Origin of the sequence: Kosakonia arachidis, from assembly GCF_900116535.1 — a bacterium.
In the GTDB taxonomy this organism is placed as follows: domain Bacteria; phylum Pseudomonadota; class Gammaproteobacteria; order Enterobacterales; family Enterobacteriaceae; genus Kosakonia; species Kosakonia arachidis.
This window is the reverse complement of sequence record NZ_FPAU01000009.1, coordinates 57,672-113,255: the sequence shown is the minus strand read 5'-3', so window position 1 is coordinate 113,255 and position 55,584 is coordinate 57,672. Positions and strand designations below refer to the sequence as shown.

Here is a 55,584-nt window from a genome sequence, read left to right as displayed (position 1 = left end):
CGTTCAGTGCCATGGCCATACCGGCCGCTTTTGGCGGCAATAGATTTTTGAAGGGGGAACGTGTCTGGCGACGTTTTTCCTCGGTAAAGCGTGAGCCTTCCACGAAATTCACAATCGTTGTGGGATGATGGCGAAACTTCTCACATGAACGCCGTGTGGTTTCCACATCCTTGCCACGGCGTTCCGGGTGACGGAGCAGATAACTTCTGGAGTAGCGGCGCATAAATGGCATATCCAGCGCCCAGCAGGCGAGTCCGATAAAAGGCACCCAGGCAAGTTGTTGCTTAAGGAAATATTTATTCATCGGGATATGTTTGCGAAATAGCACACATAACACCACGATATCTGCCCAGCTATGGTGATTGCAGATTAGCAGATACCAGTTCTTTTTATTCAGTCCTTCCAGCCCTTCAATATCCCATTTTAAATCCGTATTGAGGTGCAGCAGCCATGAGAGGCCTATACACCAGCAATACATCATGAAATTACAGAAGGCTGAGATCGCTCTCCATAATACCGGCACTGGAAGCAGCAGCTTGAGTAAGCCGGCGACAATGATCGGCACGGAACAAAAAATAGTAACCAGTATGGTAAGCAGGACACTCATAAACAGAGTGAATACTGCAAGCAATCTCGGCATAGTTAAAGTATTCAAAAAGTTAGCTGCTAAAGGCATACAATAAATAAGAGTAAGGCGCTGATTTTACCAGAAAACCCAGTGCGCGAATGCTTAAAGCTTGTTGGTAATATCTGGTGCCTCTGAAATAGAAATGCTGATTGGCTTTTCTTATATCCACATAGAGTAAGTTGCCACCAAAAAGCAATAATGATCTTTTATCTTTACTTAACTGACTAAATCTAAAGTGATTGTTTTTTTTTACGATCGCCAGAAGGGCACAAAAATCCAGCCAGCCAGAAACTATTCACAAACTTATCCACAGGTTTATTGTGCGAGCGATCCCGATGATCGCGAAATCTTTTCCCGCAAATACCGTGAAAAACTCATGTTTTCTCCCTGTCTGTGGCATCCTTTAACTATAAATTGATAAACAGGCACGGACATTATGGTTCAGATCCCAGAAAACCCACTTATCCTTGTTGACGGCTCGTCTTACCTCTATCGCGCATATCATGCATTCCCGCCGCTGACCAACAGCGCCGGAGAACCCACCGGCGCCATGTACGGCGTGCTGAATATGCTGCGTAGCCTAATCCTGCAATATCAGCCAACCCATGCTGCCGTGGTATTTGATGCGAAAGGAAAAACTTTCCGTGATGAGCTGTTTGAGCATTACAAATCCCATCGTCCTCCGATGCCGGATGATCTGCGTACGCAAATAGAACCGCTGCATGCCATGGTTAAAGCCATGGGCCTGCCGCTGTTGGCGGTTTCTGGCGTGGAGGCGGATGATGTGATCGGCACGCTGGCACGAGAAGCCGAGAAAATGGGACGTCCGGTGCTGATCAGTACCGGTGATAAAGATATGGCGCAACTGGTAACGCCGGGTATCACGTTGATCAATACTATGACCAACACGATTCTCGGCCCGGATGAGGTTGTCACCAAATATGGTGTGCCGCCTGAACTGATCATCGATTTTCTGGCGCTGATGGGCGATTCTTCCGATAACATTCCGGGTGTTCCTGGCGTGGGTGAGAAAACCGCGCAGGCGCTGCTACAAGGGCTGGGTAGTCTGGATACGCTGTATGCTGAATCAGATAAAATTGCCGGATTGACCTTCCGTGGTGCGAAAACCATGGCCGCTAAGCTGGAGCAGAATAAAGAGGTGGCGTACCTCTCTTATCAACTGGCGACCATCAAAACCGATGTCGAACTGGAACTGACGTGTGAGGAACTGGAAGTACAGCAACCTGCGGCTCAGGAACTGCTTGGGTTGTTTAAGCAATATGAATTCAAACGCTGGATAACAGACGTCGAAGCCGGTAAATGGTTGCAGGCGAAAGGTGCGAAACCCACGGCGAAACCGCAGGAAACCATTGTAGTGGAAGCGGAAGCTGATATACCTGTCGCCACACTCTCTGCGGAACAGTACGTTACCATTCTTGATGAAGAGACGTTGCAGCAGTGGATTGCGAAACTGAAGAGCGCGCCGCTGTTTGCCTTTGATACCGAAACGGACAGCCTTGATAATATCAGTGCTAATCTGGTTGGCCTCTCCTTTGCGATTGAACCAGGCGTCGCCGCCTACGTGCCTGTCGCACATGATTATCTTGATGCCCCTGACCAAATCGCCCGCGATCGCGTGTTAGAACTGCTCAAACCGCTGCTGGAAGATGAGAATGCCCGCAAAGTAGGGCAAAACCTGAAATACGATCGCGGTGTTCTGGAAAACTACGGTATTGAACTACGTGGGATTATGTTCGACACCATGCTCGAATCCTACACCCTGGATAGCGTTATCGGTCGCCACGATATGGACAGTCTGTCTGAACGCTGGTTGCAGCATAAGACCATCACATTTGAAGAGATTGCCGGCAAGGGTAAAAACCAGCTCACTTTTAACCAAATCGATCTGGAGCAGGCGGGGCGCTACGCGGCGGAAGATGCGGATGTCACGCTGCAACTCCATCTAAAGATGTGGCCGGAGCTGCAAAAAAATGCCGGGCCGCTGAATGTGTTCCAGAATATCGAAATGCCGCTGGTACCTGTGCTCTCGCGCATTGAACGTAATGGCGTCAATATTGATCCTGCGGTACTACATAAGCACTCCGAAGAACTGACATTGCGCCTGGCAGAGCTGGAGAAAAAAGCGCACGACATTGCAGGTGAGCCATTTAACCTCTCATCAACCAAACAGTTGCAAACCATTCTCTTTGAAAAACAGGGGATTAAACCGCTGAAGAAAACGCCGGGCGGCGCGCCTTCAACCTCAGAAGAGGTACTGGAAGAGCTGGCGCTGGATTACCCGTTGCCGAAAGTCATTCTGGAATATCGTGGGTTGGCCAAACTCAAATCAACCTACACCGACAAACTGCCGCTGATGATTAATCCAAAAACCGGGCGCGTACATACCTCGTACCACCAGGCGGTAACGGCAACCGGGCGTTTATCGTCTACCGATCCAAACCTGCAAAACATTCCAGTGCGTAATGATGAAGGGCGACGCATTCGTCAGGCATTTATTGCGCCGAAAGATTATGTGATTGTCTCGGCAGACTACTCGCAAATCGAACTTCGCATTATGGCGCATTTGTCGCGTGATAAAGGCCTGCTGTCAGCATTTGCTGAAGGTAAAGATATTCACCGGGCGACCGCTGCTGAAGTCTTCGGCTTACCGCTGGAAAGTGTAAGCAACGAACAGCGTCGCAGCGCAAAAGCGATCAACTTTGGCTTGATCTACGGGATGAGTGCCTTTGGTTTGTCCCGACAGCTTAATATTCCGCGTAAAGAGTCGCAGAAGTATATGGATCTTTACTTTGAGCGTTATCCTGGCGTACTGGAGTATATGGAGCGCACACGAGCGCAGGCGAAAGATCGCGGTTATGTGGAAACGCTGGATGGTCGTCGCCTTTATCTACCGGACATCAAATCCAGCAATGCCGCCCGACGCGCAGGAGCGGAGCGTGCAGCAATTAACGCACCTATGCAGGGTACAGCGGCCGATATCATCAAACGGGCAATGATCGCCGTGGATGTCTGGTTGCAAAGCGAAAAACCTCGTGTGCGTATGATCATGCAGGTACACGATGAACTGGTGTTCGAGGTGCATAAAGATGATGTTGATGCTGTGTCGAAAAAGATCCATGAGCTGATGGAAAATAGCACCACGCTTGATGTGCCTTTGCTGGTGGAAGTAGGGAGCGGGCAAAACTGGGATCAAGCGCACTAAGCATTCGGTGAAGAAAGGGCTTTTTCTGTAAGTAAGCAACATATCACCGGCATTTTTGTGACAATCATTAGAATTCCATATGTAAAAATTGAAAAGAAATTACAAAAAGTACTTTGTCCGGATCCAAAAAAGGAGTAGAGTTATTCGCGTAGGGTACAGAGGTAAGATGTTCTATCTTTCAGACCTTTTACTTCACGTAATCGGATTTGGCTGAATATTTAGCCGCCCCAGTCAGTAATGACTGGGGCGTTTTTTATTGCGCGAAAGAAAAAGCGCGGCGGGCGCCGCACCTGAGGATTATGCGTCGGTTTCTTCAACCGGTGGCAGGGAACTGAACCAGTTGTCCAGTTTTTCACGCAGTTTATCTACACCCTGTTTTTTCAGTGAAGAGAATGCTTCTACCTGTACTTCACCGTTAAAAGACAGCACCGCTTCCCGTACCATATTAAGCTGCGTTTTACGTGCGCCGCTGGCCAGTTTGTCTGCTTTGGTCAGCAGCACGAGAACCTGCAATTTGCTCTCTACTGCCCATAAGATCATCTGCTGATCGAGATCTTTTAACGGATGGCGAATGTCCATCAGTACCACCAGCCCCTGCAAGCACTGGCGTTTTTCCAGATATTCACCCAATGAGCGTTGCCATTTGAGTTTTATCTCTTCCGGTACTTCGGCGTAGCCGTAACCCGGCAAATCGACGAGGCGCTTGCCCTCGGCAACTTCAAAAAGATTAATCAGTTGCGTACGTCCGGGAGTTTTTGAGGTGCGCGCCAGGTTTTTCTGTTGAGTTAATGTATTAAGCGCGCTCGATTTACCTGCATTGGAACGGCCGGCAAAAGCCACTTCAACGCCAGTATCGGCAGGCAAGTGGCGAATATCAGGCGCACTGGTGACAAAATGCGTCTTTTGGTAATTCAGGTTGGTCAAAACGGTCGTCTCCATCATCAAAGCATGCGGCGATTATACCTGAACCGGAACAAAAGACTGTTTTTCTCGCCAGAAACCTGTCGGTAACTGTAAGCCATTACCGTGCCATTTGTAAGATATTGGCCCTTACTGCTATGCGAACTTTCAGAGAAACTTCACGTTGATAAATGGATAAGAATATCTTAATCAATCACTTATTTTTGAAGAATAGTCTGAAACTGGCGTTTTTAGCTCTGTTACTACTTGTCAGTTTAACTCTGAAGGGTAAAGTAACCTTCATAAGGCAGGAGGCCTGGAAGGGAAGGAAGACTCAAGGATCGAGGGGTCGGGAGCGTCAGGAGAGACAAAGACCACAGGATAACGTCAGGAGATGTTTGCAAGGTAAGGGACCTCTACAGGGAACGTTTTTGCTAAGGGATAAACAGGGCTCGTTGATAGCAAACAGGGAACGTAAAGCCCGTTACGGGGCAAGGTCAAGAAAAAAGGCGACGGTTTACACTGTCGCCTTTTTTCTTTGCTTGCTTTCTGCTAGATTCCGCCGCAATTCTATACTGAAGAAAACGACTTAAGACGACCATTATGAAAAAAACGTCCTCCAATCCGCGCAGTAAAGTGCACCGCAAAACCCGTGAAGAATTGAATCAGGAAGGCCGCGAACGTAAGCGCGAGAAAAAGCATCGCGGTAATGCCTCTGGCAGCCGTGCGAGCGGTGGCGACGAGTCTTCTGGCAGCGGTAAAGGCAAGTTGCAGAAAGACCCGCGCGTTGGCAGCAAAAAACCGATCCCGCTGGGTGTCACTGACACACCGGTCAATAAGCAGCACAAACCTAAGAGCGAGAAACCTATGCTTTCACCGCAGGATGAGTTGGAGATGCTGGAAACGGATGAGCGCCTGGACGCGCTACTGGAACGTCTTGAAGAGGGGGAAACCCTGAGCGCCGACGATCAGGCGTGGGTTGACGCTAAACTGGACCGCATCGATGAGTTGATGCAGAAACTGGGCCTTTCTTACGATGATGATGAAGACGATGAAGAAGAGAAAGGCCGCGAAGATATGATGCGCCTGCTGAAAGGCGGTAACTGATCCTTTTCTATGGGCTTTCTCGTCCTGCTTATAACCCTTCCGGTTATATGTTATCTGGTGTGGTTATTCGTTAAACTACAGTGGTTGTCGCAGCGCAAAGTGTGGCTGCGCAACCGGCTTATGACCCGCAACGAGGTCAGGCCGGTCCGCCGGAACCGCCAGCGGCGTCATCGGAAGGAGTAAGCAATGTCAGAGCAAATTATCGACTGGGATCTGGCCCTGATCCAGAAATATAACTATTCCGGGCCGCGCTACACGTCCTATCCCACCGCGCTGGAGTTTTCAGACGCTTACGGTGAAGAGGATTTTCGCCACGCGGTTGCGCGTTATCCTGGGCGCTCGCTGTCGCTGTATGTGCATATTCCGTTTTGTCACAAACTTTGCTACTTCTGCGGCTGCAATAAAATTGTTACCCGCCAGCAGCACAAGGCTGATCAATATCTCGATGCGCTGGAACAGGAAATTGCCCATCGTGCGCCGCTGTTTCGCGGTCGCCACGTCAGCCAATTGCACTGGGGCGGTGGTACGCCAACGTACCTCAACAAAACGCAAATCAGCCGCCTGATGGGGTTGCTGCGCAGCCATTTTGATTTCAATACTGACGCAGAGATCTCTATTGAGGTCGACCCCCGTGAAATTGAACTCGACGTGCTTGACCATTTGCGTGCGGAAGGTTTTAACCGCCTGAGTATGGGCGTGCAGGATTTCAACAAAGAGGTTCAAAGGCTGGTCAACCGCGAGCAAGACGAAGAGTTTATCTTTGCGCTGCTCAACCATGCTCGCGAGATTGGTTTTAGCTCAACAAATATCGATCTGATTTATGGGTTGCCGAAACAGACGCCGGAAAGCTTCGCCTTTACGTTGCAACGTGTTGCGGAGCTTAGCCCGGATCGCCTGAGCGTCTTCAACTATGCGCATTTGCCGACGCTGTTTGCCGCACAACGCAAAATCAAAGACGCCGATCTGCCTTCGGCACAGCAGAAGCTCGATATTTTGCAACAAACTATCGCCTCACTAACCGGCTCCGGTTATCAGTTTATTGGTATGGATCACTTCGCCCGCCCGGATGATGAGCTGGCGATTGCCCAGCGCGATGGTGTTTTGCACCGTAACTTCCAGGGCTATACCACGCAGGGTGACAGCGATTTGCTGGGGATGGGCGTTTCCGCCATCAGCATGATTGGCGACAGCTATGCGCAAAACCAGAAAGAACTGAAGCTTTACTACCGGCAGGTTGACGAACGCGGTGATGCGTTGTGGCGCGGTATTGCGCTTACCCGTGATGACTGTATTCGCCGTGATGTGATTAAGGGCCTGATTTGTAATTTCCGGCTGGATTTCAGTGCGACGGAACGCGTATGGGATCTTAATTTCCGCGACTATTTTGCTGAAGACTTACGCCTGTTAGCGCCGCTGGTGAACGATGGGCTGGTGGAGATGAACGAGCAGGGGCTACAAGTCACGCCGAAAGGGCGTTTGCTGATCCGTAATATCTGTATGTGCTTTGATGCGTATTTGCGTCAGAAAGCGCGTATGCAGCAGTTCTCAAGGGTAATTTAAGTGAAAGCGTTATCAGGCCAGGGCAAAAACCACTGGCCTGAAACGCATACCGTCTTGCGGCGGCAGCAAGCGAAACTAGCTAAACAGCCCAACCAGCGCGGCGCAAAGAACCGCCGCGATAGCCGTTTGCGGTGTGTGGCTTGCTGATGCGCCAGCTTCGACGCCCGCATTGACCACACTGATAATTGATTCCAGCATCATGAACTCCCCCGTGAACGGGCAAGATCATACTGCACTGCAATAAACAGTAAAGCGCAAAATAGCGTCAATTTACGGCTGAGGTTAATAATTTACATTTCACCCGCACGTTACTCCATTCCGAGCTCTTTCAACTTGCGTGTCAGGGTATTACGTCCCCAGCCAAGCAAACGCGCCGCTTCCTGTTTATGCCCCTGAGTATGGCGCAGCGCGGTGGTCAGCAATGTCCGTTCCATCTCAGGTTGCGCTTCAGAAAGCAGGTTTTGATGTCCGGAACGCAGTGCCCGATCGGCCCACTGCGCCAGCAGAGTGGCCCAACTGTCAGGCAAAGTCTGCGACGGGCTGTCCGGCACCGTGGTTTCAAACAGTTCACTGGGCAGATCCTGGATCAGCACTTCCTGGCCTGCAGCCATCACTGTTAACCAGCGACAGGTGTTTTCAAGCTGACGCACGTTACCCGGCCAGGCCAGACGCGTGAGCGCCGCTTCTGTTTCCGGATGCAGCTGCTTGGCTTCTACACCCAGTTCGCGGGCTGCAACTTGCAAGAAGTGACGTGCGAGGCGAGGAATGTCTTCCCGGCGTTCGCGCAGCGGCGGTAAATGGACGCGAATAACGTTCAACCGATGGAACAAGTCCTCACGGAATTTGCCTTCCTGAACGCGCTGCTCCAGATTCTGGTGCGTCGCCGCAATAATGCGCACATCAACCTTTACTGGCGCGTAGCCGCCGACACGATAGAACTGACCATCGGCCAACACGCGCAACAACCGGGTTTGCACATCCAGCGGCATATCGCCGATCTCGTCGAGAAACAGCGTCCCGCCATCGGCTTGTTCAAAACGCCCCTGGCGGATCGTGTTCGCACCAGTAAAAGCGCCTTTCTCGTGGCCAAACAGTTCTGATTCAATCAGATCTTTGGGAATTGCCGCCATATTCAGGGCGATAAAGGGCGCTTTCACTCGAGGACTATGGCGATGCAACGCATGCGCCACCAGTTCTTTACCGGTCCCGGATTCACCGTTAATCAGGACGCTAATCGATGAGCGAGACAGGCGGCCGATAATGCGAAACACATCCTGCATCGCCGGCGCTTCGCCGATAATATCGGTGGTTGGGCCGCTAGCCTGTATATTGCGTGGCTGCTGCTGTTCCTGATAATGACTGATCGCGCGTTCAACCAGCGCGACGGCTTCATCGATATCAAAAGGTTTGGGCAGATAATCAAATGCCCCTTGCTGATAAGCGCTTACCGCCGCATCCAGATCGGAATGCGCGGTCATAATGATGACCGGAAGCATTGGATGGCGCTGTTTGATCTGTTTTAACAGTGCAAGTCCATCCATCCCTGGCATACGAATATCGGAAAGCAGTACATCCGGGGTTTTGGTGGTGAGCGCATCAAGCACTTCATTGGCACTTTCAAACGTTGTACAACTCAAGCCTGCCCCGCTGAGCGCGCGTTCCAGCACCCAACGGATGGAGCTATCGTCATCAACGATCCAGACTATCCCTCGTTGCATAAACACCTCTACTTCCGAATAGGCAGAAATACCGAGAATTCGGTATGACCTGGCCAACTGGTGAATTCAATTTTGCCAGAATGTTGATCAATCAAACTGCGTGCGATAGATAATCCCAGCCCGGTGCCGCCCTCACGCCCGCTCACCATGGGATAGAACAGCGTATCCTGGAGATGCGACGGAATACCTGGGCCGTTATCTTCCACATCTATTCTCGCCGCGAGGCGATAGCGAATTCCGTGCAGCGTTAACTGGAAGGCGGTACGTGTACGTAAAATAATTTCGCCCCCTTCCGGCCCCAGCGCTTGCAGAGCGTTGCGGACGATATTCAGTAAAACCTGTTCAATTTGGTCTGGATCGTGGGCCAACTCCGGCAAACTCGGATCGTAATCGCGAACCAATGTCACGTTGTCTGGCAGTTCCATCGATACCAGTTTCACCACACGCTCGGCAACTTTGTGAATGCTTTCCGTAACATGCATTCCCGGTTGCTGCGGGCCTAACAGACGATCCACCAGATTTCGCAGACGGTCGGCCTGCTCAATAATGACTTTGGTGTATTCCATTAGCGCCGGATCGGGCAGCGCTTTGCTCAGCAGTTGTGCCGCACCGCGTAACCCGCCAAGCGGGTTTTTGATTTCATGCGCTAGTCCACGTACCAGATCACGTGCAGCCACCTGTTGGGCGTGCTGCAATTGCTCCTGGCTCAGGCGTCGCTGATTATCCATTGGCGCCATTTCCAGCAGGACTAAACCGTCCGGTAAACGTTGCGCCGTCAGCGACAAAATATGTGAGCGACCGTCGATCACAAGAGTCACTTCGTTATCGGTAAAACCCTGACCTGCATGCAAACTTTCACGCATCAAATCGATATTCAGTGAAAAGTAGCTCAGCAGTTCAGGCAGTGGTGTGCCAAATAATTTACGCGAGCTCTGCGCCAGCAATTGCTGTGCCGCAGGGTTGGCGTAATGTACCGCCAGTTCGTCATCAACCAGTAAGATACTGTTGATCAAAGAATTGAGGATCTGCCCAGCATCGGGCAGCGCGCCGCTTGCCATTTAGCAGTCTCCCGGAGATATGCACTAATTTAGTGCAGTATAGCTTTTTATAGGTAAAAAATGTGTCAGAACAGAGTGTTGGTGGAGAAAAAAGCCCATCCAGAGATGGGCTAAAAGTTCCACGGCAACAAATCCTCTGGCATCTTTCTCGCCGTTGCTGCGTTGGCTGCCTTCGTCACCCTGGTCACATAGCTATCTATGCTCCCGGGGATTCGTTCAGTGGTCACCTTGCTACGACAAGAAATCCGCCGAGTATTTAATTTATTAAACGCTGTAGTACAGTTCGAACTCTACCGGGTGCGGTGTCATGCGAACGCGGTCGTTCTCAGCGATGCGCAGCTCGATGTAAGCATCGATAGCGTCGTCAGTGAACACACCACCAGCTGTCAGGAACTCGCGGTCAGCATTCAGCGCGTTGAGCGCTTCTTCCAGAGAGCCTGCAACCTGCGGGATCTCTTTCGCTTCTTCCGGCGGCAGGTCATACAGGTTTTTATCCATTGCTTCGCCCGGGTGGATTTTGTTTTTAATACCATCCAGACCTGCCATCATCAGTGCTGCGAAGCACAGGTACGGGTTAGCCGCCGGATCCGGGAAGCGCACTTCGATACGACGTGCTTTCGGAGAAGCGACAACCGGAATACGGATAGAAGCCGAACGGTTACGGGCAGAGTAAGCCAGCATTACCGGCGCTTCGTAACCCGGGACCAGACGTTTGTAGGAGTTGGTGGTCGGGTTAGACAGGGCGTTGATAGCTTTAGCGTGTTTGATTATGCCGCCAATGTAATACAGCGCCATTTCAGACAGGCCAGCGTATTTGTCACCAGAGAACAAGTTGGTACCGTTCTTGGACAGGGACATGTGGCAGTGCATACCGGAACCGTTATCACCGAACATCGGTTTCGGCATAAAGGTCGCGGTTTTACCGAAGCGGTGAGCAACGTTGTGTACCACATATTTGTAGATCTGAATTTCGTCCGCTTTTTTGGTCATGGTGTTGAAGCGGGTAGCCACTTCGTTCTGACCAGCAGTTGCCACTTCGTGGTGGTGAGCTTCAACAACCAGGCCCATCTCTTCCATTACCAGACACATAGTGGAACGCAGATCCTGTGATGAATCAACTGGCGGAACCGGGAAGTAACCACCTTTAACAGCCGGACGGTGACCTTTGTTACCACCTTCGTATTTGGTGGAGGTGTTCCATGCGCCTTCGATATCGTCGATAGCAACGCTGGAACCGGAAATAGAGCTGCCGAAACGAACGTCGTCGAACAGGAAGAATTCCGGCTCTGGCCCAAACAGAACGGTGTCTGCCAGACCGGTAGAACGCAGATACTCTTCAGCGCGTTTCGCGATGGAACGCGGGTCGCGGTCGTAACCCTGCATGGTGCCTGGTTCGAGGATATCGCAACGGATGATCAGCGTTGTTTCTTCGTAGAAGGGGTCAATGACAGCGGTAGTCGCGTCCGGCATCAGCACCATGTCTGATTCGTTGATGCCTTTCCAGCCACCAATCGAAGAACCATCAAACATTTTGCCTTCTTCAAAGAAGTCAGCATTAACCTGATGGGCTGGGATAGTGACGTGCTGTTCTTTACCTTTGGTATCGGTGAAGCGCAGATCAACAAACTTCACTTCGTGCTCATTCAGCATCGTCAAAACGTGTTCAGCGGACATACTTAAACTCTCCCGGATTTGTCATTGTCGTCGTGGTAACGAGGTCTTCAAATACTTCGTGAAACCTGGCGTAGTTGCCGTAAAATAGATAAAGCGAAATCTATGCCAACTTTTAAATGCCCCTCAAAAGGCGTTATTATGCCCGGTATAGTGCAAAAGGGCTGCACCATGATGGTTAAGTTGCACCAATATGGTGCTTTATTGTGAACATTAAGCACTGTGTTGGTGCAATTTTTTGTTGGCGGCCCTTTTAACGCTCCGTGAAAGCGATCACAAAGCAACTCTGCAATACTTGTTTGCGGAGGATGTTTGTGATCCTGTTTTGTCCTTCGATTAATACGTGTACAATAACGCGCTATTTCTAATGCCTGAGGCAAAGTTGTGATCGAAAATCTGCGTAACATCGCCATCATTGCTCACGTTGACCACGGTAAAACAACCCTGGTTGACAAGCTGCTGCAGCAATCCGGTACGTTCGACGAACGTGCTGAAACTCAAGAGCGTGTGATGGACTCCAACGATTTGGAGAAAGAGCGTGGGATTACTATCCTCGCGAAAAACACCGCTATCAAATGGAATGATTACCGTATCAACATCGTTGATACCCCTGGGCACGCCGACTTCGGTGGTGAAGTTGAGCGTGTGATGTCCATGGTCGATTCCGTGCTGCTGGTGGTTGATGCGTTTGACGGCCCAATGCCGCAAACGCGCTTCGTGACCAAAAAAGCATTTGCCCATGGCCTCAAGCCGATTGTGGTAATCAACAAAGTTGACCGTCCTGGCGCGCGTCCGGACTGGGTTGTTGATCAGGTCTTCGACCTGTTCGTTAACCTTGACGCGACCGACGAACAGCTGGACTTCCCGATCGTTTACGCTTCTGCGTTGAACGGTATCGCGGGCATGGACCACGAAGACATGGCTGAAGACATGACCCCGCTGTATCAGGCGATTATTGACCATGTACCGGCGCCGAACGTCGATCTCGACGGGACCCTGCAAATGCAGATCTCTCAGCTCGACTATAACAACTACGTTGGTGTTATCGGCATTGGTCGTATCAAACGCGGTAAAGTGAAGCCGAACCAGCAGGTTACTATCATTGATAGTGAAGGCAAAACCCGCAACGGCAAAGTCGGTAAAGTACTGACCCACCTGGGTCTGGAACGTATCGATAGCGAAATCGCCGAAGCTGGCGATATCATCGCGATCACCGGTCTGGGCGAACTGAACATCTCCGACACTATCTGCGACCCGCAGAATGTAGAAGCGTTGCCGGCGCTCTCTGTTGATGAGCCGACCGTAACCATGTTCTTCAACGTCAACACCTCTCCGTTCTGTGGTAAAGAAGGTAAATACGTGACTTCACGTCAGATCCTTGACCGCCTGAACAAAGAACTGGTGCACAACGTCGCGCTGCGCGTTGAAGAAACCGAAGACGCTGATGCATTCCGCGTTTCTGGTCGTGGTGAGCTGCACCTGTCTGTTCTGATCGAGAACATGCGTCGTGAAGGTTTCGAGATGGCGGTTTCCCGTCCGAAAGTTATCTTCCGCGAAATCGACGGCCGTCGTCAGGAACCGTTCGAAAACGTGACGTTGGATGTTGAAGAGCAGCACCAGGGTTCTGTCATGCAGGCGCTGGGTGAGCGTAAAGGCGATCTGAAAAACATGAATCCGGATGGCAAAGGCCGCGTGCGTCTCGACTACGTGATCCCAAGCCGTGGCCTGATCGGCTTCCGTTCTGAGTTCATGACCATGACTTCCGGTACCGGTCTGCTGTACTCCACCTTCAGCCATTACGACGATGTTCGTCCGGGCGAAGTTGGTCAGCGTAACAACGGTGTACTGATCTCCAACGGTCAGGGTAAAGCGGTCGCGTTTGCGCTGTTCGGTTTGCAGGATCGCGGTAAGCTGTTCCTGGGACACGGTGCTGAAGTGTATGAAGGCCAGATCATCGGTATTCACAGTCGTTCTAACGACCTGACTGTAAACTGCCTGACGGGTAAAAAACTGACCAACATGCGTGCGTCCGGTACGGACGAAGCAACTGTTCTGGTTCCGCCGATTAAGATGACTCTGGAGCAAGCTCTGGAGTTTATCGATGATGACGAACTGGTAGAAGTGACTCCACTGTCTATCCGTATCCGTAAACGTCATCTGACCGAGAACGATCGTAAACGTGCAATGCGCGGTGCAAAAGAAGAGTAATTCCTCCTTTTTGTCCGTGAAAAAGCCGCTGATATTCAGCGGCTTTTTTTATGCCCGCATGTGAGACGGCAAACTATTCAATTTCATACTTTACCGCTACAGTTAACTCTCCACGGCAGGCAAGGAGAGAGAAATGCTCTATATCTTTGATTTAGGTAATGTGATTGTCGATATCGACTTTAACCGGGTGCTGGGCGCCTGGAGTAATTTCAGCCGTATGCCGCTGGCGACTTTGAAACAGAACTTTACCATGGGCGAGGCTTTTCATCAGCATGAGCGTGGAGAGATCAGCGACGAAGATTTTGCCAAAGCGCTGTGTGAAGAGATGGAAATGCCACTGAGCTACGAGCAATTTTCTACCGGCTGGCAGGCAGTGTTTGTCGCTCTGCGCAGCGACGTTATCGAAATCATGCACAAGTTGCGCGCGCAAGGACATCGCGTAGTGGTTCTGTCGAATACCAACCGTCTGCATACTACCTACTGGCCGGAGCAATATCCCGAAATTCAGGGGGCTGCCGACCATATCTATCTTTCCCAGGAAATGGGGATGCGTAAGCCCGAAGCGAGAATTTATCAGCAAGTGTTATCACTCGAAGGTTTTTCTGCCGACGATGCTATCTTTTTTGATGACAATGCTGACAATATCGCTGGCGCTGAGCAACTGGGTATTACCAGTATTCTGGTGACAGACAAAACGACGATCCCCGATTATTTCGCAAAGCAGTTATGCTAAAAAACGTTCGGCAGCATGCCAGACATAGGGTGTGCGCATTATGGTCATGGTTAAAACTGCTCTGGCAGCGCATCGATGAAGATCATATGACGACGCTGGCGGGGAATCTCGCTTACGTCTCGTTGCTTTCGTTGGTGCCGCTGATAGCTGTGATATTTGCGCTGTTTGCTGCATTTCCGATGTTTTCTGGAATCAGCATTCAGCTACGTCATTTTGTGTTTGCCAATTTTATCCCGGCAACCGGCGATGTAATTCAGAACTATATTGAGCAGTTTGTGGCGAACTCCACCAGAATGACCGCTGTCGGTGCCTGTGGGCTGGTCGTGACATCGCTGCTGTTGATGTACTCCATTGATACGGCGTTGAACACTATCTGGCGCAGCACACGGGTTCGTCCGCATATTTACTCATTTGCGGTGTACTGGATGATCCTCACGCTTGGGCCACTACTGGCGGGTGCCAGCCTTGCCATTAGTTCCTATTTGCTGTCGCTGCGCTGGGCCAGTGAACTGAACAGCATGATTGATGATGTGCTGCGGATTTTCCCGCTGCTTTTATCCTGGCTCTCTTTCTGGCTGCTTTACAGCATTGTACCCACGACTCGGGTGCCTAACCGTGATGCCATTATTGGCGCCTTTGTCGCGGCACTGTTGTTCGAGTTAGGCAAGAAAGTGTTTGGCCTCTATATCACCATGTTCCCTTCCTATCAGCTTATTTATGGTGTACTGGCTGTCATCCCGATTTTGTTCCTCTGGGTCTACTGGACCTGGTGTATCGTCTTGCTAGGTGCAGAAATAACTGTCACTCTCGGTGAATACCGAAAACTCAAAATAGCCGCACAGCAAGAAGAAGCAGACCAACCATGATCGCATTAATTCAACGAGTTTCCCGCGCAAGCGTTAGCGTGGCGGGCGAGGTAACGGGCGAAATTGGTCCGGGACTTTTAGTGTTGTTAGGGGTCGAAAGGGAAGACGATGAACAAAAAGCGAACCGCCTGTGCGAGCGAGTGCTGGGGTATCGCATTTTTAGCGACGCTGAAGGAAAAATGAATCTTAACATCCAGCAGGCGGGTGGGAGCGTGCTGGTGGTGTCGCAATTTACACTGGCGGCGGACACAGAACGTGGAATGCGTCCTGGGTTTTCCAGAGGCGCCGCGCCGGATAAAGCAGAAGCGTTGTATAACTACTTTGTCGAATGTTGCCGCAGCCAGCAGATGGAAACGCAAACCGGGCGATTCGCTACCGACATGCAGGTTTCGCTGGTTAACGATGGTCCTGTCACATTTTGGTTGCAGATATGAGCCAGCTTGCGGCGTGGCCCAGAGTCACAAGAGAGAAAACCGTTATGTATCACCTCCGCGTACCGCAGACTGAAGAAGAGTTAGAGCGTTATTACCAGTTCCGCTGGGAAATGCTGCGCAAACCCCTGCATCAGCCAAAAGGTTCTGAACGTGATGCATGGGATGCCATGGCTCACCACCAGATGGTGGTTGATGAAGAGGGCAATATGGTGGCGGTCGGCAGACTGTATATCAACGCCGACAATGAAGCCTCGATCCGTTTTATGGCCGTGCATCCTTCTGTGCAGGATAAAGGGCTGGGCACACTGATGGCGATGACGCTGGAATCCGTTGCCCGCCAGGAAGGGGTGAAGCGGGTGACCTGTAGCGCCCGCGAAGATGCCGTAGACTTTTTTGCCAAGCTCGGGTTTATCAATGAAGGGGAGATCACTGCGCCGCAAACTACGCCAGTGCGCCATTTTTTGATGATCAAACCCGTGGCCACGCTGGAAGATATTTTGCATCGTGGCGACTGGTGCGGGCAGCTGCAACAAGCCTGGTATGAGCATATTCCGCTGAGCGAAAAGATGGGCGTGCGTATTCAGCAGTACACCGGGCAGAAATTTATCACTACCATGCCGGAGACCGGTAACCAGAATCCGCACCATACGCTGTTTGCCGGCAGTCTGTTTTCGCAGGCGACGCTGACTGGCTGGGGGTTGATCTGGCTGATGCTGCGCGAACGCCATCTCGGCGGCACCATTATTCTGGCTGATGCGCACATTCGATACAGTACGCCAATTAAAGGTAAACCCAGCGCGATTGCCGATCTCGGCTCGTTAAGCGGCGATCTCGATCGCCTGGCGCGCGGGCGTAAAGCGCGCGTGCAGCTTCAGGTTGAGCTGTTTGGTGAGGGTAAGCTGGGTGCGATTTTCGAAGGGGTTTACATCGTTCTGCCCGCGAAACCTTTTGGCTCTTACGAAGAAGGCGGCAACGAAGAAGAGTAACCGACTGCGCGCATGTTGACGCAGGCGCGCAGCCTGATGGCTGCTACTCACTGCGCGAAGAAAAACCATGCAGTGATGATGCGCCCATCGTGCACTTCATAAACCGCCATATTTTCGATGACCGATTCGCCAATGCCGTATATCTTTTCGTGATCGAACACCTTATTGCCCATCACCGTACGTGAGAGCAGCTCCGCGCGAAGTGCCGGGTTATTAAAACGGTGCCCGGCATAGAACGCGCGTAAGGCTTCCCGACCTTGCAACGATGGCACTGTGGAGGGCAAACGATAAGCGGTGAAATCTTCACTAAAGCAGGCGACGAATGCTTCAATATCATGGGCATTGTACGCGGCGAACTGTTGTTCTACGGGGCTTACGACAGACATTGGCTCTCCTTTGGGTTTTATGCTCTGGCCACGCGTGCAGCCACGTCTTGTATGGCATCCCGTGCGCTCTGGCTGATACCAGCAAGCTGGAAGAAGCCATGAATAACGCCAAGGTAGCGAGAACAGGTGCAGCTTACGCCCTGGTCCGTCATATGCTGGTACAACGCTTCCCCTTCATCGCACAGCGGATCGAACTCCGCTGTAATAATGTGTACCGGCGGCAGACCTGCGAAATCATCGCGCCACAGCGGGCTGACATCCGGCAGCAGGTGGTCAGTGTCACCAAGGTACATTTCATATCCTGACAGCAGTGCATCACGGGTTATTACATAATCAGAACCGTTAAAGGTATAACTGTCGAAGTAGGCCGTGGCATCCAGCATTGGATAGATCAACACCAGTTGCGCGGGTTGCCAGGCTACCGCCGCCTTCAATCGTAGCGCGGTGACCAACGCCAGATGCCCGCCTGCGCTGTCGCCCGCTAGCGTAATTCGTTGCGGATCAATGTTGAGGCGTTCGGCATTTTTCCATATCACCTCTGCCCCCTGTCGTGCATCATCGTGCGCGGCAGGCCAGCGATGTTCCGGCGCGAGCCGGTACTGCACGGCAATCACCCGACAGCCGCTGTACCACGCTAACTGGCGCAACTGCTTATCATGCGTGGCGAACCCGCCGCTGATAAAGCAGCCGCCGTGGTAATAAATCAGCGCAGGCAGTTTACCGTTGGCCTCCAACGGCGAAAACACGCGCAGCGTCACACCTTCAAGCGTAACGTCTTCAACCTGAACGCGGGTTTCCGTTTCCCCGGCAAGCGACGTACTGGCGATATAACCCGCGCGCCTTTCATCAATATTGCTGGCGCGCGCCGAGGGGCGCCCGGCGGCGATAAAGTCGCTCACCAACCCGGCAATGCCTTTTTCCAGTGCCATTACGTTCACCTTTATCTGTATAAATATCCAGTTTTATAGCCTGGTTTTTATCAAATGGGAACGGCTGATTTTAGGGAAAGCACAAATGTTGAAGGATGCTCGTAAAGCTGGTTTATCGCGTTTGAACCTGCTTTTTTGCCGAAAGTGGCGGTATGTTGTGCGACGAAATATGCTGGAATTATTAAAGTTTACGACAGATTACGGCGAGAAACGCTAAATTGTAGGAGGAGCAGAATAACAAGACTGACATGGAAACAATGGCAGGCCGGGTAAGCACAGCTTACCACGACCTGTCAGGATTATTCCCCTTCGCCCGGGAAGAGGAACGGGTTGATAGAACTACGGGCAAAACCTTCCTGCTCCATGCGGGCATCAAGCACCAGCGAAGCTAAATCATCGGCCACCGGTTCGACGTTCGGGTCTTTTTCCTGATACAGGATCTTCAGGTAAGTACCGCAGTCGCCGCAGCTTTCGGCTTTAATGGCTGCTTGCTCATTATCCAGAGACCAGTAGTGGAGATCGCGGGCCTGCTCGCAGTTGCTACATTTGACGCGCACCACGTGCCATTCGGTTTCGCACAGATTGCAGTGCAGGTAACGTAGCCCCTGCGTTGTGCCGATATGCACCACACTGGAAACCGGCATGGCACCGCACACCGGGCAGAACTGGCGCTGTTCACCGTATTCAGCACGGGCTTTTCCTGGAATCAGGCTGGCCATCTGTGCCCAGTAGAGCGACAGCGCGGCCCAGATAAACGGTGATTTATCGCTGCTCACAGCGGAGAAGTCAGCAGCAAACAGCGCGCTGGCCATCGTTTCTAGTTCTTGCGCGGAGGCCTTTTCAAGGTTCTCAATGACCGCCAGCGCCGGGCCGCTCATCTCCGGCTTCAGTTCGGCGATGAGCGAATGCAGCAGCTTGTGCCAGTGCGTATCACGCGGCAGCACGTGAATATCGAGTGGCGGTTTACCCTCTTCAGCGGCTTCTTTAATGCGCGCTGTCAGGTCGATTTGCAAGGGGTGGTCGTACAGCACCACTTCCTGGGCATGGGCGATAAGCGCAGCAAAACGCAGGTAATCACCCAGTGGGTTACTCTCTGCAAGTTCGCGCAAACGCTCTGCACGGCGGTTGTAGAGATTTTTCAGTCTGGGGAATAATAACGGCGGAATAACTCCCGCCGTGCGTTTATCGCTCTTCTCCAGCTCATCTTGCGGGATTATGCGAATACTCATTCAGTCGATTTTTCCGTTGTCTTGCGAACTTCCCGGTACCAGCGTGGGTGATGTTTCTTCGCCCACGCGCTGGTGACCCAGCCTTCCACCATTGCGGTTATGGTGCCTTTAACCCACAGGGCGGCGTAAATATGCACCATAATAACCACAATTAACGCGACTGCGGCAAATGAATGCACCATCAGCGCTAATCGGATTAGCGGAATGGGGAACGCTGGCGCGAAGTAAGGGCGCCAGATAACCACGCCGCTTACCAGTAACAACACCAGGAAAATAATCGCCGCCCAGAACACGCATTTCTGACCGAAGTTATATCGCCCGGTGTCGCCTACTTCCTCATTGACGACAATCTTACGAATATTCTTCGCCCAAAAGATATCATCCTTGTTGATGAGGTTATGGTGCCAGTAGCGGAAAAACATGATGATAAACGACGCAAACATGACCACGCCGATGAACGGATGGAGAATGCGCGCCAGTTGCGGCGTACCGAGAATCCCCATTAACCAATTGAAGGATGGGAAGAAAAACCCCAGCCCGCTCACCGCCGCCAGCACGAAGCAGAAGGCGGTGACCCAGTGGTTAATGCGCTCCGGTGCCGTGTAGCGCACGATGGTGTCACGTTTTTTCATTTGCGCACCTCGTCTTTCTTTTCATGCAGGTTATCGTCTTCCTCTTCTGCACGGTTCGGACCGACACCGACATAGTGGAAGATGCTGGCCGCGAAGGTCGCTGCAAAGCCGACCGCCGCAAGCGGTTTCCAGATGCCTTTCCAGAACTTCACGGTTGCACTGATCTGCGGGTTTTCCGGCAGGCCGTGATACAGATTCGGCTTGTCGGCGTGATGCAGCACGTACATCACATGTGTTCCGCCAACGCCAGCCGGATCGTACAGTCCGGCGTTATCGTAACCGCGGGTTTTCAACTCCGCGACACGTTCGCCTGCGAGGGTTTTCATATCCTCTTTGGAGCCAAAGTGGATAGCGCCGGTCGGACAAGTTTTCACGCATGCCGGTTCCTGGCCCACGGTGACACGGTCGACGCACAGCGTACATTTGTAGACACGGTTGTCTTCCGGGTTCAGTCGTGGCACATCGAACGGGCAGCCAGCAATGCAGTAACCGCAGCCGATGCACTGCTCAGACTGGAAATCGACAATGCCGTTGGCGTACTGAATGATAGCTCCTTCTGACGGGCATGCTTTCAGACAGCCAGGATCGGCGCAGTGCATGCAGCCATCTTTACGGATCAGCCACTCCAGTTTGTCGTTCTGCTCCACTTCCGAGAAGCGCATAACCGTCCAGGATTTCGCGGTCAGATCCGCCGGGTTGTCATACACCCCGACGTTATGTCCTACTTCATCACGGATGTCGTTCCACTCGGAACAGGCCACCTGACAGGCTTTACAGCCAATGCAGGTGGTGACGTCGATAAGTTTCGCCACTTCCTGCTGGTGATCCCGCGCCTCTGGCGCGGGTGTGAAGCCGTTAGTTGCGGAACGACGGATGATGTCTTGCGATTGATAAGCCATAAGTCGTCTCCGTTACACTTTTTCCACATTCACCAGGAACGCCTTGAACTCCGGCGTTTGGGTGTTCGCATCGCCGACGAACGGCGTTAACGTATTGGCGATAAAGCCTTTCTTCGCCACACCTTCGTAACCCCAGTGAATAGGAATACCGATGGTATCGACATCTTTGCCGTTTACTTTCAGTGTGCGGATACGCTTGGTCACCACCGCCTTGGCTTTAATATAGCCACGGTTGGAGGAGACACGAACCGTATCACCCTGAACGATGCCCAGCTTGCCCGCCAGCTTCTCACCGATCTCCACAAACTGTTCCGGCTGCGCAATAGCGTTAAGCAGTGCGTGCTTGGTCCAGAAGTGGAAGTGTTCGGTCAGACGGTAAGTGGTGCCGACATACGGGAATTTATCCGCTTTACCCATGGCTTCCATATCGTCTTTAAAGACACGGGCTGCCGGGTTGGACACGACGCCTGGGTGCAGCGGGTTCGTACCCAGCGGTGTTTCAAACGGCTCGTAGTGTTCCGGGAACGGCCCTTCCGCCATTTTATCAATAGCAAACAGGCGACCCATCCCTTCCGGCTGCATGATAAATGGCCCGACATCGCTACCTGGCGCGGCAGCGCTGTAGTCCGGAATATCCACGCCGCCCCATTTCGCACCGTCCCACTTCAGCAACTGACGCTTCGGATCCCACGGTTTACCCTGCGGATCGGCAGAAGCACGGTTGTAAAGAATGCGGCGATTAAGCGGCCATGCCCACGCCCAGCCCAGCGTATTGCCAAGACCTGAAGGATCGGCATTATCGCGACGTGCCATCTGGTTGCCGTCCGGTGTCCAGCTACCGGCGAAGATCCAGCAACCGCTGGAGGTAGTGCCGTCATCGCGCAGTTGGGCAAACGAGCTAAGCTGCTGGCCTTTTTTGACGAGCACCGCGCCCGTTGCCGGGTCGATAATGTCAGCCAGTGCTTTACCGTTGCTCTCCATCGCCACTTCTTCCGATGCCGGTTCATGCGGGGTGGAGTAGTTCCAGGTCATATTCAGCACTGGTTCCGGGCACGCACCGCCCTCTTCGGCATACATCTTACGCAGGCGCATAAAGATACCGGCGAGGATCTCGCCATCAGTCACAGCTTCGCCCGGGCCGTCAGCGCCTTTCCAGTGCCATTGCAGCCAGCGGCCGGAGTTCACAATCGAACCGTTCTCTTCGGCGAAGCAGGTTGAAGGCAGACGGAATACTTCGGTCTGGATTTTCGCCGGATCGACATCATTCGACTCGCCGTGGTTTTGCCAGAAGGTTGAGGTTTCGGTGTTCAGCGGATCGATGGTCACCAGGAATTTCAGCTTCGACAGCGAGGCCACAACCTTGTTCTTGTTCGGGAACGAGGCCACCGGGTTAAAGCCCTGGCATACATAGCCGTTCACCTGGCCTTTATACATCATGTCGAAGTACTGTAGAACGTCGTAACCTTTGTCCCACTTCGGCAACCAGTCAAAGCCCCAGCTATTTTCCGCTGTAGCTTTGTCGCCAAAGAAGGCTTTCATCATCGAAACGAAGAATTTCGGGTAATTACCCCAGTAGTTTACCTGGCCTTCCAGCAGCGGTTTCGGTGTGTTGGCGGCAAGATAGGTATGGAGATCGGCCTGTTTCTCACTCGGTAGTGTCATATAGCCCGGCAGGCTTTGTGACAGCAAACCAAGGTCCGTCAGCCCCTGAATATTGGAGTGACCGCGCAGGGCGTTTACACCGCCGCCAGCCATCCCCATGTTCCCCAGTAGTAACTGGATCATCGCCATGGTGCGAATGTTTTGCGCACCGACAGAGTGCTGTGTCCAGCCCAGCGCGTAGAGGAACGAGGCCGTTTTATCATGTACGCTGGTCTCGGCGATGTATTCGCACACCTTCAGGAAATCCGCTTTTGGCGTCCCGCAGATGTTTTCAACCACGTCCGGCGTATAGCGAGAAACGTGCTGTTTCAGCAAGTTCCATACACAGCGCGGATGGGTGAGCGTGGTATCGCGTTTGGCGAAGCCTTTCTCATCCAGTTCGTAGTTCCAGCTGGTTTTGTCGTATTTACGTTTATCCGCGTCATAGCCGGTGAACAGGCCATCTTCGAAGCCAAAGTCTTCCCGTACGATCAGGCTGGCGTTGGTATAGGCCTCGGTATATTCGCGGTTATATTTTTCGTTGGTCATCAGGTACAGCAACACGCCTGACAGAAAGGCAATGTCAGTACCGGAACGAATCGGTGTATAGAAATCCGCAACAGAGGCGGTACGCGTAAAGCGCGGATCGATAACAATCAGCTTCGCGCCATTATGGATCTTGGCTTCCATCGCCCAGCGGAATCCCACCGGATGTGCTTCAGCCGCGTTCCCACCCATCACAATGACAAGGTTGGCGTTCTTTATGTCGACCCAGTGGTTGGTCATCGCACCGCGACCAAATGTTGGAGCAAGACTTGCTACCGTTGGTCCGTGTCAGACACGCGCCTGGTTGTCGACGGCTAACATGCCGAGTGCGCGGGTGAATTTTTGCGTTAAATAGCCAGTTTCGTTGCTGGACGCGGATGCGCACAGCATCCCGGTGCTCAACCACCGGTTGACTGTGGTACCTGCGGCATTTTGCGCGATAAAGTTGGCATCGCGGTCGGCTTTAATCAGCTTCGCGATGCGGTCAAACGCATCGTCCCATGTGATGCGCTGCCATTTATCGGAACCTGGCGCACGGTATTCCGGGTATTTCAGGCGGCTTTCCGAGTGGATGAAATCCACCAGACCTGCGCCTTTCGGGCACAGCGCGCCACGGTTTACCGGATGATCCGGGTCACCCTCGATATGAAAGATTGACGCTTTGGCGTTCTTGGCACCGTCGCCGAGACTGTACATCAACAGCCCACAGCCGACGGAACAATATGTGCAGGTATTACGGGTTTCACGGGTGCGCAGCAGCTTATACTGCCGTGTTTCCGCAAGCGCGATATTGGGGGCAAAACCCAATGCCGCAGCCGTTGTTCCTGCCATACCGCCAGCGCAGATCTTAAAGAACTGCCTTCTGCTGACCTGCATGGTTTGCTCCTGGTTCGACATTACTCTTATCGTTTTTTCTTTGCGGTGGTTTTCGCAAAGGTTCAGAATTGCTGCTAATCCCTCATCCTGGGGGATTAGCAACGAAGATTACTACAATATAGGTAGATCAATTCTGCCGTAAGTTCTCAGAATCGCTGCTATTCCCTCTTTTCCCCAAGGGATATGCGCAAAGAATACCATATTGTTGGTAAGCTTGTTTGATAACGGTTAAGGCAAAGTGAACGATTTGCACCCTAAAAAGCACGAAAATGCAACATCAGTCACAGGGGCCCGCGAGGTTTCCCTGTGGAAACGCGCCGATTTACAGCAGACGCAGCCGGATATGCTGGCGGAAGAAGTTCCTGTCGCGCTGGTCTATAACGGTATCTCCCATGTGGTGATGATGGCCTCGCCAAAAGATCTCGAATGGTTCGCGATTGGCTTCTCCTTATCCGAAGGGATTATTGAACATCCGGCGGAAATTTACGGCATGGATGTGGTGCCTTCTTGTAACGGCCTCGAAGTGCAAATCGAACTCTCCAGCCGCCGTTTTATGGGATTAAAAGAGCGGCGCCGCGCGCTGGCTGGGCGAACCGGCTGCGGCGTGTGTGGCGTGGAGCAGCTCAACGATATCGGCAAGCCGATAGCGCCGCTGCCGTTCACGCAGCGCTTTGATTTGACGTTACTGGATAACGGACTGGCGCATTTAACCGATTTTCAGCCTGTCGGGCAGTTAACCGGTTGTACGCATGCGGCGGCGTGGATGTTGCCATCCGGCGAAGTGACAGGCGGTCATGAAGATGTAGGGCGGCATGTGGCACTGGATAAGCTGCTTGGTCATCGTGCGCGTGAAGGTGAAGCGTGGGAGCAAGGAGCGGTGCTGGTGTCCAGCCGTGCCAGCTATGAAATGGTGCAAAAATCGGCAATGTGTGGCGTTGAAATTCTGTTTGCAGTATCGGCGGCAACAACTCTGGCCGTGGAAGTGGCGGAACGCTGCAACCTGACACTGGTGGGTTTTTGTAAACCGGGCAGGGCGACGATCTATACCCATCCGCAGCGCTTAATTGTTAATCAGTAATTTTGAATAATGAGAACAAATCCTTCCGCTTTTTGTTGTGAGTGAACAGGTCTAGTATTTATTTCATCGAGGCGCATCGCCTCACTCCAACAAATTAACGTAAGGGTTTATATCATGAAAAGCATCAAAACTTTTGTCGCTGTTATCGCTCTGTCCGCTTCTTTCGGTTCTTTCGCTGCCCAGACTGTAAGCGTAACTGACTCCACGCTCAGCGGTGCAGAAGCACAAATTGCCGCTCAGGCTCATCAGGCAGGTGCTTCTTCTTATCACATTACTGAAGCTTACAACGGCAACCAGGTTCATATGACTGCTGAACTGACCAAATAAGTTGCAACACTGTCGAAAGAGCGCCTGCGGGCGCTTTTTTTTTATCTATACCCGCCATGCGCGCGGCGTGATATCCATCTGCTGTTGACGCAACAGGGTGCGTACCGCATTTCGCATCCGCAGGATTCTGTCGAGCATCTTATCGTCACGCAGGAGTGCGCGCTGGTAGGGCTAACCGAAGCGCCAGATGTGTTAGGTGAAGGAGATTACATCTGCTACCCAGCGGATCGGATCAGGAGCAAATTTTTAAATCGCTGGAACCGGATACGCAGGCGATTTTAGTGGCGGAACAGAATTAATCTTGCCATCCCCACCGTCTATGAAGGGGATGGATCAAGTTAGGCCAGGTGAAACACTTCTTTCAGTTCCGTGCTGACCGGGCTGTTATCCGGGTTGGCGGGTATCACGTCGCGTATATATTTCCACCAGCGCTGGCAAATTTCGGTGCTGGCGATCGCATTCCCGCGCTCTTCAGACTCAATTTCCACGGTAGCAAATAGCAGATGGCGCGCTTTATCGAGATAAATCGCGTAATGGTGCGCGCCACCCTCTTTCAGCGCGGCTTCCAGCTCCGGCCAGATAGGATTATGGCGGCGGGCATACTCTTCATGGGCCTCAGGATTAACCTGCATCACAAAGGCTTTACGGATCATAACGCCTCCAGATACAGCTCGCGGATTTCATCGCGGCTGGCGTTGCGCGGGTTGCACGGAGCGCATGGATCGGCCATGGCTTTATCCAGCCAGCCTTCGATATCCGCTTTGGTTATGCCAAGTTTGCTAAAACCGGAAGGAATGCCCACGCGCACGCTGAGGCGGCGAATCGCGTTGATGGCCTCCCTGCTGGCGGCTTCATCGCTCATCCCTTTGGTATCAACACTCATCGCCTGCGCAACACGGGCAAAACGGGAAACGGCATTTGGGCGGTTAAAGTTTTCGATGATCGGCAGCAGAATGGCGTTGCACACGCCGTGCGGCAGGTTGTGGGTCGCTCCCGGTTGATGCGCCAGCGCATGCACCAGGCCAAGACCGGCACTGTTAAATGCCATCCCGGCAAGATACTGGCCGTAAGCCATCTGCTCACGCGCTTCGAGGTTATGCCCGTCATCCACCGCTTTTGGCAGCCACAGGTTGATCAGGCGAATCGCTTCCAGCGCGTTGGCGTCGGTTAATGGATGCGCGCCAGCAGAAACATAGGCTTCTACCGCGTGCGTCAGCGCATCCATCCCGGTGGCGGCGGTTACCGACGCCGGAATTTCCAGCATCACACTGGCGTCATCCACGGCAATGTCGGGGATAATATTGGGGTCGATAATCACCTCTTTGACTTGTCGCGCCGAGTCGATGATCACGGCGTTACTGGTCATTTCCGCTGCAGTACCGGCCGTGGTATTGATCGCCACCAGCGGTACGCCGGGGTTTTTCACTTTGCCCACACCCGAGTAATCGGTGGATGACCCTGGGTTGGCGGTAAGGATTTTCACCGCTTTGGCGGTATCGATCGGGCTGCCGCCGCCGAAAGCGATGATGTAATCACAGGTGGCGTTCTGGTATGCGGTATACCCTTTTTGCACCAGTTCTTCTGTTGGGTTCGGGAACACTTTATCAAACAGGTGGTATGCCATGTTATGCGCGTTCAGTGCAGTAAACAGACTGTCCAGCAGGCCCAGTTTCACCAGTTGTCCATCGGTGACAATCAGCGCTTTACCCCACTGTTTGTTTGCCACCAGATTGACCATATCGCCGATCGCGCCTGCGCCATGCAGGCTGATTTTGGGTAGGACTAACATAAAGCTCATCGTGATTCTCCTTAATTTGCTGTGATTTTTCCGGCGGCAATACCCCATGTCGCCGCGGGAATTCTTATTGCTCAATGGCGTTGTGCTTACCGGGCCTGTATAGATCACTTTGATATCGCCTAACTCTTTGGCCGCCTCCTGCACGCCGGTGTTTGCTGCTTCAAAAAAGCTATTGCCTAAAGAGTTCGTTCCGTTTTTGTGCGGGACGCGATGTTGTTATTTGTACAAATCCAGTGCCGATTGCAGCGGAGTGACGCCAAAGCGTTTGCCCAGCGCAATCAGTTCTTGCTGATTAATGGTTTGCTTCATTCCGCCCATGGAATAGATTTTCACCAGCACTTCTGCAGACTTCTCGGCGGTGTCAATCAGGCCAAAGGTTTCGTCGAGCGTCGGGCCGCTGCCGAAAACGCCGTGGAATGGCCACAGCACCAGCGAATGTTTCTTCATTTCTTCGGCGGTCGCCTGGCCGATTTCATCGGTACCGGGCACCATCCATGGCAGAATGCCGACGCCATCCGGGAACACCACCAGGCATTCGGTGCTGCCTTCCCACAGTTTGCGAGTAATCAGATCGGACGTGTTTTCCAGCACATAAGTGAGCGCAATCAGGTTGGTGGCGTGGCAGTGCATGATCACGCGATCTTTTCCGCTGGTAACCTGGATACGCTGGCAGTGCGACTGGAAGTGAGCGGGCAGTTCCGAGGTCGGTACCGCCTCAGACGTCAATCCCCACAGAATGTGGTAGCCCGCGCCATCGCTGTCCACTTTCACCACACCTAAGTTCGCCGCCGGATCGAGCTGTACATTACGGAAGAATTTGCCGGAGCCAGTGACAATAAACGGTGTGTTCGCCAACTGAGGCATCGGCTGAGTCAGCGCGATATAGCGCGGTTTCTGGTGGTAGTCGGCTTCATACTGCGCAATATCTGCATCATCCAGGCGCAACGTCAGGTTGCCGCCGTTACGTTCGTCCCAGCCCTTCAGCCAGGCATCGGAGGTGGCTTTGATCATCCCCTGGACGAACCAGGAGTTAATAATGGTCTGCATAGTCTTTCTGTCCTGTTTAATGCCCGACATCTCTCGGGTCTCACGTAGGTCGGATAAAAGGCGCTGGCACCGTCATCCGGCATTTTTGCTAAACAACATTGATTACCGGGTGGCGCTGCGCTTATCCGGCCCACCCCCGGCTCCCGGTTTAACGACGTGTACGCAAAATCGTTTTTTCATACGCCCGCACGCTGTCCAGCCACTGGCTGCTGGCTGGCGTATCATGGCGCTGGCAATACATCTCCCATACGGCCTGCCACGGCAGGGATTTCTGCTCTTCCAGCAGCGCCAGGCGGGCGGTGTAGTCGCCGTCGGCTTCCAGTTTGCGCAGCGTTTCAACCGGCTCCAGTAGCGCGCGCAGTAGGGCTTTTTTCATGTTGCGGGTGCCGATGACCCATGCGGCGATGCGGTTGATCGAGGCGTCGAAGAAGTCGAGACCGATGTGCACGCGGTCGAACAGTTGGTGACGCACGATTTCACTGGCGATGGCCTGGGTTTCGTCATCCAGCAGTACCACGTGGTCGCTGTCCCAGCGCACCGGGCGGCTGACGTGCAGCAGCAGGCGCGGCACATAAAGCATGGCGGCAGAAATTTTGTCGGAGATCACCTCTGTCGGGTGAAAGTGACCTGCATCAAGGCAAAGCGCAGTCTGGCGGCTGGTGGCATAGCCCATATAAAATTCGTTGGAACCAACGGTGTAGCTCTCTGCGCCAATACCAAACAGCTTACTTTCGACGGCGTCGATATGGTGCGCCGGGTTGAGTTTTTCGCTGAGCGCTTCGTCCAGCGCATTGAGCAGACGCTGGCGTGGCGCCAGTCGGTCAACGGTGACATCTTTCATGCCGTCCGGGATCCAGATATTCATTACTGACGGTGTGCCGAGTTGTGCGCCGAAATATGCCGACACGCGACGGCTGGCTTTGACGTGGTCAATCCAGAACTGGCGGATTTCATTGTTAGCGTGGGAGAGCGTAAAACCGTCGGCGCTCAGCGGGTGGGAGAAGCAGGAAGGGTTAAAATCCAGCCCCAGTTTATTCGCTTTCGCCCACTGCACCCAATTCGTGAAGTGTTCCGGTTTGATTTCATCGCGGCCAACCGGACCGTCGGCTTCGAGGTAAATGGCGTGCAGGTTAAGGCGTTTCGGGCCGGGGATCAGGCTCAGCGCCTGCTCCAGATCGGCGCGCAACTCGCAGGCATTGCGCGCTTTGCCCGGGTAGTTGCCGGTGGCCTGGATGCCGCCTGTCAGGCTACCTTGCGGGTTCTCAAAACCAGCGACGTCATCGCCCTGCCAGCAGTGCATGGAAATCGGCAGGCAATCGAGCTGGCGCAGCGCCTCCTCGACATCAATCCCCATAGCGGCGAAGCGCTGTTTGGCAATTTCCCAGGTGTGTTCAAGTTGAGTGATCATGCGCAAAGCTCCTTTGTCTGTCGTTTTTGCTGAAAGCGCGCGACGTAACGGGCGATTTCATTGTCAGGATTAGGGATAAAAGTGATCAGGTTGTGGTTGCTCGCCACCACCTGACGGAAATCATCGACGTTGCTCAGTTCATCCAGCGTCATAAGCTGAATGCCGATATTGCCGAGCGTGGAGGCTTCTACCGGACCGGTCACTACCGGTAGTCCGCAGGCGTCGGCGCAGAGTTGATTCAGTAACTGGTTCTGGCAACCGCCACCGACGATATGCAGGTGGCTGAACGGCTTGCCGCGCAGAAAGGCCAGTTCGGCAAGGATGTCGGCATAGAGTAGGGCGAGGCTGTCGAAGATGCAGCGCGATAGTTCGGCAGCGTTCTGTGGTACGGGCTGACCCGCCTCCCGGCAGGCGGCCTGAAGTTCGGCGCTCATGTTCTGCGGGTTGATAAAACGATCGTCGTTCGGGTTGATAACAAAGCGGCAAGCCGCAAGCTGTTCGGTGGCGGCAATCAGCGTGGGCAGATCGCTTACCTGTTGCTCTTTCACTACCCGTTGCAGCAACCACAGCCCCATAATGTTTTTCAGCACGCGGTAGCGCCCTTCCGCACCGCCTTCGTTGGTGATATTGGCTGTCAGCGCATCATCGCTGGTGTAAGGTGTTTTGCTCTCAAAGCCCATTAATGACCAGGTGCCGGAGGACAAATAAGCTGCGTCTTTATCCGCCAGTGGCGAGGCGATCACCGCGCTGGCGGTATCGTGGCTGGCGACGGCGACCACCGGAATTGCATTGCTCCGCGGGCAAATCCAGTGACCAATCACATTGCCGGGATGTGTTGCGGTACCAAACCAGCCAGCCGGAACGCCCGCCCACGCCAGCAGCGAATCGTCCCAGTTATCGGTGTTGATATTGAGCAGTTGTGTGGTGGTAGCGTTGGTGTATTCCCAATTCAGTTGGCCAGTTAGACGGTAGCTAAAGTAATCGGGGATCAACAGCGCATGCGCGACCTGGTCAAGCAGTTCCGGCTGTTGCTCCGTTAGTGCGCGTAGCTGATACAGCGTGTTGAAAGGTAAAAACTGGATGCCGCTGCGGCGATAGATATCGGCTTTGCCGGGATTCTGCATGGCGAGCTGCATTACGCCGTCGGTGCGATCGTCCCGGTAAGCAATCGGCAGACCGACGCGCTGGCCTTCGCGGTTAATCAGAATGTAATCGACGCCCCAGGTATCGATGCCGATGCTGTCGGGTTGAATACCTTCTTCGCAGACCTTTAGCAGACCGAGGCGAATGTCGCTTTCCAGGCTGTCGATATCCCAGCAATCAAAGCCGTCCACTTTTCGCAGACAGTTACTAAAACGGTGGATTTCGCGAAGCGAAAGGATGCGCTGCTGGCTGTCATAACGCGCCAGCATGACACGTCCGCTTGAGGCGCCTAAATCAACTGCGACACAGTGGCGAAAAGTCATGATTGGGGTCCTTCTTAGAGTCATTGCGGACAGTCTAAAAAAGAGGGGTAAGGCGTACCTTCTTGCTACTGACAACCGCCAATTACCGCTGGCAAGAAAGCAAAGGTGAACGTGAGGAAGTTCACAGTTTCCAATCATGGCGGGGATTTAAGCCATTGTGACCGTTGCCGCATTTCCCGATCTTTCCGGGCGTTTCTTGAAAAAACGGCAGCCTATGCGCGAAAAGCAGTCGAAAATTTAAGGTGAGGCTGATAACCCTTAATTACTATTTTGAGAAAATTTCTCATTGGTAGGGCAATCATGACCGTACTTCATAGCGTGGATTTTTTCCCAGCAGATCAATCACCTGTTGCCATCGAACCCCGGCTTCCCCAGGCGGCTTTCCCTGAGCATCACCATGATTTTCATGAAATTGTGATCGTTGAACACGGTACCGGGATCCACGTTTTTAATGGCCAGCCTTTCACCATCAGCGGCGGTACCGTCTGTTTTGTCCGTGACCATGACCGACACTTATATGAACATACCGATAACCTGTGCCTGACCAATGTGTTGTATCGTTCGCCGGAGTCTTTCCAGTTCCTTGCCGGTTTGCACCAGTTACTGCCGCAGGAGCAGGATGACCACTATCCGTCGCACTGGCGGGTGAGTCAGCAGACGCTGGCGCAGGTTCGGGTGGTTATCGGGCAGCTGGAAGCGCTGGATCCAGAAATGGATACCCATGGTATTGCGAACCGCGAGATTCTGTTTATGCAATTGCTGGTGATGCTGTGTAAAGGGAGCCAGCAGGAGGGAGTCGTCAGCAACGATGCCCGTCTTAATCAGCTGATGCTGTGGCTGGAAGATCACTATGCCGAAGATATCTGTTGGGAAATGCTGGCCGACCAGTTCATGCTCTCTTTGCGTACGCTGCATCGCCAGTTGAAGTATTCAACTGGCCTAACGCCGCAGCGCTATCTCAACCGATTAAGGCTGACCAAAGCACGGCACCTGTTACGCCATAGTGATAAGAGCGTAACCGATATCGCTTTCCGTTGCGGATTTAGCGACAGCAATCACTTCTCAACCCTGTTTCGCCGGGAATTCAACTGGTCGCCCCGAGAGATCCGTCAGGGGCGCGATATGCAGCTTCAGTAACGCGAAGGTTGTCACCGATTTGTTGCCGAAGATCCGCTAATAATTTCAGGTTGTTCAAGGCAGAGGTGAGTGTGTGGCTGGCCAATTGATTCTTCGCAAAACGGATTTCTTTCCCCGTGCCGGACAAACGGTAGCGGTGGCCGATCGCTATCCACAAAATGTTTTTGCTGAACACTCCCATGAATTTTGCGAACTGGTGATGGTGTGGCGCGGTAACGGCCTGCATGTGCTGAATGACCGCCCTTACCGTATCACCCGCGGCGACCTGTTCTATATCCGCGCCGAAGATTGCCACTCTTACGCCTCGGTCAACGATCTGGTGTTGCAAAATATCATCTACTGTCCGGATCGATTGACGCTCAATCTCGACTGGGCGGCGCATATTCCCGGCCTTAACGGCGTGGCAAGAACGCCGCACTGGCGGATTGGCAGCACCGGCATGACGCAAGCGCGGCAGGTGATTGCGCAGTTGGAGCATGAGAGCGGCAAAGCCGATCCGCTGGCAAATATGATGGCGGAAACGCTGTTTGCCCAACTGGTGATGACGCTTAAACGCCACCGTTTTGCTACCGATAACCTTGCGGCGACGCACAGTGAGACACTGCTCGATAAGCTGATTACCGCGCTCTCCGGCAGTCTGAATCGTAGCTTTGCGCTGGAGCAATTTTGCGAGCAGGAGCAGTGCAGCGAGCGAGCGCTGCGTCAGCAATTCCGTACCCAGACCGGGATGACCATCAACCACTATCTGCGCCAGTTGCGCATCTGTCATGCGCAGTATTTGCTCCAGCATTCCGAGCAGATGATCGGCGAAATCGCCATGCAGTGCGGGTTTGAGGACAGTAACTACTTTTCGGTGGTGTTTAGCCGGGAAGTGGGAATGACGCCAGGTCAGTGGCGTCATCGTAGCCGGGTTGCTGCCTGATTAGCTCGCCATGCCGAGTCCGACGATATTGGCGGCGACAATGATCACCACGCAACCGAGGCTCAGTACGCTTACCGGCTGACGTCCGGCGTTCTTCCACTCTTTCAGGATCAGCCCGACAATGCCGCCGCATAGCACATAGAAGCTCATGTGCAACATCCAACTGATGTAGTCATACTGCGCCGGAATGCGGGCATGGCCCCAGGCGTAAAAGAAGAATTGCAGATACCACATCAAACCGCCCAGCGCCGAAAGCAGAATATTGCTGATGATCAGCGGTCTTGCCAGTGAGAAGTCGGCTTTTACCGACAAGTTTTTCAGTTTTGCCAGACGAATGAAGCAGAAGCCGAGGTTAATCAGCGCACCGCCGCCCATGATCACCACATAACTTGGCAAGGCGGTGTAGAGCGGATCGATACCCAGCGCCGCAGCGGCTTCGTGCATCGGTTTAGCTGCGTTCATGGCAAAGGACATGCCGGCGGAGAACACGCCGCACATCACCGCCAGGATCAGCCCTTTTTTCAGGTTGAACTCCTCGGCTTTAATGCCCATTTTGCGCTCTTTCAGTTGGCCTGCGCGGGTTACAATTCCGACACCGATCAGTGCGACCAGTACGCCAAGCAGCGTCATTCGACCGCCATTGGTGTTGATCAGAACGTCAAAATTACCGTTGATAATCGGTGTCATTAGCGTCCCGACAATCAACGTAATACCAATGGCGATGCCAATGCCCATCGACATGCCGAGGTAGCGCATGGTGAGGCCGTAGTTGATGTTACCGATGCCCCACATTGCGCCGAAGAGAAAGACCGGGAGCAGGGTGGAGGCGCTGAACGAACTGTAATAGGCCCAAAAATCAGGAAGTAACAGTGCACTAATGGTCCAGGGGAGAATCAACCAGGAGACGATGCCGCCGATTGACCACATGGTTTCCCATGACCAATTTTTAACCTTCTTGAACGGAGCATAGAAACAGGCTGCACTGGCCGCACCTATCAAATGCCAAAGAATACCCATCGTAATCGCGTTACTCATTTTCTCATCCTCTTTGTTTTTATCGTCGGGATACGAGCAGCCGACCTGATGAGTGTAAAAATCAGCCAGGAGATTAACCTTGAGGCTTTTGCCGCGATAGATGGCGAGTTGGCAATGAGCGCGTGATGGAGGTGGGCAGCTTCACAATTTCAATAACATAACTAAAAGTTATAACCTTATTAAAACTACGGCATTGATAAACATTTTCAATATCATTTAATTAACTATAATGATCCGACTGCTTACGCGGCGTTAACATATATGCCGCCAGACAATAATGGAGATGAAAATGAGCTATACACTGCCCGCTCTGCCGTACGCGTATGATGCCCTTGAGCCTCATTTCGACAAGCAGACGATGGAAATCCATCACACTAAACATCACCAGACTTACGTAAACAACGCGAATGCCGCGCTGGAAAGCCTGCCGGAGTTCGCCAGCCTGTCAGCTGAAGAATTGATCACCAAACTGGATCAACTGCCGGCGGACAAAAAAACCGTTCTGCGTAACAACGCAGGCGGTCATGCTAACCACAGCCTGTTCTGGAAAGGCCTGAAAAAAGGCACCACCCTGCAGGGCGACCTGAAAGCGGCTATCGAGCGTGATTTCGGTTCCGTAGACAACTTCAAAGCTGAATTCGAAAAAGCAGCGGCCACGCGTTTTGGTTCCGGCTGGGCCTGGCTGGTGCTGAAAGGCGACAAACTGGCTGTGGTTTCTACCGCTAACCAGGATTCCCCGCTGATGGGTGAAGCGATCTCTGGCGCTTCCGGTTTCCCGATCGTGGGCCTGGATGTGTGGGAACACGCTTATTACCTGAAATTCCAGAACCGCCGCCCGGACTACATCAAAGAGTTCTGGAACGTGGTGAACTGGGACGAAGCAGCGGCACGTTTCGCAGCGAAAAAATAAGTTTGATTTCCCCCTCTCACTAGCGTGAGTCAAAACCCCCGTCAGGCCTGGCCGTCGGGGGTTTTTTAACGCCGCTACTAGCACCAAATAAAAGGAACGTTGATCTGAAAATAATGAAATAATGTTTCATTATGATTGTTTGATCACTTTTCTTCCGCCAGGCTCGGTCTACCTTCTCTTCATCCGCGCTGCTGTTGTCCCGCAAAAAAATAGTGGGTCAGCGCTCAAAAAATCAGATGTTTTTTGAAAGGTGAAGATATGCAAATCAAGCGTGCAATCGAAAAAATCCCTGGCGGGATGATGCTGGTTCCTTTGTTCATCGGCGCTCTCTGCCACACCTTTGCTCCCGGCGCGGGAAAGTACTTTGGCTCATTCACCAACGGCATGATTACTGGCACGGTGCCGATTCTGGCGGTGTGGTTTTTCTGTATGGGCGCGTCGATCAAATTGAGTGCCACCGGCACTGTGTTGCGTAAGTCCGGTACGTTGGTGGTGACCAAAATAGCCGTTGCCTGGGTGGTAGCTGCCGTGGCCTCACGGTTGATTCCTGAACACGGTGTGGAGGTGGGTTTCTTTGCCGGGTTGTCGACGCTGGCGCTGGTGGCATCGATGGATATGACCAACGGCGGGCTGTATGCATCAATCATGCAGCAGTATGGCACCAAAGAGGAAGCTGGTGCGTTTGTGTTGATGTCGCTGGAATCCGGCCCGCTGATGACGATGATTATTCTCGGTACTGCGGGAATCGCCTCGTTCGAGCCGCATGTGTTTGTCGGCGCGGTGCTGCCTTTCCTGGTGGGGTTTGTGCTGGGTAATCTGGATCCGGAATTGCGGGAGTTTTTCAGTAAAGCGGTGCAGACGTTGATCCCGTTCTTTGCTTTCGCACTGGGTAACACGATTGATTTAACCGTGATTGCGCACACCGGTTTGCTGGGAATTTTGCTGGGGCTGGCGGTGATTATAATTACCGGTATTCCGCTGATTATCGCCGATAAACTGATTGGCGGTGGCGATGGTACGGCAGGTCTGGCGGCCTCCAGTTCTGCGGGTGCGGCGGTGGCAACGCCGGTGCTGATCGCCGAAATGGTGCCGGACTTTAAAACGATGGCCCCTGCCGCAACCTCGCTGGTAGCGACCTCGGTGATTGTCACGTCGATTCTGGTACCGATTTTAACGTCCGTCTGGTCTCGCAAAGTGAAAGCGACAGAGGCTGAAGTGGTGATGCGTAACGCGGTGAAATAACGGTTTGCCCGGTGGCGCTACTACGCTTACCGGGCCGACAAAACCCTGGCCGCCGAGCTGGCCGGATAAGCGCCATCCGGTAATCCAGCCATTTTCCCGTAATGGTCAAATCCCAAACACCCGATCGATAATTTGGCACTGTGCTTCATTCAGCGTGCCGCCAAAATTGCGTGAAACTGGCGTACAGTAACCAAACTTGCGTGATACTACGGTTTTGATGGTGGTAACGAAGTTGTCGCCAATGGCGTAGATCGCCATAAATTTGCCAATTTCTTGCTGGATGGCATGCAACGTCGGCAAATCTCCTTGTCGCCACGCTTCCCGCGCCAGGACAAACAGTTCAGGCATTACATTATTCAGCCCGGAAATGACGCCCGCGCCGCCAGCCAGCAGATTGGGGATAAAGTACTCATCGTAGCCGCACAACACGGCAAAATCCTCACGCACCTGCGCAGTGGCCTGAATCATATTACGGGTATGCGACTGGCAATCGACAGTATCTTTGATACCAGCGAAGTCCGGGAATTCCGCGGCCAGGGTGGCGACCAGTTCCGGCGTAAGATCGCAGCCGGTACGCGCCGGAAAGTTGTAGGCGAACCATTTGCCGCTTATCGCTTTGCCCAGGGTGCGGAAGTAGCTTAACAATTGATTTTGCGTTTGCCCGTAATAGTAAGGCGGCAGCGCCATGACCGCGTCATAGCCGATGCGCCAGGCTTCATCAGCCATCCACAGAATGTCGTTAAAGCAGGTGGATGAGACGTTCGCCACCATGGTTATCGGAGACATGCCGCGCGCTTCACGGATCAATAGCAGCCGTTCTTCCAGCGAGAACGAGGCAAACTCGCCAATGCTGCCCATCAGCAAGACCACATTGATTTTCGCTGCTGCCAGCCGGGCAATATGCTGGCTCAGTGCGCTAAGGTCAGGCTTCCCTTCGTTGTCCATTGGCGTGATGGAAGGGCACCAGACACCAGAGAAAGATGCTTCGCGGATCACGTTGTAACCTCTTTGGTTAATGAAATGATGTTTCAAATATTTTGTTAAGTGATAGCACACCCGACTAATGCGGATCGGCATGCATGTCGCATTTTTGCAGGTTAGGTCAGTAAACAAATGTGATGTAATAGTGCGATTACGACGAGCGGTCGGAGGGAACATGCAATATCAGGTAGATGTTTTTACTGGAAAAATAAGGGATTATGACGACAGTCGGCCAAGCGCGATTGCTAAATTGCAGGTGGAAGGCGAGCTAATCCTCACGGAATTGGGTATCGTGGGTGATGAGCAGGCGGAAAAAAGTTATCACGGCGGCACCGATCGTGCGTTGTGCCACTATCCGCGTGAACACTATGCTCACTGGGTGCAGATATTCCCGGAGCAGGCCGCGCTGTTTTGTGCGCCAGCGTTTGGCGAGAACCTTTCAACGGAAGGGCTGACCGAACAGAACGTGTTTATCGGCGATATTTTTCGTTGGGGCAATACGCTGATTCAGGTGACACAGCCGCGCTCGCCCTGCTTCAAACTTAACTTCCATTTCGGCATTAGCGACATTTCCGCGCAGATGCAGGCCAGCGGCCGCGTCGGCTGGCTTTATCGTGTGGTTGCTGCGGGAAAAGTATCGGCAGAGGCACCGCTTGAACTGCTCTCCCGAGTCAGCGATGTCAGCGTGTATGACGCGGCGGCAATTGCGTGGTTTCAGCCGTTTGATGATGAACAATATCACCGTCTCCTTTCGGCTGCGGGGCTGTCAGCGAGCTGGACGCGGACCATGCAGAATCGCCGCACTCACGGTAAGATTGAGGAACAGTCGCGCCGACTGTGGGGAAAATAAAAAAACGCCCTCTGCGATGAGAGGGCGTTTTATCAGGCGCGTTTGTACAGCGGTAACCAGAGCGTTAAGCGTAATCCGCCAAGCGGGCTGTCGTCAGCTTTCACCCAGCCGCGATGCTGTTGAATAGCCGTTTCGACAATCGCCAGCCCGAGGCCTGTGCCGCCGGATTCGCGATCGCGCGCTTCATCGGTGCGGTAGAACGGGCGAAAAATCTGTTCCCGATCTTCCGGGCTGACGCCGGGGCCGTCATCGTCCACGTTAATGGTGATGCCGTCTTTATCCACCGCAAAGCTCACTTCGATTTTGCTGTGCGAATAACGCAGCGCATTACGCACGATATTCTCCACCGCGCTTTCCAGCGCGCTGGGGTTACCGTACAGCGGCCACGGACCTGGCGGGAAGTTCACCGTGAACGATTTGCCCATATGTTCGGCTTCGAAGGCAGCGTTATCCAGCACTTCATTCCACATCTGATTAGCTTTCACGGTTTCACTGACCAGCGCGTTTTTCTGCTGATTGCGTGACATCACCAGCAGATCGTTGATCATGCTGTCCAGCCGCTGAGCTTCCGTTTCGATACGTTCCAGTTCTTTACTTTCACCGCTACGACGGCGCAGCAGCGCAGTACCAAGCTGTAAACGCGTCAGTGGCGTGCGCAACTCATGGGAGATGTCGGATAGCAGGCGCTGCTGGGCGGTCATCATGCGTTCCAGTGCGGTCACCATCTGGTTAAAACTGGCCCCGGCGGCAAGGAATTCCTGCGGCCCGGCTTCCAGCTCTGGATGCTGTCGCAGGTTGCCCTGTGCCACTTCATCCGCCGCGTTTTTCAATTTACGTGCAGGTTTCGCCAGGCTCCACGCCAGCCACAGCAGCAGCGGCGAACTGATAAGCATGGTGACGATCAGTAGCAGTAACGGGCGGTCAAACAGCAAATTGATAAAATCAGATTGTGAGTTGCTGGCAGGGCGGATGAGATAAAGCTGATAGTTATCTTCTCCGTCGCGAACGGAGAAAGGCCCTACCATCTCAATCCGCCCATACTTTTTCTTCTGCGGATGGTCTGAATTATCCGCCTGGCCTATAAAGTTGCGGATGATCTGCATTTCGTTGCGTTCGGCGCCAATGACGCGCCCTTCGCTGGTGACCAGCAGCAGGCGTTGACCCGGCGGCGCCCATTTTTCGATAGCGCGAAATAGCCTGCGCCACCACATCAAGTCGTTCGGCGGGTCATTTGCCAGCTCTGCTTCAACATGCTGTTCAATCATCACGCCCTGGCGCTGTTCGCTGTCCAGAAGCTCCGTCATTTGACGGGAATCCAGCTTCGGCACCATCAGCACCAGCATTAGCACCAGCGCCAGCGTTAACCAGAAAATGGCGAAGATGCGGGCGGTCAAACTTCCTATCATGAAGCAGAAACCATCAGATAACCGCGACCACGCAGGGTTTTAAACCACGGATGCCCATCTTTGCGATCCGGCAATTTGCGGCGCAGGTTGGAGATGTGCATGTCGATGGCGCGATCGAACGGTGTCAGGCGTTTACCCAGCACTTCCTGGCTTAGATGTTCACGTGAAACCACCTGGCCTAAATGCTGAGCCAGCAGATAGAGCAGCGTGAATTCAGTGCCTGTAAGTTCCAGTGAATGCCCATCAAAACTGGCCTCCTGGCGGCCCGGATTGAGGCTCAGGGCATCCACTTCCAGCGTAGGTGAACCATTGTCGTTGTTTTGTTGTTGCTCGCTCCAGTGGGAACGGCGCAGGATCGCACGAATACGCGCGACCAGTTCACGATCATTAAAGGGTTTAGGCAGATAGTCATCCGCGCCCAGCTCCAGGCCAAGTACGCGATCGAGCTCACTGCCGCGTGCAGTTAACATAATTACCGGTGTCTGGTGTGTCTGGCGTAGCTCTTTAAGTGTGTCGATACCGTTTTTCTTCGGCATCATGACATCGAGTAAAAGCAAGTCGATGCTGTCGTCGAGGAGGTCGAGTGCCTGCTCTCCGTCATGGGCGACGAGCACATTAAAACCTTCCATGTCGAGTAGCTCCTTTAACAAGGAAGTAAGCTCTCGGTCATCATCTACTAAAAGGATTTTATTCATTGTTTAACTACCTCCGAGGCAGAAATTACGTCATCAAGAGTCGCTAATCCATGACTTTACGTTGTTTTACACCCCCTGACGCATGTTTGCAGCCTGAATCGTAGACTCATTATCGTTGATTCGAGAGATGAAAAGGTTACTGGAGCAAATGATGCGCATCGTTACTGCTGCCGTCATGGCCTCAACGCTGGTGTTAAGCACGGTTAGTTGTGCTGCTGATGTTGAAACAGGCGATAACTGGCACCCTACAGAAGGCTTCGCGCTGCGCAGTGTTCAGAGCCATATGTTCGACGGTATTAATTTAACGGAACACCAGCGTCAACAGATGCGGGATCTCATGCGACAGGCTCGGCACGATCAGCCTCCTGTTAATGTTAGCGAAATGGAGACAATGCATCGCCTTGTCATCGCAGAAAAATTTGATGAAAACGCTGTGCACGCTCAGGCTGAAAAAATGGCGCAAGAACAGGTAGCTCGTCAGGTTGAAATGGCCAGAGTGCGCAACCAGATGTACAACCTGCTCACGCCGGAGCAGCAAGCAGTTTTGAACCAGAAGCATCAACAACGGATGAACCAGTTACGCAGCGTAGCCCAAATGCAGCAAAGTTCACCGATGACTGAGTTAAGTAGCAGTAGTACCAAGTAGCAACCCCTGTTTTTCCTTGCCATAGACACCATCCCTGTCTTCCCCCACATGATGTGGGGGTTTTTTTATCAATTGATTACATCAGTTTTCATAGAAAACAGCAACTTAAAAAAACCTGTAAGGGACTGGAAGGGCTACAAAGTTCTCCGGGTGTGGACACTATGTGGACACTCGGCACGGATTTGATGCCTTAGTCGAGTAGGTCTATTTCCTTGATTTTTTGTACTGCACTAACCAACTCTTCAGGGGTGTAGTTAGTCGCATCAAGTTCTTTTATTTTCCCGTCATCAAAAACAACGCGTAGTTTCTTGCCTCTTTGTAGATAGGCACCAAAGATCCCGGCTACAGCGCCGATTGCTGCAGTAGCAACCGGAAGCACTATGTTTAAGTACTCGGTTGTAGCAACGCCAAAACACATCGGCCCTCGTTGATATGATACGGCAGCAGTGTCAAGCTCTTTGGCTAAACCAGCAATATTGCGGCCACTGGCTCTACAATGGATTTGGCTTATGGAACTGTTCGTCATTTCTTCAAAACTCCCTTTGCGTAAACGCATTAAACTGGTCATCCCACTTTTTAAAGGTGTTATGACCATCCTCTGTGGTTACAACTGGTCGCTTAAGTTCAGGCCTGCCGGGAAAGCGCAGGCCGATGGGTTAAGCGCCGACGTATACCAGGACGACGTTACATCGCAAGATGCGCTTATCGTCCTGGTTGATAGCAAACGAACTATGTTGCCTGATTAATTTTCAAACCGTTAAACCTCCCTTTAATGGGTTTAACGCTACTGCGTTTTGCAGGTAATCAGGCGCAAGGTGCGCATAGGCCATCGTCTGCTGAATGCTCGCATGCCCTAGAATCTGCTGCAGCGCAATAATATTGCCCCCGTTCATCATGAAATGACTTGCGAAGGTATGACGCAGGATGTGGGTTGCCTGATTGGGTGGGATATCAGGTTTCACTCTGCGTAAGATCCCGCAAAACTTCTCATAATCGACCTTGAACAATTTAGCGCTGGCCTCATCTTTAACTTTCTTCTCCAGCTCTTCAGAAATTGGCACGGTTCGCTTTTTGCCGTTTTTGGTTTTCAAAAAGGTAACCCTGCAGCTTGTTATCTGCGCTGGTTTCAGCGTGGCAACTTCCGTCCATCTTCCACCGGTGCTCAGACACAAAAGCGCGACCAGCAAGTCATCACCAACCAAAACGCTTAACAGCTTCTCGATTTCTGATTTCTCCAGAAACGTCATTTCCGGGTTGGCCTCCGCCAGCGGCGGCAGTCCATGAATAGGGTGTTGTCCGGAAAACTCATCCAACTGGATTAGCTTGGTGAACATGCCCGATAAGCGGTACATGTCACGATTTATCGTCGCTGCGCTGATGCCATCGCGTAGACGAACAGAGCGGTAATCCATCAAGCATTTTTTATTCAATCTGCTGACTGGTATGTCACCCAACCCGCTGATGGTTTTGCGCAAATGCCCTCGCTCTTTTTCTCCGTGTTCGTGATTCTGGCCGTGATACTGCCACCATACCTCTAACAGCTCCGACAGGAGACGGCGGTCTGTTCGTTGGCCTGCCCATTCTTTCTGGCTGGCGTTGGCGATTGTGTATCGCTCAAATGCCACTGCCTCAGCTTTTCTTTCAAACTTCCTGCGGATGCGTTTTCCGTCGCGACCGCGAGGTCTAATGTCCACTTCATAGCGACCATCATCGAGCTTCTTAATTGGCATAAGAAAGCCCTCCGGTGCTGTACTCACCATCTTGGTAACAAATGGTGAAAATGTAATGTTTATAGAGCGTTAACCAATCTGTTTCTCGGAGTGGTTCGATTCTGTTGATTCTTGCCCAATGTGTGCGATAGCCGGTGCTATTTGACCAGCTTGCGGGGCGGTTTTATCTGTCATCAGCCAAAGGGTGTATTTCCCAAATTGTGGAGTATTAACAACCTGCATTACCACTTGTAACCCCGGTTCTCTGTGGTCTCCTTCAACGTTCTTAAGTGTTCCCAGTGCAATTCCTACTAACTCGCAAAACTTGGCTTGAGTTAGCCCTTCGGCTTTCCTTATTGCGCGTATTTTTTGTGAAACTTTCATTTGACATGGTCCCGACATGACGACTATATTCACCTCGAAAGGTCGTCAAGTCGAACCTTTCAAGACACAAAACCAGTCCCCCACAAGGACAAGGGCGACTTAGAAAGGACTGGATCGGGCAAGAGTAGCACGAAAGCAAAGAGGGTCTAACGAATGGAAGCCAATGATTATGTAATTCAGTACCCGCTTAACGCGGTGCATACGGTGAAGTTTGCCGAGTTGCTTGGTAAGCCAGAGTCGGCGGTTACCAAGATGGTTAAAGAGAACAAATTGCCAGTTATCGAGCTTCGGGATCCGAGTAAGCCGAATGCCCGTGCCGGTGAAAAGTGGGTTTTCATCCCTGAATTTAATCGCGCAGTACGTGAGGCGTTCTACAACAGGCCAGTAGAACAGCGTGATGCGTGGCTGCTTTGGATGGGGCTTTGATTATGAACGAACCACGTTGCATAGCTCAGTTATTGCGTAATGAAAGCTCAGGGGCGATAGATTTCACTATCACCCACGGCAGAGGGCGAAAGGGCATCATCATTCGCACTAAAAAAACGGGCGCTTTAAGCACTATTTTTGCTTTCCTGAAATCGTGGAGGTTCTGGAAATGCCTGTAATGACGCTCGGTATCGTGTCCGCACAGCCTGCCGGTTTACGCAGCCTGGTCAGCAAATATTTGGCCGCGCCTCGCTGGCAGGATTCTTGTGATTTTTATAATCAGATGATGGAGCGTGAGCGCTTAACTGTCTGCTTCCACGCTCAGTTAAAACAGCGTCACGCTACGATGCGTTTTGAAGAAATGAGCGATGTTGATCGTGAGCGTCTGATAACTGCTATTGACGAGTTACGCTCTGCATTTTCAAGATTCCGTCAGGTTGGGATTAGCCTGGTTAAATATATTGGCCGATTAACCATTAGTCAGCGTCGCACATTGTTTATGCATGCGGGATTAACAGAGCAAGAATTTAATCAGCCTTACTGGCGTATTAATGAAGACTCTTGTTATTGGCGTGATGCCTTGTTTCGCGCGTTGCGTGAGCTATTTAACTTATTCGAATATGCGCCAACAATTTTAACCTCGGTAAAACCCGAGCAATATCTGCATTAAATAATTAACGGTAAATTTTAACGCACTTAATTGTGCGGGGCTTCTTTTTGTCTGGAGAAAGTCATGCATACAGTAACAGGAAAGCAGTGCGGTAAATTTTCATTAATGTTGCAGCAGGCCAGAGCCGAAGCACAGGCCGACGCGGCTACGCGCTTTTCCTCTCATCTTGACGGCTTAATCCGTCATATAGCTGGCGCTGAGTTATCGCGCGTTGAGATTGTTGAGTTACTCAGTCAGGAATCCATCAAGTTCCATAATATCGGCCTTTCTCGCGGAGAGTCTCATTAATGTCTCTGATGCACTCCGTATTACTTAATAACTGGCTAAAGATTGCGGTTATGAAAAGCGGTGAGTTATCGCTTGCCGACATTAAGCGCGATAAAAAAAACGGAGCGATAACAGAGTCAATTATCGCTATTTATTCGAGTGAATTAAACCTCCTGACGGATGTGGTCAGTTTGCTTGTGAAACGCGCCGTTTTTCATAAGCAAATCACCACCGTTGATGAATTATCGAAATTAACCATCGAGCTAACTGGTTATTGCGCCAGTGAGTTTAAAAAACTGAACAGAGAGAGGAGCTAAATCAATGCCAGATTATATGGATCACATTCAAGAACGGCAGTCCGAGTCACTGGCTCGCCAGGTCAACGCCGCGCGGGTAAAACCCTGCGGCGCTGCTGCGTTGGTTTGTGAAGAATGTGACGCTCCGATTCCTGCTGACCGCCGTGCAGTTTATCCATCTGCTACTCGCTGTGTTTACTGTCAGTCAGCACATGAGGCGAAAGCAAAACACTATCGGGGACGCGCATGAGCATTCGTATCGATATTGGCGAGCGTTATGTCGTCACCAGTGATCGCTTTCAATTTATTTTGCAGGAAAAAAAGACCGCTGAAACAGGTAAGAATGCCGGTAAGGAGTGGCTCGATGTTGTCGGCTATTACCCCAAATTAAACCAGCTCGTTTCCGGCTTGGTACATCACGATCTCTTGACTGGTGACGCCAGCTCGTTTGAGGCACTAAGTACGCAGGTTGAGCGCCTCAGTCAGCAATGCTTAACGGCTTTTGGCTCAAATGGGCGTTGAAGCTCGGGGGCGTTACGCCCCTACACCGCCGCCACCATTTGCAAAAGGCACCGGCAAAGAATTTTCCGGTGCTTACTCATGGAACGCGCCGCGTGATGCTATTGGGCGCGATAGACCCCTTACACGTGACGAGCTGCGTCAGGTGCAAGGCGTTTTGTCCAAGATTGACCGTCTGCCTTACTTTTTAAGCTCTCTCTTCACATCGCGTTATGAGTACATCAGGCGCAACAGAAGCCCGGTTCACGGATTCTATTTTCTCAAGTCGACGTTTTTACGCCGTTTATGGCCGCGCATTGAGCGAGTAAACCAGCGCAACGAAATGAACACTCAGGCGTCGTTACTATTTCTGGCGGAAAGCGAAACTTATGCGCGCTTGCCGGGAATGAACGATAAGGAACTGAAAAAATTCGCGGCACGTATCGCCTCGCAGTTTTTTGTTATGTACGAAGAGTTAAGCGATGCATGGGCAGAGGCGCACGGTGGTAAAGAATCGCTTTTTACCGATGAGGCGCAGGCGCATCTTTATGGTCATGTTGCTGGAGCAGCTCGTGCTTTCAATATCTCCCCGCTTTTCTGGAAGAAGTACCGCAAAGGTCAGATGACGATCCGCCAGGCTTTTTCCGCTGTGGCTCGACTGATTAACGATGACTGGTGGATTAACCAGCTCAAAGCGCAACGTATGCGCTGGCATGAAGCTCTTTTAATTGCTGTCGGTGAGGTTAATAAAGACCGCTCGCCTTATGCCAGCAAAAACGCAATCCGCGATGTACATACACGCCGCCTGGCTAATCTTGAATACCTCAAATCCTGTGATCTGGAAAATAAGGTGACGGGCGAGCGTATCGATCTCATTAGCAAAGTCATGGGGAGTATTTCTAACCCTGAGATACGACGTATGGAGCTGATGAATACTATCGCCGGAATTGAGCGTTACGCCGCCGCCGAGGGTGATGTCGGGATGTTTATCACTCTGACCGCACCGTCGAAATATCATCCGACGCGTCAGGTCGGCAAGGGTAAAGATAAGACTGTGCAGCTTAATCACGGCTGGAATGATGAGGCTTACACCCCGAAGGATGCGCAGCGTTATCTTTGCCGTATCTGGAGCCTTATGCGTACCGCTTTCAAAGATAACGATTTGCAGGTTTACGGCATGCGTGTCGTCGAACCACACCACGACGGGACGCCACACTGGCACATGATGCTGTTTTGCGATGGCCAGCAGCGCAAAGAAATCACCGAAATTATGCGTCGTTATGCCCTCAAAGAGGATGGCGACGAGCGCGGTGCAGCTCGTAACCGCTTTCAGGCTAAACACCTGAACAAAGGCGGCGCAGCGGGCTATATCGCGAAATACATTGCTAAAAATATCGATGGTTATGCGCTTGATGGCGAGCTCGATCATGATACTGGCAAGCCGTTAAAAGATACGGCTGCCGCTGTAACAGCCTGGGCGTCTACATGGCGTATTCCTCAATTTAAACCGATTGGCCTGCCGACAATGGGCGCTTATCGCGAACTGAGAAAATTACCTCGCGGCGTCAGCGTTGCTGATGAATTTGATGAGCGTGTAGAAGCGGCTCGCGCCGCTGCGGATAGTGGTGATTTTGATTTATATATCGCCGCACAGGGTGGGGCGAATATCCCGCGAGATAGCCAGACTGTGCGCGTAGCCCGCAACGTGACTGATGAGGTTAACGCATACGAGGAAGATATTGAGCGGGTGGTAGGAATTTACGCGCCACATCTCGGCGCACGTCATGTCCACGTTACCCGATCATCGGAATGGCGCATTGTTCCAAAGCTTTTGGCCGTTGAGCCTTTGACTTTAAAAAGCGGCATCGCCGCGCCTCGGAGTCCTGTCAATAACTGTGGAAAGCTCACCGGCGGTGACGTTTCAGTTATGACTCCTACACCGTCTGAGCATGCCGCAGCGGTGTTAAATCTCGTTGATGGCGGGGTTATCGCATGGGATGACCCGGAGGTCGTGACGGCGCTCAGGAGCGCGCTAAAACATGACGCCCCGCAGAAAAATCGCCAGCAAAGAAGCGGTGAACCGTTAAAACCGCATGATGTCGCTCCATCAAGCAGGCTGACTGAATCCGAACGCTCGCAAATACCGCGCATCCGCTTTGACCTTGCGCAGTATGGCATCACACCGAAACGCTGGGAGCTTGAAGTGTGTCAACACAAAGTAGAAAAGGCGTCTTCACAGCGAGATAGAAATGACCTGTGAGTTGCTTGACAGTCTTATGGCAGCTAAGTGCTGTGAGTTCAACGGGTCGATGCAATGCTATCCTTAATCAAGGGGGACGTTGCTGGCATTATAATGTGTTAATCAACTAGGAACAGGTCAGTCATCTGGTAATGGGGAGAGTTATCAAAAAATTGTCGCCCACCATCACCGGCAACTGGGATTCTTGAGCTTACGCGCTTTAACTTACAGTTGCTTCCTACAGTCATCTTTGTTCAAGTTAAAGCCAGCTTAACTCTTTTATTACTTATCGATAACGCCGGATGTATTGATTTGAACAGCGTAACTGGGTCAAATGTGGGTAAAATTTTCAGACATAATGCACAAGTTCTAACGCAAATAGTTGCGTCTTCAGCATCAGAATGTGATTAGCTGATGCAAAAGGCTAGTTAGTAAAATTGTATGCGCTTGAAAAATGATGTTGTATGTTGAATCAACTACAAAAATTTTTCTTAGGAGAACGATAGATGAAACTTAGTGAGTTCATGGGATCATACGTAAATCATCCAGTTGTGTTTGTTGGAGCAGGGTTTAGTCGGCGATATTTGACTGGTACGTACTCATGGCCTGAACTGTTAAAAAAAATTGTTTATGAAATGAAAGGCAGCTATGACTTCTATTTTGATTCGGCTGGTAGAAATGCAAATTCTTTAGGTGAGGTTGATTTTCCAAAGGTTGCTAGTGAAATAGAAAATGAATTTAACAGATTGCTAGAGTCAGATAGAAACGGGAAGTTCAAATCCATAAATGATAAATATTATGAGTATGCTTCTTCTGGAAATTACTCGGCTAGTCGAATAAAAATATTCATATCTAAACTTGTTGATCTTCATGAAACAAATGATAATGAAAATAATGCAAAAGAAATGGAATTGTTTGCTAAGGCTAGCAGGAATATTGGATCCATTATCACGACCAATTATGATAGATTCATTGAGACTCTAATTGGGTTTAAGCCTATTATTGGTAACGATATTTTATTAAGTAACCCCTACGGTTCTGTTTATAAAATACATGGTTGTGTATCACATCCAGAATCGATTGTAATTTCTGAATCAGATTATGAGAGATTCCGAGTTAGTAATCATTTAATTAGAGCGCAACTAATTTCATTGTTCATTCACAATCCAATTATCTTTATCGGTTATAGCATAAGCGATGAAAATATTAGAGATATATTGAAAACTATTTTCTCATATATTTCAAAGGATTCTGATTTGGCAGATAAAGTCAGGAAAAATTTTCTTTTAATAGAGCGTGAAGAAGGTAGTGACTCTCTAGATGTTTTGGAACATGACGTGGTTATTGAAAACATTGGTAACATAAAAATTAATAAAATAAAGACTGATAATTTCAGCGGTGTTTTTGGTGAATTGGTTGGCCTTAAACTTCCAGTATCATCTATGGATATTAGAAAAGTTGAAAGCGTCATGAGGAAAATTAAGGAAGGTGGTTCTGTAAAAGTAAAAATTGTGGGTGATTTGGAAAATTTATCTAATGATGAATTAGTTATGGCTGTAGGTTCAATTCAGAAAATTACATATCATTACCAATCTGCTTCAGAAATGGTTATGAATTACTTTGATATAATGGATTCAAGAAATGATGCATTGATTATGTTGTTGAACAAGATAAAGGTTTCGCGTAATCAGTACTTTACCGCTCATGGTTTTTCTACCATTTGTAACGAAATTCAAGGTATTGAACAGCTAAAAGAGAATCAAATACGGAACTTAAATACTTATTTTGAATCAATAGATCCTTCAGAAAGAATTGATTATGATACAGTTGATGAAATACTGTCTTTAGGATTTAAGTCTTATAAAACTGTTCGCATTCTTTTCTACAATGTTTACGTAGATAATATAAATTTAGATAATGTGGCCGATTATCTGAGAGAGGGAGTAGCTCTTGAAATTTTACCTTCAGACTATAAAAGACTAGTCAGCTTGTATGATTATAAGCGCTATCCAGATTAGATGTTTTTTTGTGAGACTCTATGGATTGCTTTAAATTGGGAGCTATTTATTTTTTAATGAAATTATGTGTGGGTGATGATAATAAAATATTGAAGGCAGGTCAGTTCAATAATTGATCATCATCGTCAGAAGGAGCAAGGAAGATAATGAAAAAAAGCGGTAAGGTGACCATTTATGTTCTGGTGGTGATTGTTTTCTTTCTAACTATTCCAGAAATCGTGATTCGTGTACTGACGCCGGAACAGTTTGCGCGACTGAGTGATTTTACAAGCTTCGGAGGGCTGTTTAGCCACCTTCTTTCATTACTGATTTTTCTGGGTTTAGCTTCTATTTTGCTGGGTGTGCTCGCCATTTTTTTAACGAAAAAAATCTACCGGCATTTAACGTGTGACAGAAGCTAATCGACATGTCTCGATCGCACCTATGGGCAGTTCTCCCTCTTCGCATGTATTGAGCGCATTATTTTCATGGATTTGGTGATTTTTAAATCGGTGCGGAGACTTGCGGGCAAGGGACAAGTGGTCTGTTGCGGCAGACCCGTTGTCTACACATGAGTACTACGGTTTCGCACTTCTTGTCGTCAGTACTTTCGGCCCAGAGCAACCAGAAGTGCCTTCTTATCCAGCATCTACTCAGCGGACAACATCTTACACCACGTATAAAATGTGGCATCTAAGATGGTGTATTTACGGTAAATTTCAGGGGCAGGGAATGAGAGCAAGTACATACTGTGTTTATTGCGGCGTTCTCATGAACAGAATTGTAAACGATCCTCATAGCAGAACTGTGGAACATATGATTCCACAAGTATCAGTATCTATTCATAGAACTAATGGTGAAGGGGATTTTCATGCATGCAAGAAATGCAACAGCGAAAAGAGCCGGGTAGATGAAATACTAGGCGTTATCTGTCGTATGGTAGGAGATAATACTGATGGTAGTTTTGATGCTATTAACAACTTTCACAAGGCACTTTCAAGGAAGGATTCCAGATTTAAGCAGGCTTTCCAGAGCGTCAGTCATAGTCAGCGTGGTACATCCATAACATTGCCTCTCACAGCGAAAGAACTATATCGCTACGGAACTTGGCTAGGTAAAGGTGTTTACTTCATCCAGCGTGGTGAATTACTTCCTGAGAATTTAATAGTTTGGGTTGAGCTTATTGGTCATGAAGAAGTAATTTTTATTAAAGAGCAGTACAGGCGTCAGCATGGGTCAGATGCATTTGATGATTTATCACAAAATAATCGCATTAAAAATGTCAATAAAGAATCATTTTTAATAACAAGTGATGATGCTCGCGTGATGTTTGTATGCTTGAATAGAGTAGTAATGTTTCATATTAAAATTATTGATGATACATATATTAATCAGAAAAAATGCAAAAAAGTACTTCGTAGTTTAGAAAAAAGAATAGGTAAACTTAAAAAGTAGAATGCATGTATTTATTGCATCATTTTGCATTTGATTTGTATGTCAGAATTTCCCAGTCAGCGCCAGCGCTGGCGTTGAGCGTCACTGCTGATGCAACTGCATTAAAACCGACCCATAAAGCGGGCAGGCGAGGCGGGGAAAGCACTGCGCGCTGAGGCCGGTAATTTATTTATTTTCCCGCGCCTGAGAGCGCCCCTGCCACACGCAGGGCGCGAGAGCGTGTTACGGGGAAGCGAGACGGCAGTGCGTCGTGTGGGGGCTCTGGTGGGCTCTGGCGAGGGGGCGTGAAAAAGCCGCCCGCAGGCGGCTGGCGTGGGTTACGCGTCGTCGGTGTCGAGGCTGTATTTCTGGAACCGGATAATTTCCTCTCCCGCCCATTCGTTGAGCTCAAGAAAGCGGGCCTGTAACGGCGTCAGCTCGTTACGCACAAACACTTTTGCCACCTTCTCAACGTCGCCTATCGAGCCCGCATTTTCCGGTTTTCCGCCCATGAGCTGGAACGGGATGCGGTGCGCGTCCAGCAGGTCGTTGGCACTGACTTTTTTGATATTGAAAAAATCGTCTTTGGTGGCGACCTCGCTCAGCGGCACAATTTTAATGCCGTCGGCTTTTCCGTTCGGCGCATAGAAAAACAGGTTCTTAAAATTGCCGAGCCCTTTCGAATCACGCATCGCCTTGCGCAGCGCCTCAACATCGGTGCTGCTCTGCGCCGCGTCCGTCACGTACATGATGTAACCCGCGTGCGCGCCGTTCTGGTAATACTTGCGGCGAAACAGCGTCGCCGACTCATTCAGCCAGGCCGAGTTAAGTGCGCTCAGGTATTCCGGCATCCCGTAAAGCTCCTGGTTAATGTCGGGCTCCAGCAGGTGAAACACCGAGCCGGGCGCAAACGGGTGCGGCTTTGTGTAGTTCTGAATATACCAGTAGGTATCCTGCTCCACCCCGCGACGGGTGTATTTGGCCGGTGAGGTTTCATATCTGAGCGGCCTGCCTGTCACGCTCCGGTGTTGCTCAATAAACGCATTGCCAAACACCATGTAATCCAGCGCGAAGCGGGTAAAATCCTGCCGGGATAATTGCGGGTGCGGGATGTAGGTTGATACCAGGATGTTGCGTTTGACGTAAATCGGCGAGCTGTGGTGAACGGCGGCGCGCATGCTTTTCGCCAGCCCGGAAAAGCTCACCGGCGGCTCGTACCACTGGCCGTTATCGATGCACTCCACGTAATCCAGTATATCGCGTTTATCGAGCACCGGTACCGGCTCGCCGAAGGTAAACGCCTCCATGCTCTGCGCGGGCGCGGCGGTATGCGGGCGCGGTGTCGGGGTGCGCTGGCGTTTGTTGCGTTTAGCCATTAATAAAACTCCAGAATTGAGGATGAGGGCTGGCCGCTCGCGGCGGTCAGCGGTTCGTTAATCAGTACGTGCATGGTGGCCCAGGCGAGATCGGCGTGGCTGGCCTCTTCGGTGCGGCTGGCCTCATAGGTGGCGCTGCGCCCGCTGCTGGTCATGGTTTTGCGGATGGACATAAACGACTGCGTGATGTCGGTTGCGCTGACGTCATATTCGAGGCAACCGCGCGTGATGGTGTCTTTGGCTTTCAGCACCATCGCGGTTTTCATTTCCGGGGTATAGCGAATGTCGCGCGCTGCCGGGTAGAAGGAGCGTACCAACTGGAAAACGCCCTGACCGAGTCCGGTCGCATCAATCCCGATGTATTCGACGTTGTATTTTTGCGTGAGCTCGCGGATAGACTCGGCCTGTGTGGCAAAATCCATCCCCTTCCACTGATGCCGCTCCAGAATGCGGAATTTACCCCCGGCAACCAGCGGCGGCGCGATAACCACGCACCCGGCGCCGGCCTGTCAGTCGACACTGGTGTATTTCCTGAACCAGAAAAAATGGCAACAGGCCTGTGACCAGCTCCCGCGCTGGGTCTACATCAACGGAATCAAAAATAAAGGGCTGGAGAACCGGCGCAAGCGCGAGCGGGATTACTGCCTGAAGGGGACGCAATGAAAACGTTAATGGTGGTGCTGGCGCTTGCGGTGGCCGGGCTGCTGTGGCTGCGCCATGAGAATAGCGCCCTGCGGGAGTCTTTTGATAAAGCGAGCCGCGTCGCGGGCGAGCAAAAGCTGACGATCGGCATGCTGAAAAACCAGCTCATTGTTGCCCGTGACCGGGCGGATAAAAACGAACGGGCGCAGGTGGATTTACGCCAGAAGCTGAATACTGCCGGTGATCGGGAAGCCCGGCGGGAACAGACCATAACGAGGTTACTCAATGAAAATGACGCCTTTCGCCGCTGGTACAGCGCTGATTTACCTGATGCTGTGCGCCGGTTGCACAAGCGCGCCGCCTGCGCCAGCGCCGGTGATTGTTTACAGCGGCTGCCCGAAAGTCAGCCTTTGCCCGATGCCGGGCAGTGATCCACACACGAACGGCGATTTAAGTGCCGATATCCGCAACCTTGAGCGGGCGCTGGAAAGCTGTGCGCTCCAGGTCGAAACCATCAAACAATGTCAGGATGATTTAGATGCTGAAGCCCGACAGTCTGAGAAAAGCCCTGGCTGATGCCGTGCCGGTGCTGAAAACCAACCCTGAGATGCTGCGGCTGTTTGTCGACAGCGGCAACCTTGTCGCCACGCTCGCCACCTCGCTGTCATTCGAGAAGCGTTACACGCTCAATGTGGTGGTGACGGACTTTACCGGCGATGCGGATTTATTGCTTGTGCCGGTGCTGGCGTGGCTGCGTGAGCATCAGCCCGACATTATGGAAACCGCCACAGGTCAGGCGAAAGGCTTCACCTTTGAGGCCGATCTCAACAATGACAGCAGTTTTGATATCAGCATGAGCCTTGCCCTGACCGAGCGAACGCTGGTTAACGAGGTCGGCTCAGCGCTTCACGTCCGGCGCATCCCGGAACCGCCCCCGCCGGAGCCGGTCACGCGTCCGGTGGAGCTGTACATCAATGGCGAACTGGTGAGTAAGTGGGATGACTGAATTTAAACCGTTTGAGAATGAGCTTGCCGGGCTGCTGGCTGCGCTGTCCCCTGCCGGGCGTCGGCGTCTTACCGTCGACATTGCGAAGAAGCTGCGCCAGCAGCAACAGCAGCGCATCAAAGCCCAGAAAAACCCGGACGGCTCACCATACGCAAAACGAAAACCCCAGCCGCTGCGCGCAAAGAAAGGCCGTATCAAGCGCGAGATGTTCGCGAAGCTGCGCACGAATCGCTATATGAAAGCCAGCGGTAATGACAGCGCGGCAGTGGTGGAGTTTACCGACAAAGTACAGCGCATCGCGCGGGTTCATCAGTATGGATTAAAGGATAAACCGGCCCGAAACCGTCCTGATATTGTGTATCCGCGACGGCTTCTGCTGGGCTTAAACAAAGAGGATATTGTGATGATAGAGGACGTCATCTTTAAACATCTATGATCATCGTTTTGGGGCTAAATTCTCCAGGTTGAAACCTGCAGACCATATACGTTTAGTCCCCACTTCACTTGCTGAAAAGGCAGTGATTGCTGTGACGCTGTACTCTTTACCTTTCTCAAAGTGGTAATCCACGGGCAGACATCTATCAGGTATCACAGTCAGCGTTGGGTTACTCATATCATCACGTTCCCAGACCTGTTTCATATTATTGTCCGGGGCTCGCTCGGATACTCTGAGAACCAGCAATTTTGATTTTCCGTCACTGGTCAGTGAATCCTTCGATACTGTAACGCAAGGTTGTCCATTTGCAGATAATGAAATATCAGCGGCCCGGTAGGGTGAGTTATCTACCATGCAACCACTCAGTAAAAGCGACCACGCAATTAGCATTAATTTTTTCATTTCCACAGGCACCTTTTATTAGTGGGTGATGCAAGGAAGTATTTAAGAATATTCTTGTATTTATCTCGTAAATCAGGTCCGATGATGCCTTTAAAAGTGGATTGCTGAATAAAAACATTCACACCAAAGTTAGTCAGCACATAATAATCAGCAATAATAGAAGCCTGTTGTTCGAGGCTGTAATCTGCTAAATCCTTTTCGTTTGGCAAAGAGTATTCATAGCTTGAAGCCCAGCTAACTAAACCACGAGTCCGGACATTGACGCCCATCTGGTGCTGCCATACATGCCCCATTTCATGCATGAACAGCGCCTTGTCCGTGATGTCACCAAAGGAAAAATCTTCTCTGAAGAGTGCTTCAGGATAGTACATATTGCCGTCTGGTGTCATAGCGACGCGGCTATTTTGCAAACCAAACGGCAAATAATCACCGTTATAAATTTTTACGGCGCTATAATTAATGGCGTTCTGAAAAAGAGTCCGCGCCATTCTTATTTCACCTGCTGTCATCGGCCTGTAGTTGTTTTTTAGCGTCGACATCCTTTCCTCTTTTTTTATTGTTTAATCCACAGAGTTTGTTTTCTACCCGCAGTTGTTTCATCTGTCAATAAAACAGCATGTTTTG

Annotated in this window: 59 protein-coding genes and 3 pseudogenes (1 of these 62 cut by a window edge); 34 read left to right on the top strand and 28 right to left on the bottom strand. The window is 51.5% G+C overall.

Translation table 11 applies throughout. The features are described from left to right. On the bottom strand, positions 1-640 hold the 5' portion of the coding sequence (gene yihG, locus BM427_RS22685) for a 1-acylglycerol-3-phosphate O-acyltransferase, YihG family (RefSeq protein ID WP_090126251.1). 269 nt of this gene lie to the left of the window's left edge; the window shows 640 of its 909 coding nt (coding positions 1-640); it begins with the start codon at positions 638-640; its stop codon lies beyond the left edge, outside the window. Between the two features lie 424 nt (positions 641-1,064). On the opposite strand from yihG, the gene polA reads away from it, so the two are divergent. Beyond that, the gene (gene polA / locus BM427_RS22675; protein ID WP_090126248.1) at positions 1,065-3,851 is read left to right on the top strand and encodes a DNA polymerase I; all 2,787 of its coding nucleotides are present in this window, start codon (positions 1,065-1,067) and stop codon (positions 3,849-3,851) included. 166 nt (positions 3,852-4,017) lie between these two features. Beyond that, on the top strand, positions 4,018-4,065 hold the full coding sequence (spfP, locus tag BM427_RS26590; RefSeq protein ID WP_071892919.1) for a small protein SpfP: 48 nt from the start codon (positions 4,018-4,020) through the stop codon (positions 4,063-4,065). Positions 4,066-4,148: 83 nt separating this feature from the next. On the opposite strand, the gene yihA is transcribed toward spfP, so the two are convergent. After that, positions 4,149-4,775 (bottom strand): ribosome biogenesis GTP-binding protein YihA/YsxC, encoded by a 627-nt coding sequence (yihA, locus tag BM427_RS22670; RefSeq protein WP_090126279.1) that lies wholly within the window; start codon positions 4,773-4,775, stop codon positions 4,149-4,151. Between the two features lie 579 nt (positions 4,776-5,354). Between yihA and yihI the strand changes: the two genes are divergently transcribed. Together yihI and hemN are read left to right on the top strand one after the other, a co-directional pair. Further along, the gene (gene yihI / locus BM427_RS22660; protein ID WP_090126242.1) at positions 5,355-5,858 is read left to right on the top strand and encodes a Der GTPase-activating protein YihI; all 504 of its coding nucleotides are present in this window, start codon (positions 5,355-5,357) and stop codon (positions 5,856-5,858) included. A 186-nt stretch (positions 5,859-6,044) separates the two neighbouring features. Continuing rightward, positions 6,045-7,418, top strand: coding sequence for an oxygen-independent coproporphyrinogen III oxidase (hemN, locus tag BM427_RS22655; RefSeq protein WP_090126239.1), 1,374 nt, complete (start codon positions 6,045-6,047; stop codon positions 7,416-7,418). A gap of 75 nt (positions 7,419-7,493) precedes the next feature. Here hemN and BM427_RS25570 read toward each other — a convergent pair whose 3' ends face one another. From BM427_RS25570 to glnA, 4 genes are all read right to left on the bottom strand, one after another. Continuing rightward, positions 7,494-7,616 (bottom strand): YshB family small membrane protein, encoded by a 123-nt coding sequence (locus tag BM427_RS25570; protein WP_139234450.1) that lies wholly within the window; start codon positions 7,614-7,616, stop codon positions 7,494-7,496. A gap of 110 nt (positions 7,617-7,726) precedes the next feature. Beyond that, positions 7,727-9,136 carry a nitrogen regulation protein NR(I) gene (glnG, locus tag BM427_RS22650; RefSeq protein ID WP_090126236.1) on the bottom strand — a complete coding sequence of 470 codons (1,410 nt, stop codon included), beginning with the start codon at positions 9,134-9,136 and terminating at the stop codon, positions 7,727-7,729. An 8-nt stretch (positions 9,137-9,144) separates the two neighbouring features. After that, entirely contained in the window at positions 9,145-10,194 is a 1,050-nt protein-coding gene (glnL, locus tag BM427_RS22645) for a nitrogen regulation protein NR(II) (protein ID WP_007369335.1), read from the bottom strand. A gap of 264 nt (positions 10,195-10,458) precedes the next feature. Next, complete coding sequence (glnA, locus tag BM427_RS22640) at positions 10,459-11,868, bottom strand: glutamate--ammonia ligase (RefSeq protein WP_090126233.1); 1,410 nt, start codon at positions 11,866-11,868, stop codon at positions 10,459-10,461. Between the two features lie 381 nt (positions 11,869-12,249). On the opposite strand from glnA, the gene typA reads away from it, so the two are divergent. The 5 genes from typA to fabY all read left to right on the top strand — a co-directional run bounded on the left by typA (position 12,250) and on the right by fabY (position 17,092). Then, on the top strand, positions 12,250-14,073 hold the full coding sequence (typA, locus tag BM427_RS22630; RefSeq protein ID WP_090126230.1) for a ribosome-dependent GTPase TypA: 1,824 nt from the start codon (positions 12,250-12,252) through the stop codon (positions 14,071-14,073). A 133-nt stretch (positions 14,074-14,206) separates the two neighbouring features. Further along, a complete protein-coding gene (gene yihX / locus BM427_RS22625; protein ID WP_090126227.1) occupies positions 14,207-14,806 on the top strand; it encodes a glucose-1-phosphatase in 600 nt (199 codons plus the stop codon). Continuing rightward, a complete protein-coding gene (locus tag BM427_RS22620; protein ID WP_090126224.1) occupies positions 14,800-15,672 on the top strand; it encodes a virulence factor BrkB family protein in 873 nt (290 codons plus the stop codon). Before yihX ends, BM427_RS22620 begins: the two co-directional genes overlap by 7 nt. Then, the gene (gene dtd / locus BM427_RS22615; protein ID WP_090126221.1) at positions 15,669-16,106 is read left to right on the top strand and encodes a D-aminoacyl-tRNA deacylase; all 438 of its coding nucleotides are present in this window, start codon (positions 15,669-15,671) and stop codon (positions 16,104-16,106) included. The genes BM427_RS22620 and dtd overlap by 4 nt, the downstream gene beginning before the upstream one ends. A gap of 44 nt (positions 16,107-16,150) precedes the next feature. Further along, positions 16,151-17,092 (top strand): fatty acid biosynthesis protein FabY, encoded by a 942-nt coding sequence (gene fabY, locus BM427_RS22610; protein WP_152406447.1) that lies wholly within the window; start codon positions 16,151-16,153, stop codon positions 17,090-17,092. Positions 17,093-17,139: 47 nt separating this feature from the next. Here fabY and BM427_RS22605 read toward each other — a convergent pair whose 3' ends face one another. The 6 genes from BM427_RS22605 to fdnG all read right to left on the bottom strand — a co-directional run bounded on the left by BM427_RS22605 (position 17,140) and on the right by fdnG (position 24,230). Then, positions 17,140-17,478, bottom strand: coding sequence for a nuclear transport factor 2 family protein (locus tag BM427_RS22605; RefSeq protein ID WP_090126215.1), 339 nt, complete (start codon positions 17,476-17,478; stop codon positions 17,140-17,142). Between the two features lie 17 nt (positions 17,479-17,495). Continuing rightward, positions 17,496-18,407, bottom strand: a complete 912-nt coding sequence (locus tag BM427_RS22600) for an alpha/beta hydrolase (RefSeq protein WP_090126210.1) — start codon at positions 18,405-18,407, stop codon at positions 17,496-17,498. Positions 18,408-18,706: 299 nt separating this feature from the next. Beyond that, positions 18,707-19,636 (bottom strand): formate dehydrogenase accessory protein FdhE, encoded by a 930-nt coding sequence (gene fdhE / locus BM427_RS22590; protein WP_090126202.1) that lies wholly within the window; start codon positions 19,634-19,636, stop codon positions 18,707-18,709. Continuing rightward, the gene (gene fdoI, locus BM427_RS22585) at positions 19,633-20,268 is read right to left on the bottom strand and encodes a formate dehydrogenase cytochrome b556 subunit (protein WP_090126199.1); all 636 of its coding nucleotides are present in this window, start codon (positions 20,266-20,268) and stop codon (positions 19,633-19,635) included. The genes fdhE and fdoI overlap by 4 nt, the downstream gene beginning before the upstream one ends. Beyond that, complete coding sequence (gene fdxH, locus BM427_RS22580) at positions 20,265-21,167, bottom strand: formate dehydrogenase subunit beta (protein ID WP_090126196.1); 903 nt, start codon at positions 21,165-21,167, stop codon at positions 20,265-20,267. The genes fdoI and fdxH overlap by 4 nt, the downstream gene beginning before the upstream one ends. A 12-nt stretch (positions 21,168-21,179) precedes the next feature. Then, positions 21,180-24,230, bottom strand: a complete 3,051-nt coding sequence (gene fdnG, locus BM427_RS22575; protein WP_139234448.1) for a formate dehydrogenase-N subunit alpha — start codon at positions 24,228-24,230, stop codon at positions 21,180-21,182. A gap of 238 nt (positions 24,231-24,468) precedes the next feature. On the opposite strand from fdnG, the gene fdhD reads away from it, so the two are divergent. The 3 genes and pseudogenes from fdhD to BM427_RS22555 form a co-directional block, all read left to right on the top strand. Further along, entirely contained in the window at positions 24,469-25,308 is an 840-nt protein-coding gene (gene fdhD / locus BM427_RS22565; RefSeq protein ID WP_090126190.1) for a formate dehydrogenase accessory sulfurtransferase FdhD, read from the top strand. Between the two features lie 114 nt (positions 25,309-25,422). After that, the gene (locus tag BM427_RS22560) at positions 25,423-25,635 is read left to right on the top strand and encodes a YdgH/BhsA/McbA-like domain containing protein (protein ID WP_090120483.1); all 213 of its coding nucleotides are present in this window, start codon (positions 25,423-25,425) and stop codon (positions 25,633-25,635) included. 51 nt (positions 25,636-25,686) lie between these two features. Further along, positions 25,687-25,934: pseudogene (locus BM427_RS22555) on the top strand (transcriptional regulator); the annotation flags it as partial. Positions 25,935-25,973: 39 nt separating this feature from the next. Here BM427_RS22555 and rhaM read toward each other — a convergent pair. From rhaM to rhaB, 5 genes are all read right to left on the bottom strand, one after another. Beyond that, on the bottom strand, positions 25,974-26,288 hold the full coding sequence (gene rhaM, locus BM427_RS22550) for an L-rhamnose mutarotase (protein ID WP_090126186.1): 315 nt from the start codon (positions 26,286-26,288) through the stop codon (positions 25,974-25,976). Then, positions 26,285-27,433, bottom strand: a complete 1,149-nt coding sequence (gene fucO / locus BM427_RS22545; RefSeq protein ID WP_090126183.1) for a lactaldehyde reductase — start codon at positions 27,431-27,433, stop codon at positions 26,285-26,287. Before fucO ends, rhaM begins: the two co-directional genes overlap by 4 nt. Before the next feature lie 216 nt (positions 27,434-27,649). Continuing rightward, complete coding sequence (gene rhaD, locus BM427_RS22540) at positions 27,650-28,480, bottom strand: rhamnulose-1-phosphate aldolase (RefSeq protein ID WP_090126179.1); 831 nt, start codon at positions 28,478-28,480, stop codon at positions 27,650-27,652. A gap of 148 nt (positions 28,481-28,628) precedes the next feature. Further along, on the bottom strand, positions 28,629-29,888 hold the full coding sequence (rhaA, locus tag BM427_RS22535) for an L-rhamnose isomerase (RefSeq protein WP_090126176.1): 1,260 nt from the start codon (positions 29,886-29,888) through the stop codon (positions 28,629-28,631). After that, on the bottom strand, positions 29,885-31,354 hold the full coding sequence (rhaB, locus tag BM427_RS22530) for a rhamnulokinase (RefSeq protein ID WP_090126173.1): 1,470 nt from the start codon (positions 31,352-31,354) through the stop codon (positions 29,885-29,887). The genes rhaA and rhaB overlap by 4 nt, the downstream gene beginning before the upstream one ends. A 300-nt stretch (positions 31,355-31,654) precedes the next feature. Here rhaB and rhaS point away from each other — a divergent pair, with 300 nt between their 5' ends. Together rhaS and rhaR are read left to right on the top strand one after the other, a co-directional pair. Next, a complete protein-coding gene (gene rhaS, locus BM427_RS22525; protein WP_090126170.1) occupies positions 31,655-32,491 on the top strand; it encodes an HTH-type transcriptional activator RhaS in 837 nt (278 codons plus the stop codon). Positions 32,492-32,564: 73 nt separating this feature from the next. Then, positions 32,565-33,413, top strand: a complete 849-nt coding sequence (gene rhaR / locus BM427_RS22520; RefSeq protein WP_090126168.1) for an HTH-type transcriptional activator RhaR — start codon at positions 32,565-32,567, stop codon at positions 33,411-33,413. On the opposite strand, the gene rhaT is transcribed toward rhaR, so the two are convergent. Further along, positions 33,414-34,448 (bottom strand): L-rhamnose/proton symporter RhaT, encoded by a 1,035-nt coding sequence (rhaT, locus tag BM427_RS22515; RefSeq protein ID WP_090126166.1) that lies wholly within the window; start codon positions 34,446-34,448, stop codon positions 33,414-33,416. It lies immediately after the preceding gene. A gap of 289 nt (positions 34,449-34,737) precedes the next feature. Between rhaT and sodA the strand changes: the two genes are divergently transcribed. Continuing rightward, complete coding sequence (gene sodA, locus BM427_RS22505) at positions 34,738-35,358, top strand: superoxide dismutase [Mn] (protein ID WP_043955942.1); 621 nt, start codon at positions 34,738-34,740, stop codon at positions 35,356-35,358. A gap of 258 nt (positions 35,359-35,616) precedes the next feature. Continuing rightward, positions 35,617-36,600: a 2-keto-3-deoxygluconate transporter gene (gene kdgT / locus BM427_RS22500; protein ID WP_090126159.1), complete on the top strand. Its 984-nt coding sequence runs from the start codon at positions 35,617-35,619 to the stop codon at positions 36,598-36,600. 105 nt (positions 36,601-36,705) lie between these two features. On the opposite strand, the gene BM427_RS22495 is transcribed toward kdgT, so the two are convergent. Continuing rightward, positions 36,706-37,596 carry a dihydrodipicolinate synthase family protein gene (locus tag BM427_RS22495; protein ID WP_090126276.1) on the bottom strand — a complete coding sequence of 297 codons (891 nt, stop codon included), beginning with the start codon at positions 37,594-37,596 and terminating at the stop codon, positions 36,706-36,708. A 160-nt stretch (positions 37,597-37,756) separates the two neighbouring features. On the opposite strand from BM427_RS22495, the gene yiiM reads away from it, so the two are divergent. Next, positions 37,757-38,431 carry a 6-hydroxyaminopurine reductase gene (gene yiiM / locus BM427_RS22490; protein WP_090126157.1) on the top strand — a complete coding sequence of 225 codons (675 nt, stop codon included), beginning with the start codon at positions 37,757-37,759 and terminating at the stop codon, positions 38,429-38,431. A gap of 32 nt (positions 38,432-38,463) precedes the next feature. On the opposite strand, the gene cpxA is transcribed toward yiiM, so the two are convergent. Together cpxA and cpxR are read right to left on the bottom strand one after the other, a co-directional pair. Next, positions 38,464-39,837 (bottom strand): envelope stress sensor histidine kinase CpxA, encoded by a 1,374-nt coding sequence (gene cpxA / locus BM427_RS22485; protein ID WP_090126155.1) that lies wholly within the window; start codon positions 39,835-39,837, stop codon positions 38,464-38,466. Next, complete coding sequence (cpxR, locus tag BM427_RS22480; protein ID WP_090126152.1) at positions 39,834-40,532, bottom strand: envelope stress response regulator transcription factor CpxR; 699 nt, start codon at positions 40,530-40,532, stop codon at positions 39,834-39,836. The genes cpxA and cpxR overlap by 4 nt, the downstream gene beginning before the upstream one ends. Before the next feature lie 151 nt (positions 40,533-40,683). On the opposite strand from cpxR, the gene cpxP reads away from it, so the two are divergent. After that, a complete protein-coding gene (cpxP, locus tag BM427_RS22475; RefSeq protein WP_090126148.1) occupies positions 40,684-41,178 on the top strand; it encodes a cell-envelope stress modulator CpxP in 495 nt (164 codons plus the stop codon). Between the two features lie 190 nt (positions 41,179-41,368). Here cpxP and BM427_RS22470 read toward each other — a convergent pair whose 3' ends face one another. Next, a complete protein-coding gene (locus BM427_RS22470) occupies positions 41,369-41,704 on the bottom strand; it encodes a hypothetical protein (RefSeq protein WP_090126145.1) in 336 nt (111 codons plus the stop codon). On the opposite strand from BM427_RS22470, the gene BM427_RS22465 reads away from it, so the two are divergent. Continuing rightward, positions 41,688-41,924, top strand: a complete 237-nt coding sequence (locus BM427_RS22465) for a hypothetical protein (RefSeq protein ID WP_090126142.1) — start codon at positions 41,688-41,690, stop codon at positions 41,922-41,924. The genes BM427_RS22470 and BM427_RS22465 overlap by 17 nt on opposite strands. 3 nt (positions 41,925-41,927) lie before the next feature. Here the strand turns inward: BM427_RS22465 and BM427_RS22460 are convergent, their stop codons facing one another. Together BM427_RS22460 and BM427_RS22455 are read right to left on the bottom strand one after the other, a co-directional pair. Further along, positions 41,928-42,908, bottom strand: coding sequence for a phage integrase (locus tag BM427_RS22460; protein WP_090126139.1), 981 nt, complete (start codon positions 42,906-42,908; stop codon positions 41,928-41,930). Between the two features lie 69 nt (positions 42,909-42,977). Next, positions 42,978-43,271: a helix-turn-helix domain-containing protein gene (locus BM427_RS22455; protein WP_090126135.1), complete on the bottom strand. Its 294-nt coding sequence runs from the start codon at positions 43,269-43,271 to the stop codon at positions 42,978-42,980. A gap of 153 nt (positions 43,272-43,424) precedes the next feature. On the opposite strand from BM427_RS22455, the gene BM427_RS22450 reads away from it, so the two are divergent. The 10 genes from BM427_RS22450 to BM427_RS22405 all read left to right on the top strand — a co-directional run bounded on the left by BM427_RS22450 (position 43,425) and on the right by BM427_RS22405 (position 51,119). Further along, on the top strand, positions 43,425-43,697 hold the full coding sequence (locus BM427_RS22450; protein WP_090126132.1) for a Cox family DNA-binding protein: 273 nt from the start codon (positions 43,425-43,427) through the stop codon (positions 43,695-43,697). A 169-nt stretch (positions 43,698-43,866) separates the two neighbouring features. Next, positions 43,867-44,367, top strand: a complete 501-nt coding sequence (repB, locus tag BM427_RS22445; protein ID WP_090126129.1) for a phage replication protein B — start codon at positions 43,867-43,869, stop codon at positions 44,365-44,367. 63 nt (positions 44,368-44,430) lie between these two features. Further along, positions 44,431-44,655 (top strand): DUF2732 family protein, encoded by a 225-nt coding sequence (locus tag BM427_RS22440; protein ID WP_090126126.1) that lies wholly within the window; start codon positions 44,431-44,433, stop codon positions 44,653-44,655. Next, positions 44,655-44,951, top strand: coding sequence for a DUF5405 family protein (locus tag BM427_RS22435; protein ID WP_090126123.1), 297 nt, complete (start codon positions 44,655-44,657; stop codon positions 44,949-44,951). The genes BM427_RS22440 and BM427_RS22435 overlap by 1 nt, the downstream gene beginning before the upstream one ends. 4 nt (positions 44,952-44,955) lie before the next feature. Continuing rightward, complete coding sequence (locus BM427_RS22430) at positions 44,956-45,180, top strand: TraR/DksA C4-type zinc finger protein (protein WP_090126120.1); 225 nt, start codon at positions 44,956-44,958, stop codon at positions 45,178-45,180. Further along, complete coding sequence (locus BM427_RS22425) at positions 45,177-45,452, top strand: DUF5405 family protein (protein ID WP_035889134.1); 276 nt, start codon at positions 45,177-45,179, stop codon at positions 45,450-45,452. Before BM427_RS22430 ends, BM427_RS22425 begins: the two co-directional genes overlap by 4 nt. Beyond that, positions 45,442-47,688: a replication endonuclease gene (locus BM427_RS22420; protein WP_090126117.1), complete on the top strand. Its 2,247-nt coding sequence runs from the start codon at positions 45,442-45,444 to the stop codon at positions 47,686-47,688. The genes BM427_RS22425 and BM427_RS22420 overlap by 11 nt, the downstream gene beginning before the upstream one ends. A gap of 485 nt (positions 47,689-48,173) precedes the next feature. Further along, complete coding sequence (locus BM427_RS22415) at positions 48,174-49,685, top strand: SIR2 family protein (RefSeq protein WP_090126114.1); 1,512 nt, start codon at positions 48,174-48,176, stop codon at positions 49,683-49,685. A gap of 146 nt (positions 49,686-49,831) precedes the next feature. After that, on the top strand, positions 49,832-50,086 hold the full coding sequence (locus BM427_RS22410) for a hypothetical protein (protein ID WP_090126111.1): 255 nt from the start codon (positions 49,832-49,834) through the stop codon (positions 50,084-50,086). 349 nt (positions 50,087-50,435) lie between these two features. Then, positions 50,436-51,119 (top strand): hypothetical protein, encoded by a 684-nt coding sequence (locus BM427_RS22405; RefSeq protein ID WP_244316533.1) that lies wholly within the window; start codon positions 50,436-50,438, stop codon positions 51,117-51,119. Between the two features lie 317 nt (positions 51,120-51,436). Here the strand turns inward: BM427_RS22405 and BM427_RS22400 are convergent, their stop codons facing one another. Continuing rightward, entirely contained in the window at positions 51,437-52,474 is a 1,038-nt protein-coding gene (locus BM427_RS22400) for a phage portal protein (protein WP_090126106.1), read from the bottom strand. Next, positions 52,474-52,974, bottom strand: a pseudogene (locus BM427_RS22395) (phage terminase large subunit family protein); the annotation flags it as partial. The gene BM427_RS22400 and the pseudogene BM427_RS22395, both read right to left, overlap by 1 nt. A gap of 4 nt (positions 52,975-52,978) precedes the next feature. Here BM427_RS22395 and BM427_RS22390 point away from each other — a divergent pair. The 5 genes and pseudogenes from BM427_RS22390 to BM427_RS22370 all read left to right on the top strand — a co-directional run. Beyond that, a pseudogene (locus BM427_RS22390) lies at positions 52,979-53,137 on the top strand (lysozyme); the annotation flags it as partial. After that, positions 53,134-53,547 (top strand): Rz-like lysis system protein LysB, encoded by a 414-nt coding sequence (gene lysB / locus BM427_RS26160; protein WP_090126103.1) that lies wholly within the window; start codon positions 53,134-53,136, stop codon positions 53,545-53,547. The pseudogene BM427_RS22390 and the gene lysB, both read left to right, overlap by 4 nt. Continuing rightward, complete coding sequence (lysC, locus tag BM427_RS25830) at positions 53,447-53,692, top strand: Rz1-like lysis system protein LysC (protein ID WP_090126100.1); 246 nt, start codon at positions 53,447-53,449, stop codon at positions 53,690-53,692. Before lysB ends, lysC begins: the two co-directional genes overlap by 101 nt. After that, positions 53,655-54,122 carry a phage tail protein gene (locus BM427_RS22375; RefSeq protein ID WP_090126097.1) on the top strand — a complete coding sequence of 156 codons (468 nt, stop codon included), beginning with the start codon at positions 53,655-53,657 and terminating at the stop codon, positions 54,120-54,122. The genes lysC and BM427_RS22375 overlap by 38 nt, the downstream gene beginning before the upstream one ends. Next, positions 54,115-54,558: a phage virion morphogenesis protein gene (locus BM427_RS22370; RefSeq protein ID WP_090126094.1), complete on the top strand. Its 444-nt coding sequence runs from the start codon at positions 54,115-54,117 to the stop codon at positions 54,556-54,558. The genes BM427_RS22375 and BM427_RS22370 overlap by 8 nt, the downstream gene beginning before the upstream one ends. Here BM427_RS22370 and BM427_RS22365 read toward each other — a convergent pair whose 3' ends face one another. Both BM427_RS22365 and BM427_RS22360 read right to left on the bottom strand, forming a co-directional pair. After that, positions 54,559-54,960, bottom strand: coding sequence for a putative T6SS immunity periplasmic lipoprotein (locus tag BM427_RS22365; RefSeq protein WP_090126091.1), 402 nt, complete (start codon positions 54,958-54,960; stop codon positions 54,559-54,561). Next, positions 54,957-55,499 (bottom strand): hypothetical protein, encoded by a 543-nt coding sequence (locus tag BM427_RS22360; RefSeq protein ID WP_090126088.1) that lies wholly within the window; start codon positions 55,497-55,499, stop codon positions 54,957-54,959. Before BM427_RS22360 ends, BM427_RS22365 begins: the two co-directional genes overlap by 4 nt. Positions 55,500-55,584: the final 85 nt, after the last annotated feature.

Bases quoted from the DNA above. Each gene is read 5' to 3' on its own strand.
- cpxP (WP_090126148.1), top strand. From the start codon at position 40,684: ATGCGCATCGTTACTGCTGCCGTCATGGCCTCAACGCTGGTGTTAAGC.
- BM427_RS22425 (WP_035889134.1), top strand. From the start codon at position 45,177: ATGAGCATTCGTATCGATATTGGCGAGCGTTATGTCGTCACCAGTGAT.
- lysB (WP_090126103.1), top strand. From the start codon at position 53,134: ATGAAAACGTTAATGGTGGTGCTGGCGCTTGCGGTGGCCGGGCTGCTG.
- hemN (WP_090126239.1), top strand. From the start codon at position 6,045: ATGTCAGAGCAAATTATCGACTGGGATCTGGCCCTGATCCAGAAATAT.
- BM427_RS22470 (WP_090126145.1), bottom strand. From the start codon at position 41,704: ATGACGAACAGTTCCATAAGCCAAATCCATTGTAGAGCCAGTGGCCGC.
- BM427_RS22460 (WP_090126139.1), bottom strand. From the start codon at position 42,908: ATGCCAATTAAGAAGCTCGATGATGGTCGCTATGAAGTGGACATTAGA.
- fucO (WP_090126183.1), bottom strand. From the start codon at position 27,433: ATGAGCTTTATGTTAGTCCTACCCAAAATCAGCCTGCATGGCGCAGGC.
- rhaS (WP_090126170.1), top strand. From the start codon at position 31,655: ATGACCGTACTTCATAGCGTGGATTTTTTCCCAGCAGATCAATCACCT.
- BM427_RS22405 (WP_244316533.1), top strand. From the start codon at position 50,436: ATGAACAGAATTGTAAACGATCCTCATAGCAGAACTGTGGAACATATG.
- repB (WP_090126129.1), top strand. From the start codon at position 43,867: ATGCCTGTAATGACGCTCGGTATCGTGTCCGCACAGCCTGCCGGTTTA.
- BM427_RS25570 (WP_139234450.1), bottom strand. From the start codon at position 7,616: ATGCTGGAATCAATTATCAGTGTGGTCAATGCGGGCGTCGAAGCTGGC.
- BM427_RS22465 (WP_090126142.1), top strand. From the start codon at position 41,688: ATGGAACTGTTCGTCATTTCTTCAAAACTCCCTTTGCGTAAACGCATT.
- BM427_RS22360 (WP_090126088.1), bottom strand. From the start codon at position 55,499: ATGTCGACGCTAAAAAACAACTACAGGCCGATGACAGCAGGTGAAATA.
- BM427_RS22400 (WP_090126106.1), bottom strand. From the start codon at position 52,474: ATGGCTAAACGCAACAAACGCCAGCGCACCCCGACACCGCGCCCGCAT.
- fdoI (WP_090126199.1), bottom strand. From the start codon at position 20,268: ATGAAAAAACGTGACACCATCGTGCGCTACACGGCACCGGAGCGCATT.
- yihX (WP_090126227.1), top strand. From the start codon at position 14,207: ATGCTCTATATCTTTGATTTAGGTAATGTGATTGTCGATATCGACTTT.
- BM427_RS22605 (WP_090126215.1), bottom strand. From the start codon at position 17,478: ATGTCTGTCGTAAGCCCCGTAGAACAACAGTTCGCCGCGTACAATGCC.
- fdhE (WP_090126202.1), bottom strand. From the start codon at position 19,636: ATGAGTATTCGCATAATCCCGCAAGATGAGCTGGAGAAGAGCGATAAA.
- BM427_RS22440 (WP_090126126.1), top strand. From the start codon at position 44,431: ATGCATACAGTAACAGGAAAGCAGTGCGGTAAATTTTCATTAATGTTG.
- kdgT (WP_090126159.1), top strand. From the start codon at position 35,617: ATGCAAATCAAGCGTGCAATCGAAAAAATCCCTGGCGGGATGATGCTG.
- BM427_RS22430 (WP_090126120.1), top strand. From the start codon at position 44,956: ATGCCAGATTATATGGATCACATTCAAGAACGGCAGTCCGAGTCACTG.
- BM427_RS22415 (WP_090126114.1), top strand. From the start codon at position 48,174: ATGAAACTTAGTGAGTTCATGGGATCATACGTAAATCATCCAGTTGTG.
- sodA (WP_043955942.1), top strand. From the start codon at position 34,738: ATGAGCTATACACTGCCCGCTCTGCCGTACGCGTATGATGCCCTTGAG.
- BM427_RS22410 (WP_090126111.1), top strand. From the start codon at position 49,832: ATGAAAAAAAGCGGTAAGGTGACCATTTATGTTCTGGTGGTGATTGTT.
- cpxA (WP_090126155.1), bottom strand. From the start codon at position 39,837: ATGATAGGAAGTTTGACCGCCCGCATCTTCGCCATTTTCTGGTTAACG.
- BM427_RS22455 (WP_090126135.1), bottom strand. From the start codon at position 43,271: ATGAAAGTTTCACAAAAAATACGCGCAATAAGGAAAGCCGAAGGGCTA.
- glnA (WP_090126233.1), bottom strand. From the start codon at position 11,868: ATGTCCGCTGAACACGTTTTGACGATGCTGAATGAGCACGAAGTGAAG.
- dtd (WP_090126221.1), top strand. From the start codon at position 15,669: ATGATCGCATTAATTCAACGAGTTTCCCGCGCAAGCGTTAGCGTGGCG.
- fabY (WP_152406447.1), top strand. From the start codon at position 16,151: ATGTATCACCTCCGCGTACCGCAGACTGAAGAAGAGTTAGAGCGTTAT.
- BM427_RS22620 (WP_090126224.1), top strand. From the start codon at position 14,800: ATGCTAAAAAACGTTCGGCAGCATGCCAGACATAGGGTGTGCGCATTA.
- BM427_RS22560 (WP_090120483.1), top strand. From the start codon at position 25,423: ATGAAAAGCATCAAAACTTTTGTCGCTGTTATCGCTCTGTCCGCTTCT.
- fdxH (WP_090126196.1), bottom strand. From the start codon at position 21,167: ATGGCTTATCAATCGCAAGACATCATCCGTCGTTCCGCAACTAACGGC.
- BM427_RS22365 (WP_090126091.1), bottom strand. From the start codon at position 54,960: ATGAAAAAATTAATGCTAATTGCGTGGTCGCTTTTACTGAGTGGTTGC.
- BM427_RS22420 (WP_090126117.1), top strand. From the start codon at position 45,442: ATGGGCGTTGAAGCTCGGGGGCGTTACGCCCCTACACCGCCGCCACCA.
- BM427_RS22450 (WP_090126132.1), top strand. From the start codon at position 43,425: ATGGAAGCCAATGATTATGTAATTCAGTACCCGCTTAACGCGGTGCAT.
- rhaM (WP_090126186.1), bottom strand. From the start codon at position 26,288: ATGATCCGTAAAGCCTTTGTGATGCAGGTTAATCCTGAGGCCCATGAA.
- glnL (WP_007369335.1), bottom strand. From the start codon at position 10,194: ATGGCAAGCGGCGCGCTGCCCGATGCTGGGCAGATCCTCAATTCTTTG.
- lysC (WP_090126100.1), top strand. From the start codon at position 53,447: ATGCTGTGCGCCGGTTGCACAAGCGCGCCGCCTGCGCCAGCGCCGGTG.
- BM427_RS22370 (WP_090126094.1), top strand. From the start codon at position 54,115: ATGACTGAATTTAAACCGTTTGAGAATGAGCTTGCCGGGCTGCTGGCT.
- yihI (WP_090126242.1), top strand. From the start codon at position 5,355: ATGAAAAAAACGTCCTCCAATCCGCGCAGTAAAGTGCACCGCAAAACC.
- rhaT (WP_090126166.1), bottom strand. From the start codon at position 34,448: ATGAGTAACGCGATTACGATGGGTATTCTTTGGCATTTGATAGGTGCG.
- rhaD (WP_090126179.1), bottom strand. From the start codon at position 28,480: ATGCAGACCATTATTAACTCCTGGTTCGTCCAGGGGATGATCAAAGCC.
- rhaB (WP_090126173.1), bottom strand. From the start codon at position 31,354: ATGACTTTTCGCCACTGTGTCGCAGTTGATTTAGGCGCCTCAAGCGGA.
- cpxR (WP_090126152.1), bottom strand. From the start codon at position 40,532: ATGAATAAAATCCTTTTAGTAGATGATGACCGAGAGCTTACTTCCTTG.
- glnG (WP_090126236.1), bottom strand. From the start codon at position 9,136: ATGCAACGAGGGATAGTCTGGATCGTTGATGACGATAGCTCCATCCGT.
- rhaA (WP_090126176.1), bottom strand. From the start codon at position 29,888: ATGATCACTCAACTTGAACACACCTGGGAAATTGCCAAACAGCGCTTC.
- polA (WP_090126248.1), top strand. From the start codon at position 1,065: ATGGTTCAGATCCCAGAAAACCCACTTATCCTTGTTGACGGCTCGTCT.
- BM427_RS22375 (WP_090126097.1), top strand. From the start codon at position 53,655: ATGCTGAAGCCCGACAGTCTGAGAAAAGCCCTGGCTGATGCCGTGCCG.
- BM427_RS22435 (WP_090126123.1), top strand. From the start codon at position 44,655: ATGTCTCTGATGCACTCCGTATTACTTAATAACTGGCTAAAGATTGCG.
- yiiM (WP_090126157.1), top strand. From the start codon at position 37,757: ATGCAATATCAGGTAGATGTTTTTACTGGAAAAATAAGGGATTATGAC.
- BM427_RS22600 (WP_090126210.1), bottom strand. From the start codon at position 18,407: ATGGCACTGGAAAAAGGCATTGCCGGGTTGGTGAGCGACTTTATCGCC.